The organism is Pseudorhizobium banfieldiae, from assembly GCF_000967425.1.
Taxonomy (GTDB): Bacteria; Pseudomonadota; Alphaproteobacteria; order Rhizobiales; family Rhizobiaceae; genus Neorhizobium; species Neorhizobium banfieldiae.
In genome coordinates this window covers 3837501-3895171 of record NZ_FO082820.1, presented here as the reverse complement: position 1 = coordinate 3895171, position 57671 = coordinate 3837501, and the positions used below count along the sequence as shown (strand labels likewise).

Genomic DNA, 57671 nt, shown 5'->3' with positions numbered 1-57671 from the left:
CCGCCGCCACGTCTCCCGGCTGAATTCTCGCCCGCGTCGCGGCCTGCATGCCGATCGCAAACGGCTCGACCATGGCGCCTTCCGCAAAGGAGACATTGTCCGGGAGCTTGTAGGTGAAGGCAGCCGGATGGACGGTAAAAGGGGCGAGCACCCCATGTACCGGCGGCGTCGCCCAGAACCGCACGTCCGGGTCGACATTGTAGAGGCCAAGCTTCGAAGCGCGCGAGGAGAGGTTCGGAACACCCGGCTCCATGCAGACGCGATCGCCGATCTTGAGATGCTTCACCGCCCCGCCCACCTCGACCACGGTACCCGCTGCCTCGTGGCCTAGCACCATGGGTTCGCGCAGCACGAAGGGTCCGATCCTTCCGTGCGTATAGTAATGCACGTCGCTGCCGCAGATGCCGACGGTGTGGATGGCGATCTTCACGTCGTCTGGCCCGACCGTTAGCGGAAGGTCGATCTCTCGCAGCGCGAGGATGCCCTTTTCTTCCAGTACGAGTGCCTGCATCAGCTTTCGCTCCCCACGCTGTCGTCTCAGCTTGACCTATTGAATTCGGTAGGGTGTCGTTTCCCGCCGGTCCGGATCAACCGAAATCCTGCGGCGGAACGGCGGCACAGCCCTGCTCGCGCAGTTGACGCGTTCGCAGATGCGACATGAAATACCGATTGGCTCGAAGCTCGACCGCTCGGTGAGGTTCAGATCGTCCGCATAGACGAAAGCCTCCGCGTACGAGACTTCGCAACCGAGCGCCAGGGCGTAGCTCGGTTGCTGGGAGCGGAAGCCTCCGAGCCCCTTGTTTACCTGGATGGCTAGGCAGAGATAGCGCACCCCATCCGGCGTCTCCGCCAGTTGGCGAATGATCCGCCCGGGTGCCTCGAAGGCCTGGTGTGCATTCCAGAGCGGACAGGCCGCTCCGAAGCGAGCGAACTGCAGCTTGGTCGCGCTGTGGCGCTTGGTGATGTTGCCCGCCCGGTCTATGCGGGCGAAGAAGATCGGCACGCCCTTGAGACCCGGCCGCTGCAGCGTCGAGAGACGGTGGCAGACCTGTTCCAGCGACGCCCCGAAACGCGCCGCAAGCAGTTCGATATCATGTCGCAGCTCGCGCGCAGCCCGCAGGAAGGACTGGTAGGGCATGATCAAGGCGCCTGCGAAATAGTTGTGCAGGCCGATGCGACAGACATCCACCGCCTCATCCGTCCGGAATCCTGCGCCCCTTGCGATGGTGTCGATCCTCTCGGCCGCATGCATCTGGGCGATCTGGACTGCGGCCTGGAAGTCACGCGTTTCGGCCGGCGCATAGGGGTTGATGGTCAGTATGCGGCTTTCGGCATCGAAACGGCGCAGCGCATTTTCCGCCATCGGCTGATAAACGACTCGGATGCCATAGGCCCGCTCGAGATGGTCTGCCAGCACCGCATGCCTGCTGCCGTCCCTCAGCCCAAGCTCGCCTGCCAACCGTTCCGCCTCCGTGTCGAGGTCGTGCAGGTAGTTGTCGACGAAGTGGAAGAAGTCGCGCACCTCGTCATAGGGGGTGGTCTCCACGGCAACAGCCCGGCCGAGGCGGTCGTCCATGCTGGCAAGTTGTTCGCTGTTGCGCCTGTAGGCCTGGTGGACGGTGATCAGCGCGTGGGCAAGCCCGGGCGCGTTCTGCGTCACAAGCTTCAGTTCCTGCAGGCTCGGCGCATAATTGTCGAAGAGCGGGTCCGACAGCGCCTCCGCCAGCGCCGAAAGCAGCCGGTCGGATTCACCGGTCGACAATTCCGCAAGGTCGAGCTGGAACTTGTCGGCCAAGGCGAGGAGTACGGCGGCGGACACGGGGCGCTGGTTGTTCTCGATCTGGTTCAGATAGCTGGTCGAGATGCCGATGCGTTCGGCGAATTGGCTTTGCGTCGCATTGCTCGCCGCCCGCAGTTCCCGTACCTTCCGCCCGATGAAGAGCTTGCCAATCGCCATGTTCGCAATTTCGCAGTTTTAATTTTGCGATTTTATAATTTGGCAATTGCACGCGTTCAATGCTTTTCCGCTACGGGCGTAGCAAATAAGGAAGAGCGTATAATCTCGGGAGTTGCGAATGCGTGCAGTGCTGCATGAGTTGGAGAAGCGCCGGTCTGAAGCCAGGCTTGGCGGCGGTGAGAGACGCATTCAGGCGCAGCACGGCAAGGGCAAGCTGACCGCCCGGGAACGGATCGAGGTCCTGCTCGACGAGGGCTCCTTCGAGGAGTTCGACATGTATGTCACCCACCGGGCTGTCGACTTCGGCATGGCCGAGCAGAAGATCGCCGGCGACGGCGTCGTGACCGGCTGGGGCACGATCAACGGTCGACAGGTCTATGTCTTCTCGCAGGATTTCACGGTGCTCGGCGGCTCCCTTTCCGAGACCCATGCTCAAAAGATCTGCAAGATTATGGACATGGCGGTACGCGTCGGCGCCCCCGTCATCGGCCTCAATGATTCAGGCGGTGCGCGCATCCAGGAAGGCGTCGCCTCGCTCGCCGGCTATGCGGAAGTCTTCCGCCGCAATGCCGAGGCCTCCGGCGTCATCCCGCAGATTTCCGTCATCATGGGACCGTGCGCCGGCGGTGCCGTCTATTCGCCGGCGATGACCGACTTCATCTTCATGGTGCGCGATTCATCCTACATGTTTGTCACCGGTCCGGACGTGGTGAAGACCGTCACGAACGAGATCGTTACCGCGGAAGAGCTCGGCGGCGCCGGCACGCATACGAAGAAATCTTCCGTCGCCGATGCCGCCTACGAGAACGACATCGAGGCGCTGGAGGCGACGCGACGGCTCTTTGATTTCCTGCCCCTGAACAACCGCGAGAAGCCGCCGGTGCGGCCCTTCCATGACGATCCGTCGCGGCTCGAGATGCGGCTCGACAGCCTGATCCCCGATAGCGCGGCAAAACCCTATGACATGAAGGAACTGATCGCGGCGATCGCCGACGAGGGCGACTTCTTCGAGATCCAGGAGGCCTTCGCCAAGAACATCGTCACCGGCTTCATTCGGCTGGAGGGCCAGACGGTCGGTGTCGTCGCCAACCAGCCCATGGTGCTTGCCGGCTGCCTCGACATCGATTCCTCCCGCAAGGGCGCCCGTTTCGTGCGCTTCTGCGATGCCTTCTCCATCCCGATCCTGACGCTGGTCGACGTGCCGGGCTTCCTGCCGGGCACCGCGCAGGAATATGGCGGCGTCATCAAGCACGGCGCCAAGCTGCTGTTTGCCTATTCGGAAGCGACCGTACCGATGGTGACCCTCATCACCCGCAAGGCCTATGGCGGCGCCTATGACGTCATGGCGTCCAAGCACATCGGCGCGGACATCAACTATGCCTGGCCGACGGCAGAGATCGCGGTGATGGGCGCCAAGGGTGCGACCGAAATCCTCTACCGCTCGGAGCTTTCTGACGCAGAGAAAATCGCCGCCCGCACGGCGGAATACGAGGAGCGCTTCACCAACCCCTTCGTCGCCGCCGAACGCGGCTTCATCGACGAGGTGATCATGCCGCATTCCTCCCGCCGCCGCATCGCCCGCGCCTTCGCGTCGCTCCGGAACAAGCAGGTGACGACGCACTGGAAGAAGCACGACACGATCCCGCTTTAGAGGGGAGACGCTCCGACAGAAGGGCTGAATAATCTTGAGAGTATCAAAAGCATTGCAGCCCGCGGCGAACTGCAGCGGACCTTCCTATATCCCCGGTGTCACCCACTGACGCTCCCTTCAGAAAAGGATCGATCCCATGACCGACACCGAGAAGTTTCCGCCCGAGAAGAACCTCCCTGCCGGCTATGTCCCGCCGAAGGTCTGGACCTGGGAACCGGGCAATGGCGGCGCGTTTGCCAGCATCAACCGGCCGGTCGCGGGTGCGACGCATGTCAAGGATCTGCCGGTCGGCAAGCACCCGCTGCAGCTCTATTCGCAGGGCACGCCGAACGGGGTCAAGGTCACCATCATGCTGGAGGAACTGCTCGCCGCCGGCCATTCGGACGCCGAATACGATGCCTGGCTGATCCGGATCGGTGATGGCAACCAGTTCGGATCCGGCTTCGTCGAGGTCAATCCGAACTCCAAAATCCCGGCGCTGATGGACCACCGGCCGAAGGACGGCGGCAAGCCTCTGCGGGTCTTCGAATCCGGCTCGATCATGGTTTACCTGGCGGAGAAGTTCGGCGCCTTCCTGCCGACGGAAACGCGGGTACGCACCGAAGCGCTGAACTGGCTGTTCTGGCAGATGGGCTCGGCCCCCTTCCTCGGCGGCGGTTTCGGGCATTTCTACGCCTATGCCCCGATGAAGATCGAATACGCCATCAACCGCTACGCCATGGAGGTGAAGCGGCAGATGGACGTTCTCAACCGCCACCTGGCGGAGAACGAGTACATGGCCGGCAGCACCTACACGATTGCCGACATGGCGATCTGGCCATGGTACGGCCGCCTGGCGCTGAAGGATGCCTATGACGACGCTGGCGATTTCCTCTCGGTTGACGAGTACGAGCACGTTCAGCGCTGGACGAAGCAGGTCGGCGAGCGCACCGGCGTGAAACGCGGCTTCATGGTCAACCGCACCTCCGGTGATCCATCAAGCCAGCTGCTCGAGCGCCACGACGCCTCGGACTTCGAGACGAAGACCCAGGACAAGTTCGGCGGCGACCCCGCAGCCAAGGTCTGAAGGAGACGAGGATGGCAAACCTGCCCGACATGACCAAGCACCGAGGCTTTCCCTCCGGCATGCCGGGCACCGGCGTCCAGTTCACCATCCGCCGGGCCAATCCGAAGGGCGTGACGCCGATCAAGGCGCTGCCCCGCCACGGCAGGCCCGGCACTAAGGAGCACCGGATCGACGCGGCCTTCCTGCATGCCCTTTGGCATCACTTCGGCGACGAACCCTTCGAGCGCGGCAATCTCGACGCCGCGCGCATCAACCTCCTGTTCGGACGCGAGATCGTTCCCGCCGAAAAGGATTTCGACCCTACCTCCTACGAGGCCCTGCTGATGATCAACGAGAAGGTCGCGCGGCAGAGTTTCCCGGAGTCCTTTGAAGACGTTTTCGAGGTGTGACGGTGACGATCCGGAAAATTCTCATAGCCAACCGCGGCGAGATCGCCTGCCGCGTCATCCGAACCGCGAAGAAGATGGGGATCGCCACCGTCGCGGTCTATTCCGATGCCGACCGCGACGCGCTGCATGTGCGCCAGGCGGACGAGGCGGTGCATATCGGCCCCGCGCCCTCGTCCCAGTCCTATATCGTCATCGACAAGATCCTCGACGCAATCCGCCAGACGGGTGCCGATGCAGTCCATCCGGGCTACGGCTTCCTGTCGGAAAACCCGGCCTTTGCCGAGGCGCTGGAGAAGGAAGGCGTCACCTTCATCGGACCGCCGGTCAATGCCATCCAGGCAATGGGCGACAAGATCACGTCGAAGAAGCTCGCGGCGGAAGCCGGCGTCTCCACCGTGCCGGGCCACATGGGCCTGATCGAGGATGCCGAGGAGGCAGTGCGGATCTCCGCCTCGATCGGCTATCCGGTGATGATCAAGGCTTCGGCCGGCGGCGGCGGCAAGGGCATGCGGATCGCCTGGAACGATGCGGAGGCACGTGAGGGCTTCCAATCGTCGAAGAACGAGGCGAAGAGTTCCTTCGGCGACGACCGCATCTTCATCGAGAAGTTCGTCACCGAGCCGCGCCACATCGAGATCCAGGTGCTCGGCGACAAGCATGGCAACGTCCTCTATCTCGGCGAGCGCGAATGCTCCATCCAGCGCCGCAACCAGAAGGTCATCGAGGAGGCCCCCTCGCCCTTCCTCGACGAGGCGACCCGCCGCGCCATGGGCGAACAGGCCGTCGCGCTTGCGAAAGCCGTGGGTTACCATTCCGCCGGAACGGTAGAGTTCATTGTCGACGGAAACCGCAATTTCTACTTCCTCGAGATGAACACCCGATTGCAGGTGGAGCACCCTGTCACGGAGCTCGTCACCGGCATCGACCTGGTGGAGCAGATGATCCGCGTCGCCGCCGGCGAGAAGCTCTCCTTCGGGCAGGAGGACGTGAAGCTCAACGGCTGGGCGGTCGAAAGCCGGCTCTACGCGGAAGATCCCTATCGGAACTTCCTGCCCTCGATCGGCCGGCTCACCCGCTACCGCCCGCCGGCGGAGGGCATGCAGTGGGATGGGACGGTGGTGCGCAACGATACCGGCGTCTTCGAGGGCGGCGAAATCTCCATGTATTACGACCCGATGATCGCCAAGCTCTGCACCTGGGCGCCCAGCCGGCTCGAGGCGGTGGGCGCCATGAGCGATGCACTGGACGATTTCGAGGTTGAAGGCATCGGCCACAATCTGCCCTTCCTGTCTGCCGTGATGGAACATCCGCGCTTTCGCGAGGGCCGGCTCACCACAGCCTTCATCGCCGAGGAATTTCCGGAAGGCTTCTCGGGCGTCACGCCTGACGCGGATTCGGCGCGCAAGCTTGCGACGATCGCTGCCTACCTCAACCAGATGCTGCAGGAACGGGCGGTGCAGATAACAGGCACGATCGGCAATCACCGTCGTGTCGTCGGGCGAGACTGGGTCGTGACCCTGGCGCAGCGCGACTATCCGTTGACGGTTGATATGTCGGCAGATGGCACCATCGCGCGCTTCGCCGACGGTGCGACCGCCTCCATTACCGGTGGCTGGGTTCCCGGTCAGTCCCATGCCCGCTTCCACGTCGACGGCGTAACGCTTGGCGTCAAGGTCGATCTTGTCGGCACGGCGATCAGGCTCCGCTGGCGCGGCATTGATGTGACCGCGCGCGTCCGCAGCCCGCGCGTCGCCGAACTTGCCCGCCTGATGCCGGTCAAGCTGCCGCCGGATACGTCCAGCATGCTGCTCTGCCCCATGCCGGGCGTCATCACGTCGATCGTGGTGAAGCAGGGCGATACCGTCGAGGCCGGCCAGACGCTGGCCAGCGTCGAGGCCATGAAGATGGAAAACGTCCTGAAGGCCGAGCGCCGGGGCGTGGTCAAGCACATCGCCGCCAGCGCCGGGCAGAGCCTTGCGGTGGACGAACTGATCATGGAGTTCGAATAGAACTGAAAGAGGGGAAGACTTCCCGTAGCGGGTCCAGAAAAATCAGCAGCTTGAGAATAATCAAGGCGCCGATTGTCCCCGTCGCGCGAAAGTGATGCAGACTAAGCCCGTCCCGCCGCGGATACACCAGGAGGCGTCCTGGCGAGGTGGGGCCGGCGCTGGTGGTGGAGGGACGACGTGCACCTTCACCATCGGGGTCCGCGGAAAATGGTCTCCCTCCGGCGACACGGGGGAAGCGGGATGGTTTCGGACCGGCCACCTGCTTCTGATGCCCGAAAGTGCGCGCCGGGCGTGCCTGTGCGGCACACAGGGGGGTCGATGGGGATGGTGTCGCCGGATCTTCGGGTCCGACGCGAAGCCCGGAGGAAACTCCGGGTCCCGGGAAACCGGCGGAAACCACCTCCCCGTCCGACCTAGGCAGAGAGACCGGAGTCGCGGGCACAAACCGCCGAACGGGGGCGCTGAGAGGTGCCACATAAATTTAACTTACGAGGCAGCTTCCAGCGCCCCGTCCGAACACTAGCTTTAAGCCACGGCGGAGATCTCCGCGCGTGAATACCGGCGTATGAGGGAGATCCGATGTCCGAGAAGACCCTGAAGGATTGGGAAGAGCTGGCGGAAAAGGAGCTGAAGGCGTCGCCAAAGACGCTGGTCTGGGAAACCCCGGAAGACATCGACGTCAAGCCGCTCTACACGGCGCAGGATCTGGAAGGGGTCAACCACCTCGACAGCCTGCCGGGTTTCAAGCCCTTCGTGCGTGGCCCGCGGGCCACCATGTATGCCGGCCGCCCCTGGACGATCCGCCAATATGCCGGCTTCTCCACCGCGGAAGCGTCCAACGCCTTCTACCGCCGAAACCTCGCGGCCGGCCAGAAGGGCCTGTCCGTTGCCTTCGATCTTGCCACCCACCGCGGCTACGACAGCGATCATCCGCGCGTAGAGGGCGACGTCGGCAAGGCGGGTGTCGCAATCGATTCCGTCGAGGACATGAAGATCCTCTTCGACGGCATTCCGCTGAAGGAGATGTCTGTCTCCATGACGATGAACGGCGCGGTGATCCCGATCCTCGCTTCCTTCATCGTCGCCGGCGAGGAACAAGGTTGCTCGCGCGCCGAGCTCTCCGGCACGATCCAGAACGACATCCTCAAGGAGTTCATGGTCCGCAACACCTACATCTATCCGCCGGAGCCCTCCATGCGGATCGTCGCGGACATCATCGAGTTCACGGCGAAGGAGATGCCGCGCTTCAACTCGATCTCGATCTCCGGCTACCACATGCAGGAAGCGGGTGCGACGCTGGTACAGGAACTCGCCTTCACGCTTGCCGACGGACGCGAATACGTCCGGGCAGCATTGGCCAAGGGGCTCAATGTCGACGATTTCGCCGGCCGTCTCTCGTTCTTCTTCGCGATCGGCATGAACTTCTTCATGGAAATCGCCAAGCTGCGCGCTGCGCGCCTGCTCTGGTCGTCGATGATGGAGGAGTTCAAGCCGCAGAAGCCGGGCTCGCTGATGCTGCGCACCCACTGCCAGACATCCGGCGTCTCGCTGCAGGAGCAGGATCCGTATAACAACGTCATCCGCACCGCCTACGAAGCGCTGTCGGCCGCGCTCGGCGGCACGCAGTCGCTACACACCAACGCGCTCGACGAGGCCATGGCGCTGCCGACGGATTTCTCCGCCCGCATTGCCCGCAACACGCAGCTTATCCTGCAGCACGAAACCGGTATCACCAAGGTCGTCGATCCGCTCGCCGGCTCCTACTACATCGAGAGCCTCACCAATGAACTGGCGGAAAAGGCCTGGGCGCTGATCGAGGAGGTGGAAAAGCTCGGCGGCATGACCAAGGCAGTGGCGGATGGATTGCCGAAGCGGCTGATCGAGCAAGCGGCCACGAAGCGTCAGGCCAGGGTCGATCGCGGCGAGGAGATCATCGTCGGCGTCAACAAGTACCGGCTGGAAAACGAGGAGGAGATCGACATCTTGGCGATCGACAACACCGCCGTACGCGCCGCCCAGATCAAGCGGCTGGAGCAGGTACGGCGGCAGCGCGATCCGAAGCGCGTGGAGGAGACGATCGCTACGCTTTCTGAAGTCGCTCGTTCGGGCCAGGGCAACCTGCTTGCGGCCGCCGTCGAAGCGGCGCGGGCGCGGGCCACCGTGGGGGAAATCTCGGACGCCATGCGGCAAGCCTTCGGCGATCACGCGGCCGTCCCGGAAGTGGTCGGCGACATCTACGGCGCGGCTTACGAGGACGATCCGGAGTACAGGGCGCTTGTCTCGCGCCTCTCCGGCTATGCCCAATCCTCCGGAAAGCCAAGGGTCATGGTCGCCAAGCTCGGCCAGGACGGCCATGATCGCGGCGCCAAGGTCATCGCCTCGGCCTTCGGCGATATCGGCTTCGAGGTGCTGGCTGGGCCGCTGTTCCAGACGCCCGAGGAAGCCGCCGATCTTGCGGTTGCCAAGAAGGTCCAGGTGGTCGGCATGTCGTCGCTCGCCGCCGGTCATCGCACGCTCGCACCGCAACTGGTCGAGGCGCTGAAGGCGAAGGGGGCGGAGAACGTCATCGTCGTGGTCGGTGGCGTCGTGCCGCGGCAGGACTATGACTATCTTCTGGACCACGGCGTGGCCGCAGTTTTCGGCCCCGGCACCAACGTGCTGGACGCCGCCAACAAGGTGCTCGACCTCTTGGAAGGCAAGCGCCGCAACATCTGATGCCGGCAAAGCGGCGGGCTCAACTCGGGAACCGCCGAGCCTAGCGATCGCGGTAGGGTCGTCTCCGCTTGTAGTCGCGGTAGCCATCCTCGTCGGATGAGCCGCCGGCCTGCAGCCGGTCGAGAACCTGCAGCAGCAGATCGGCGCAATCCTGGGCGGGCTCGCCGTCGGGGCAGCGGAAGGAAATCTTCATCCGGCCGTCCTCGATCCTGTAGTGCGCGCCCCGGTCCCGCCGGTGCTCCCCGCCCATATGCCGGTCGTGGCCTCGGTCGGGATGAGGCATCTGCGCCTCCGGCGGCGTCGGTCGAGATTCGCGGCCGCCGATATCCTTGATGGATTACGCCGAAACAAGGCTCGGCAACGATAGCGCAGCGGCGGCCACAGCGATCGCAAGCAGCGGCTTCATGGGTAGCACTCCCGTTCTTCACCGGAAGAACAGCAAGGTTAACGGATTGTTCCGGAGAGCACGCTCAGCCGGCATCCACCAACGCGCCAACGTGATCGGCGATGGCGAGACAGGAGGTGAGCCCGGGTGATTCTATGCCGAAGAGGTTGACGAGCCCCGGCACGCCATGCGCCTTTGGCCCCTGGATGACGAAGTCCTGGGAGGCAATCTCCGGCGGGACGATCTTCGGGCGGATTCCGGAATAGGCGGGAATCAGCGATCCGTCGGCAAGACCCGGATAGTAGCGGCGAATGCCCCGGTAGAAGCTCTTTGCCCTTGTCGGATCGACTTCATAGTTGAGATCGTCCACCCATTCGACATCGGGGCCAAAACGGGCGTGGCCGGCAAGGTCGAGCGTCAGATGGATGCCGAGCCCGCCCTTCACCGGCACCGGATAGATCAGCCGCGAGAAGGGGGTGCAACCGGTCATCGAGAAGTAGCTGCCCTTGGCGAAATAGGCCCGCGGCACCCGCTCCTGCGGCATGCCGGCAATCGAACGCGCCAGCAGAGGAGCGCCATGACCCGCCGCGTTGACCAGCAGCCGGCAGCGCAGCGCCATCGGCTCGTTGCCACCGACCTCGATCTCGATTCCGGCCTCCGTCACGCGCCCTCCGAGAACGGGCGACCGCAGGGCAAGCAGTGCCCCGGCATTCTCCGCATCACCGAGCAGCGAGGTCATCAGTGCATGGCTGTCGATGATACCGGTCGAAGGCGAAAGCAGCGCACCTGTGGCCGACAGCGCCGGCTCAAGCTCCAATGCCTCCGCTGCGGAAATCTGTCTAAGATCGTCCACGCTGTTCGCTGCCGCCCGGGCTGCGATAGACGGCAGCACTGCGAGTTCTTCGGCGGAAGTGGCGACGATCAGCTTTCCGCACTGGCGATGCGGCAGGCCGCGCTCCCCACAATAGCGATAGAGGGCATGCTTGCCTGCGACGCACAGTCGCGCCATCAGGCTGTCCGCGGGATAGTAGATGCCGGCGTGGATGACCTCGCTGTTGCGGGACGATGTGCCGGTACCGATCGCCGGTTCAGCCTCGAGGATCATCACATCGCGTCCGGAAAGCGCCAGCGTCCGGGCAATTGCCAGCCCGACGACGCCCGCCCCGACCACCACGCAATCCACTTCCTCCACGTCGCCCTCTCCAATGCTATGCTGCTTCAGAGTGATAGCCGAAGGAAGGATCGTCGACAAAGCCCCACCTGCGGATTCGTCCCGCAGTCGCGGTTGCGTCTTAAGTCTACTTGAAGGAGGGATGATTCCGGCGGAGTCTGGTGACGGGAGCAGCCGGTTTGAGCCGGACGAGCAGGAACTATGGTCGGGACGACAGACGGGATGGAGGCAATGGCTTGACGCCACGAACTTCCGGTGAGGCGGCAGCCGGTGCGAGCGCTCCGCTGATCGCCCTCGACACCGTCGTCCTCGATACCGAAACCACCGGGCTCGACGTCCGCCAGGATCGCATCATCCAGATCGGCGCGGTGCGCATGCATGGCGCCGATATCCTGGAAAGCGAGGTCTTCGACGTCATCGTCAATCCGGGGATCCCGATCCCGCCGGCTTCCAGCCGCGTGCACGGCCTTTCGGATGCCGACGTTGCGGGGCGGCCCAATGTTGCCGAGGTTCTGGACGGGCTCAGGGACTTCATCGGCAATCGTGTCGTCATCGGTCACTCCATCAACTTCGATCTCGCGATGCTGCGCAACGAGGCGCATCGCCACGGGGTGCACTGGAAGGAACCCCGCTGGCTCGACGTCGCCTTGATGTCGGTGGCGATCACGCCGGGGCTCGTCAGCCCGTCGCTCGACAATCTGGCGCTCACCCATGGCGTGCAGATCGAGGGGCGGCATACGGCGCTGGGCGACGCCCTTGCGACGGCCGGTGTCTATGCCGGAATGCAGCCACGCCTCCTCGGCAAGGGCATCCGCACCCTTGGCGAAGCGGAGAACCTCGGACGTTCTGCAACGACGCTCGTCGAGCAGCAGCAGGGCGTCGGCTGGTTCGAGCGCCCGGCCGGCAAGCCGGATTTCGTCCACACCGCAATCGAGGTCGGCAGCCAGCGGGCGATAGACAGCTTCCTTTACCGGCAGCGGCTGGAAGACGTGATGAGCAGTCCACCGATCACCGTGGATGCCGGCGCCTCCCTGTACGAGGCCGCCCGCCTGATGGCCGACAAGGGCATAGGCTGCGTCATCGTCAGGCAGGCCGATGGGCCGCATGGGATCCTGACCGAGCGGGATGTCCTGCGGGTCTTGGCGGACAAGGGTCCGGAGGCCGGGGCGACGCTTGTCGGCACGATCATGACCTCGCCCGTCATCACCGCCCAGGGGGACACCTTCCTCTACCGTGCGCTTGGCCTGATGGCCCGCCGAAACCTTCGCTATCTCGGCGTTCGCGACGAACATGGTGATCTTGCCGGCGTCTTCACCTTGCGCACGCTCCTGCGGGAGCGGGCGCTGTCGACGCTGACGGTGGGCGACCAGATCGCCACCGCGACGAGGCCACGCGAGCTTGCCCGGGTCCAGTCCGCCTTGCCTTCCCTCGCCTCGGGACTGATCTCTGATGGCCTCAATGCGCAGGCGGTGGGGGCGGTGATTGCTGCCGAAGGCCGGGCCATGACGGCACGCGCGGCGGAGATCGCCGAAGGGGAACTGCTTGCCGCCGGCCACGGTCCGCCCCCGGCGGAGTACGCCCTGCTCGTCCTTGGCTCGGCCGGTCGCGGCGAAAGCCTGCTGGCGGCGGATCAGGACAATGCGCTCGTGATCGACGACGACTACCACGGCGACCTCGACTCCGAGGAGGATTGGTTCAGCCGCTTTTCCACCCGTGTCAACGAGATCCTCGACCGCGCCGGTGTCCACTACTGTCGCGGCGGCGTGATGGCGAAGAACCGTCCGTGGCGCCGTACCCATGCGGACTGGCTTCGGCAGGCTCGGATCTGGGCGAGCGAACCCTCGCGGCAGGGCCTGGCGAATGTCGACATCTTCTTTGATCTTGCGCCTGCCTATGTCTCGTCGGCGAAGGCAACCCGGTTGGCGGACAGTCTTCGTCTGGAGTCCGCCCATGTCGCACGGCACTCGCCCGACCTGCTGCGGATGCTCGGCGAGGACGCCGCGGCACGCTACAGCCAGCTCGGCATGTTCGGCCGCATCCGAAAGGACAATGGTGGGCGCGTCGACCTCAAGAACGGCGCCCTTCTGCCGCTCGTCTCCGGTGCACGCGTCGTCGCCCTGCGTCACGGCACCTTCGCCCATACCACTCCGGAACGCCTGCGGCAGGCCGCGGCGGTCGCCGGGCGCTCGCAGGCCGATGCGGCCTTGCTTGCCGACATGCACGGCTTCCTGATGCGCCTGATCCTGACCCAACAGATCGCCGATATCGAGGCCGGGCTGAAGCCAGGAGGCACGGTGGACGTTTCCAGGCTCAGCCAGCGGGACATGGACCGGCTGCGCGATGCGCTCCAGCATGTCGCCCTTGTTCGCAATGTCGTGCGGGACCTCCTGCAGGTGCCTTGAGTGGTCGACTGTGCCGCTCAGGCGAGCTTGAGGACGCTGTCGATGACCTCGCGGCCGCCGACCACGCCGCTGAACTCCTGCCAGACGGCTTCGGCAGTCTTCCGCCAATCCTCCGGTCGTTCAGGCTGGAGCACCTGCGTTCCCTGCGAGACAGCTAGGTCGAGTGAGGCCTTTTCGTCTGCCGCCATCCAGCCATTGAAAACTTCGCTCGCCTCTGCGGATATTTCCGCAAGCACCCGCTGCTCCTCTTCCTCGAGGCGATCCCAGAAGTTCGCCGCGTAGAAGATCACCCCTGCGGAGCGGATATGCGCCGTCCGGGTCAGGTAGGGAACGACCTCATGCAGCTTCAGGCCTGCATAGGCGGAAATGGTCAGGTCCATAGCCTCGGCAACGCCGGTGGAGAGGGCGTTGTAGGTCTCGGTGATCGGGATGCCGACGGGGATCGCACCGAAGCGGCTCCAGAGGCTCGTGTGGAGGCGGCTCTGGATCACCCGCATCGTCTTGCCCTGCATCTGCTCCGGCAGCGTGATCGGCTCCTTGGCGAGCAGGTGACGGGCGCCATAGTCGATGAAGCCGCTGGCCACGAATCCGTGGCTCGCGAGCCGGCGGACGAGATCGCTGCCGACGTCGCTCCTGACGACGCGGCGCAGGTGAGCGGCGTCACTGTATAGGAACGGCAAGTCGAGTATCTGCAACTCCGGCACCCATGCGGTGAGGGTCGAGACGGTGCAGAGGCTCGCCTGGATAGAGCCGAGAAGTGCGCCATCCGCGACCTCCTTCTCGCCGCCCAGAGCGCCATTGGCGACGATCCGGAAGCGGAAATGTCTGGGAAGCCGCTCCTCCGCCCTTTCAGCGATCCAGCGCCAGATACGGGTTTCGGGCTTCTCTTCCCCCAGCAGTGAGGCGACCGTGATGACGCGTGTGCTGGCAGCGGCCGATCGAAGGAAGACAGGGGATGCGAAGGCGGGAGCCAGACCGGCTGCGGCGAGAAGCTTGCGGCGCGTGAACGAAATCATCGGATATCCTTTTAGAAAAACAGTGCCAGAAGACAGAGGACGAGAAGGGCGCAGAGCAGCGCGACGAGATAAGGAATGACCGCCCTGAAAAGGGCCGCCACGGGAACACCTGTCGTACCGTTGACCACGAAGACGAGCATGCCGACCGGCGGTGTCAGGCCTCCCAGCATCAAGTTGACCACGGCGATCACCCCGAACAGGACGGGGTCGATGCCTGCGCCCACGGCGACCGGCAGCAGGATCGGGCCGAGAAGAAGGATCGCGGCGCCCGTATCGAGGACGAGACCGGCGGCTAGCAGGACGAGATTGCAGAGCAGGAGAACCTGCCACGGGGCCCCGGCGAGCGACCCGGTGAGATCGAGGATCGCCCCGGCCACACCATCCACAGCGAGGAGGAAAGCGAAAGGCGCGGCGGTCCCAATGAGGAGCCCGATTGCGGCCGCCTCCACGCCAGCTTGCCGGAAGACGGAAGCGAGGCCTTCGCCAGTGCGCCGGCCTGCAAGCGCGAGCAGCAGCGCATAACCGGCTGCGACCGCTGCGGCCTCGGTCGGGGTGACGATGCCGAAGCGGATGCCGCCGAGGACCACGACCACCAGTCCCAATGCCGGCACGGCAGCCAACAGGGCGCGGGATCGCTCCGCGCCGGTTGCCCGGACGCTTCGGTTGCTGTCGCCGTTCGCGAGACGGATCGCTACCGCCAGACAGGCCGCCATGAGAAGCCCGGCATAGGCGCCGCCTATCAACAATCGTCCGGCCGAAAGATCCGTCGCGGCAGCGAGCAAGAGAAAGGCGATCGAGGGCGGGATGACATTGTCGAGCACAGAGGTGGCCGCGATGATCGCCGCGGAGCGTTCCGGGGGGTAACCGTGACGGACGAGATGCGGGTGGAAGGTGGATGCGCCGAATGCGGCGTTCGCGACCGAAGAGCCGGATGCCCCAGAGAAGAAGACGCTGGTCAGAAGCGCAGTCTGCGCCAGACCGGCCCTCCTGTGGCCGACGAGCGATTGCGCCAGTCGCACGAGGCGCTCTCCGGCTCCGGAAAGCGTAAGCATGCCGCCGCAGAGCAGGAAGAAGGGAATGGCGAGCAGCAGGAAGCGCGACATGCCGGATGCCGCAGTGGAGACGATGGCGGGCTCCGACAAGCCGCTTCCAGAGGGGATCGCGACCATTACCCCGGCCAGCATGCAATGGGCGAGCGGGGCGCCGAGCAGGAGCGCCGCACCCGCGGCAAGTGCGGCAACGGCGCTTGGCAGCATGCTTGAGCCGAGATCCGCCTGCGGCAGGAGAAGCGCAAGTGCTGCACCCGCAGCCACGGACACGGTGCCAAGGAAGCCACTGCCCTCGCCGATGCGAACCAGCAGCAGCATTGCAATGAGGAGCGCTCCGCCTGCAGCGAGGAACCAGAAGCGCACATGGTCCGGGAGGCCGAGAGCGGGCGAAACGGAACGGAGCGCCGCTGCAGCCTCGGCACCGCCCGTGAGGAGAAGACAGCCTGCCGCCGCACTCGTCCCGTCGGCGCAAAGGCCAGCAATCCGGCGCCCCTCGTGCGGCAGCAGCCGGGTCAGGATGTCGAGCCTCAGCGAAAATGGCCCCTGCAGGCTGAGCGGCAGGCCGAGACAGATGAGCGCCAGGAAGAGCCACAGCGCTGCCTCCTCGGTGCCTGCGAAACCGGTCCTGGCACCATAGCGGAGGCCGACGGTTACGAGGACGAGCAGGAGAAGCAGCGCGAGGAGCAGACCGGCCCCTGCCGACAGCACATGCTCGACGCGCAGCGCCATCCGGGCCGCATGGATGGAGGCCTGCGACCGGGGGACGGGATGAGGCCCCGACGACACCGATACTTCCTGCCTGCTCTCGCTGCAGCCGGAGACCATTTCAATCATCCGCCGATTTCGACCGCAAGGTCTTCGACGGCCGGCGCCTTATCGATCAGCCCGCTCTCCGCCAGGAACGCGCCGAAACGCTCGTAACGGCCTCTGTCCAGCGCAGCCGGACGCTTGGCAAAGCGCGGAAGGGTGTCGCGGAAAGCCTGGCGGTTGAGTTCGTCGTCGAGATCGGGATATGCCGCGAAGAACAGCGACCATGCTTCATCCGGATGATTGGTCAGGAAGATGCTGGCCTCCTCCACCGCCCGGAGGAATCGCCCCAGGCGATCATCGCTGGAGAGCTCCTTGTGGGCGATGAAGATCAACTCGTCGTAAACCGGCACGCCATGCTCCTCGGGAAAGAACGAGCGCGCCTCGCCTCCAGCGAGCCGGATCTGGGTCAGTTCGAAGTTTCGGAATCCGCCGACCGTCGCGTCGACCTGTCCCCCGAGCAGCGACGAGGTCAGCGCGAAGTTGACGTTGACGAGTTCCACCTCGTCGAGAGCCACGCCTTCGGCGGCGAGCATGCGCTTCAGCATGGCATCCTCGAAGCCGGAGACAGAGAAGCCGATCTTCCTGCCCTTGAGGTCCGCAAGCGTCTTGATGGGCCCATCCGCGAGCACCGTCACCGTGTTCAGCGGCGTCTCCACCAGCGTGCCGAAGCGGACGAGCGGCAGACCGGCCGCGTGGTCCAGATAGAGGTTCGGCTGATAGTGGACTCCGACATCCGCCTGTCTTGCCGCAACCAGTCGCGGCACGGAGGACGGATCGGCAGGCGGGATCAGTTCCACATCAAGGCCTGCCGCTTCGAACAATCCCTTCTGCTGCGCGACAATCATGGGGGCGTGGTCCGGGTTGACGAACCACTCCAGCATGACCGTCAGGCGATCGGCGGCGTGGGACGGTACCGGCCAGGCAAGCATGGCAGCGACGGCCCAGGAAAGAAAACGTATTCTCATGAATGTTTCTCCGGCTAACTATCTTGGATTGGTGTGGTGGACTTCCGGCGCCCATGGGGTGATGCGGGCTGTCGCGACATCGACCGCAAGCCGCAGCACAAGGGTGAGCAGGGCAAGAAGGACCATGGCGGCGAAGACGATGTCGGTCTGCATGCGGGCATTCGCCTGCACCATGACGAAGCCCAGCCCGGCCGACGCCCCGACCCATTCGCCGACCACGGCGCCGATCGGCGCAAGGGGAGCGGCAACGCGGAGGCCCGATATCAGGCCCGGCAGAGCCAGGGGCGCGCGGATGTAGCGAAGGGTCTGCCAATGGGTCGCCGGGGTCAGCGCAACGGCATCGAGGATCGCAGGTTCGGTCCGGCGGAGGCCATCAGCAAAGGCGGAGGCGACCGGGAAGAAGATGATGATCGTCGCCATGACGGCCTTGGAGGCGATCCCGAATCCGAACCACAACACAAGAATCGGCGCCAGCACGAAAACCGGCAGCCCCTGCAGCACCAGGACGGCCGGCCAGATCAGCCGGCCGGCACGGGGGAAGGCGGCAGCGGCAAGCGCCGCGAGCGCACCCAGAACAGCGCCACAGCCGAGCCCGATCGCGATCTCGGCGATGGTGACCAGGCTGTTGCGAAGCAGGAAACCGCCTTGCCGGACGAACGCGGCAAGGACATCCGCCGGCGGCGGCAGGATATAGGCCGGGGGATGGAAGAGCCATATGCCGGCCTGCCAGAGCACCAGCAGCCCGACGAGTCCCATCCCCATGTGGCGGGGTGGCATGGCTCGACCTAACGCATGGATGAGGCCGCTGGCGGGCGTCTTGTCCGAGGGCTAGGTCTTGAAGTGCATGGCATGGTTCGATCTCCCGACGTCAATCACGGAGATCCAGGCAAAGCGGAGAAGAGAATTGGCGCCGAAAAGGCCGTTTCCGTTCCTACGCCGGTATGACCCGGATCAGGTTCAAGGGTCCGGCTCACCGCCATCTCAGCACCGTTACGATGCCCCCCTCGGAATACCGCCATGTTTCATGAACCATGCGGACATGTCAATCCGGGTCCAAAGCCGACGCTCAGGCGGGCCGACTTTATTATGCCTCCATGCCACGGAGGTCGGCAGGCCCGCACTCGAAGGTCGGGCCCGCCTTCGCGGACAGCCTTACGCTGTTCCCCAGATCGTCTGGGCGGTCTTCACGACGAGCTCGAGCTTGCGCCGCTGGTCTTCCTCGGTGATCGCATTGCCGTGCTCGGTCGATGCGAAGCCGCACTGCGGGGCAATTCCCAGCTGATCCATGTCCACGTACTGGGAGGCCGCCTCGAACTGCTTGCGCAGCCAGTCGATCGATTCCAGTTCCGCCGTCTTCGTAGTGATGAAACCAGCCATGATTCGCTTCTTGCCCTTCGGCAGGAGCTTCAGCGGCTCCAGCCCGCCGGCGCGGTCGGTATCGTATTCCATGAAATAGATATCGACGCTGGTCTTGTTGAAGATGGCGTCGGCCGCTGCGTCGTAGCCGCCGGTGGCAGCAAAGGTTGAGCGGAAATTGCCGCGGCACATGTGCATGCCGATGACCATGTCGGACGGACGATCCTTGATCGCCTCTTCCAGCATCCAGGCATAGCGGTCGATCAACCAGTCGGGATCCTGCCCCATGGCCTTGCGCTGCTCGCGCTGCTTCGGGTCCCCGAGATAGGCGAAGAAGATATCGTCGAGCTGCAGGTAGCGGCAGCCGGCCGCGTAATAGGCGGCAACGGCCTGACGATAGGTCTCGGCGATATCCGCAAAGAGCACGTCGGGATCCTTGTATTCGGCAGGACGGACGTCGGCCGGGTCGGTGCGGAAATGCACGCAGGACGGACCGGGAATGGAAATCTTCGGGCAGACACTGGTGTGGTCTTTCACGAAGGTGAAGTGTTCGAGCATCGGGTGGTCCTTCGGGAAGCCGAGCTTGCCGTTGATCACCGGATGCACCGGCGGGATCTGCGTGCCATGGAACTGCACGCCCTCTCCGCGGGTCTCCATGTCCATGCCGTCAAGCATGCCCATGAAATCGAAATGCCAGAAGGCGCGACGCGCTTCACCGTCGGTGACAACCTTCAGGCCGACCTCTTCCTGCATCTTGATGAGTTTCGGGATCTCCGCGTCTTCGATGGCGCGCAGGGTCGCCGCATCGGCGCGGGCGGCGCGTGCCTCGGCAATCGGGCGCGGGCGAAGAAGACTGCCGACATGGTCGGCGCGGAAAGGTGGTGTCGGCATGCTGATCCTCCAGTTGATGTCGCGCATTCCGGACGGGATCAGAAGGATCGATCCTCATCCTCCGTGGCGACCGCCTTGCCGATACCACAGGATGAGCCGGAACCGGAGAGGAAATCGTGTCCTGTCCGACTGTTCCGTTTGCGCAGTCGCGATGTCGCGAAAGAACATCTCGGGACGGCTCCTCCTCTGCTAGCCTGCAGGTGTTCGGCGCCGCACCAGTTGTTGCATCGAACGGAGAATGACCGGCCCAAAGTCGATACGGAGCGACTTGTTGCGGTGGGCGATCGGGCGACGGCGCCAACAGGCGACCGATGCGCAGCTAAGCCATCCAACGGTCCCGCAAAGGGATGAAGAACATGGATGTGCGCGACGACATGCTTCGCCGGCTCAAGGCGCGAGCCGACGGATTCAGCCTTGAACAGCCCTTCTATATCGATCCCGATTTCCATCGGGTCGATCTCGAGGAGATCTGGTACAAGGACTGGCTGTTCATCGGCCATGATTGCGAAATTCCCCGCGCCGGCAACTACTTCACCGTCCAGGTCGGCGACTATCCCGTCGTGATCGTCAGGGGCAAGGACGGCGTCATCCGTGCATTCCACAACACCTGTCGCCATCGCGGCCATCGCGTCTGCACGCAGGAACGCGGGGCATCTGCACGGCTCGTCTGCCCCTATCACCAGTGGACCTACGATCTCGATGGCTCGCTGGTCTTCGCGCGGCAGATGGGCGAGGACTTCGACAAGGCACAGTTCGGGATGAAGCCCGTCCCCTGCGAGAGCGTCGCCGGCTATATCTTCATCTGCCTCGCCGCAACGCCCACCGATTTTGCACCGGTACGCGCTTCGATTGAGCCCTACATGAAGCCGCACCGGCTGTGGGAGGCCAAGGTCGCCCATCGCAACACGATCATCGAAAAGGGCAACTGGAAGCTCGTCTGGGAAAACAACCGGGAATGCTACCACTGCGCCAGCAACCATCCGGAACTCTGCCGCACCTATCCGGAGGCACCGAGCGCCACTGGCGTCCAGGGGGCCAAGGACGATCCGGTCATTGCAGAGCATTGGGCACGCTGCGAGGCGGCCGGGCTGCCGAGCGAATTCCGGATCGACCCTTCGGGCCAGTTTCGCACCGCCCGCATGCCGCTGATCCAGGATGCTGAAAGCTACACGATGACGGGCAGGAGAGCCGTCCGCCGGCCCTTATCGGACGAAGTGATGACCTCGCATATCGGGACCATGCTGCTCTTCCACTATCCGACGACCTGGAACCACATCCTCGTCGACCACGCGATCTCCTTCCGCGTCCTGCCGCTATCGGCGGAGGAGACGGCGGTCACGACGACGTGGCTCGTGCACAGGGATGCAGTCGAGGGAGTGGATTACGATCTCGATGAACTGACGCATGTCTGGAACATGACGAACGACCAGGACCGGCGGATCGTCGAGGAGAATGCCTTCGGCATCCGCTCACCCGCCTACGAGCCCGGTCCCTATTCGCCCGAGCACGAGGGCGGGGTCATGCAGTTCGTCGAATGGTACACGACCTTCATGACAAACCGCCTGCAGGGTGGGGCGGCGCCGCTTTCGGCGGTGGCATGAGATGAACATGGTGCAGCCGACCTATCGCCACATCGACGAGATGCACCCTTGGTCGGACCGGGAACACCGGCTGGAATGCGTCGCCGTGACGCCGGAAGCTCCCGACGTGATGACCTTCACCTTCCGGCCCGACCGGCCGGGCGTCTGGTTCCGCTACCTCCCCGGGCAATTCGTGACCCTGGAGATCCCTGCGAGACCGGAGCCACTGATGCGGACCTACACGCTGTCCTCCAGTCCCTCTCGGCCGTACACGGTTTCAGTCACCGTGAAGGCACAGAAGGGATCGCTCGGCACGCGGTGGATGTTCGACAATCTGCGGCCGGGCATGGCGCTGAAGGCCCTCGGGCCACAGGGCGACTTCTCCTATGCCCGCCATCAGGGCGACAGATATCTCTTCCTCTCCGCCGGGTCCGGCATTACGCCGATGATGTCGATGACGCGTGACCTTGGCGACCGGTCGCCCGACAGCGACATCACCTTCCTCCATTGCGCCCGCTCGCCCGACGACATCATCTTTCGCTGGGAGCTGGAGGCGCGGGCTCGCGACATGCCGCAGTTCACGCTCGGCCTGATCGTCGAGCAGTTGTCGCGCGGACAGCTGTGGTCGGGACTGAAGGGGCGTATCGACAAGGCAAAGATCGCGCTGCTGGCGCCCGATTTCCTCGACCGCACCGTCTTCTGCTGCGGGCCTGAGCCATTCATGGCGACCGTTCGCGAGTCGCTGTCGGGGGCGGGCTTCGACATGGCCAATTATCACGAGGAGACATTTCACCCGGTTGCGCCGCCACCGCCGAACGCCACCGTCGACCACCATGGCGGTGTGGAGCCGACCAGGATCTTCTTCTCGGCCTCTGGCAAGGAGGGCGCCTGCGAGCCGGGCCACACGATCCTGCAGGCGGCGCGCGCCGCGGGAGTACGTGTCGCCGCAGCATGCGAATCCGGCCTCTGCGGCACCTGCAAGGTTCGCAAGCTCGCCGGCGAGGTCGAGATGAATCACAATGGCGGCATCCTCGACGACGAGATCGATGATGGCTTCATCCTCGCCTGCTGCTCCCGCCCGATGGGCGACGTGGAGATCGAGGCCTAGCCTGCGTGCTTGCACGGGTGGCAAGGCGTGCTGCCGCGGGCCGCCGGAGGGGCGGACGGCGCGCCCGCGTTACCAACACCGCACGAAATAGGTTGACGTCGAAGTCTGTGGCTTCAAAGTCGGTCGTGACGGGCTGCACAATGCGCTCGATCCGCGCGAGGCATGACAGACACAAGGACTTCATGACATGACCGAATTCACCACCCGTCCCGAAATTCTCGGCACCTTCGGCGTCTTCACCTCGACCCACTGGATTGCCTCTGCGGTCGGCATGAGCATCCTCGAGAAGGGCGGCAATGCATTCGATGCGGCTGCGGCGGCCGGTTTCGTGCTGCAGGTCGTCGAGCCGCACCTGTGCGGACCCGGCGGAGACATGCCGGCCGTCATTTATTCGAAGAAGCGCGACAGGATCGAGGTCATATGCGCCCAGGGGCCCGCGCCGAGAAGGGCCACGATCGAGCACTACACCGCAGAAGGGCTGCGGCTGATCCCCGGCGACGGACTGCTCGCGACGGTCATCCCCGGCGCGTTCGACGGCTGGATGCTGATGCTTCGCGACTATGGCACCATGTCAGTCCGCGACGTGCTGGAACCCGCCATCTACTACGCCGAGCACGGGCATCCCGTACTGGCGCGCGTCTCCGCGACGATCACGGGCATGGCAACATTCTTCGAGAAGGAGTGGCCGACATCCTACCAGACCTGGCTGCCGCGCGGCTCGGCTCCCGAGCCTCTCTCCAACTTCCGGAACCCGGTGCTCGCCGAGACCTGGAAGCGCATCATTGCCGAAGCGGAATCCAGGTCAGGTCGCGAGGAGCAGGTCCAGGCGGCGCGCGACGCCTTCTATCGCGGCTTCGTCGCGGAAGCGATCGGCCGATACCTGGAGACCGCAGAGGTGATGGACGCCAGCGGGCAACGTCACAAAGGAGTCCTGACGGCGGAGGACATGGCAGGCTGGGAAGCAACCATCGAGGAGCCTCAGACCTACGACTACCACGATTGGACGATCGCCAAGACCGCCGCATGGGGACAGGGCCCGGTGCTGCTGCAGTCGCTGGCACTGTTGAAGGATTTCGACATCGCGTCGATGGATCCGGCCGGCCCCGATTTCGTGCACACCCTGGTGGAAGCGATGAAGCTCGCCTTCGCCGACCGGGAAGTCTACTACGGCGACGTCAACTTCTCCCCAGTGCCGATCGACCATCTGCTGTCGGACGCTTACAACCGCGAGCGCCGCAAGCTGATCGGGGCGCAGGCGTCACATGAACTGCGCCCGGGGCGCGTTCCCGGCTACGAAAGTCAATACGACCTCACGCTTGCCATGCTCGACGAGATGAGCGGCAAGGGCGCCGTCTACGAGCCGACCATGGCACACCTGTCGGAGAAGCGGGGCGACACCGTCCACATCGACGTCATCGACCGGTGGGGCAACATGGTCTCGACGACGCCATCCGGTGGCTGGCTGCAGTCGTCACCGATCGTCCCCGGCCTCGGCTTCGCCCTGAATTCGCGCGCGCAGATGTTCTGGCTGAAACCCGGCCTGCCGACATCGCTTGCGCCCGGCAAGCGGCCGCGCACGACCCTTACGCCGTCGCTCGCCCTTCACGAAGGACGGCCCACCCTTGCTTTCGGCACTCCCGGCGGAGACCAGCAGGATCAGTGGCAGCTGCCATTCTTCCTCCGCTATGTGCATCACGGAAAAAACCTGCAGGCGGCGATCGACACGCCTCTCTTCCACACGTCGCACTTCCCAGGCTCCTTCTATCCGCGCACGAGTTCGCCGGGCGGGATCATGGTCGAACGCAATATCGGCGCGGATGTCCTCGACGAGTTGCGGCGCCGCGGTCACAAGGTCACCGCAGCCGACCCGTGGACGGTGGGACGCCTGACGGCTGCAAGGCGTGATGCGGACGGGCTCCTTCGCGCAGCGGCGACACCACGGCTGATGCAGGCCTATGCCGTAGGAAGATAGTCGACGCGGACGACTTCACCAGCACAACCGCGGTAACACAGTTGCCTGAGGCCTCAGGGGTCGGTCCTGCGCATCCTCGGGGCGCTGCCGATCAACTGCCGGGTGTAGGCATCCTGCGGGCTGCCGAACAGGGCCTCCACGGGCCCCTGTTCCACCACCCGTCCCGAGCGCATGACGGCGACCCGGTCGGCTATCGCCTCCACCACCGCGAGGTCGTGGCTGATGAACAGGTAGGACAGGCCGAACTTCTGCTTCAACTCCTGCAGGAGCAGCAGGACCTGCGCCTGCACAGAGACATCGAGGGCGCTGACCGGCTCGTCCAGGATGAGGATCTGCGCCTCGGCCGCGAGCGACCGTGCAATGGCGATACGCTGCGCCTGTCCGCCCGAGAACTCGTGAGGATAGCGGCTCAGGGTGTCGGCCGGCATCTGGACCGCATCCATGAGGTCCGCCATCCGCGCCCGCCGCTTGTCTGCGCCGTAGCCGCTCAGCAGTTTCAACGGCGTCTCCAGGATCTCGCCGATCGTCTTGCGCGGGTTGAGCGAGGCGACCGGGTCCTGGAAGACGTATTGGACAACCTTACCGAAGGCGCGCGCACCCTGCCGACGCAATTTACCCGCGTCTTGACCCGCAATCATCATGTCGCCCGCGGTCGGCTGTTCGAGCCCAACCAGCATACGGGCGAGCGTGCTCTTGCCCGAGCCGCTTTCGCCCACAACCGCAAGCGTCTCTCCGCTCCGCAGCGCGAGCGAGACACGGTCCACCGCCGTCACCATGTGGCGCCTGCCGCCGAACAGCGAACGACCGCCTCCGAAGGTCTTGATCAGGTGGCGAACCTCGAGCGCCTTCTCCGTCATGCGCGGTTCTCCGGCCGGAAGAGTACCGATACGCGTTCCAGGAAGGTCTTTCCCTGCCCGATCTCCGGAACGCAGGCGATCAGCCGCTTCGTGTAATCGTGCTGGGGATTGGCCAGCAAGGCCCGTGTTTCGCCCATCTCCACCACCGCACCGTCCTTCATCACGGCGACGCGGTCGCATATCTCCGCCACCACGCCGAAATCATGGGTGATGAACAGAAGCGCCATGCGCCTTTCCTTCTGCAGGTCCCTTAGCAGATCGAGGATCTGCGCCTGGACCGTGACATCCAGCGCCGTGGTCGGCTCGTCGGCAATGATGACATCCGGATCATTCGCGAGCGCCATGGCAATGCCGACCCGCTGGCGCTGCCCGCCGGAAAGCTGATGGGGGAAATGCCTTGCCCGCTCGCCGGCCTCCGGAATGCCGACCCGCTCGAGAAGCGCGATGCTGCGCTCCTGAAGGGAACGGCGGTCCAGCCTCTGATGGGCGGCGATCGCCTCCTCCACCTGCCGGCCGATGGGATGCATCGGATGCAGCGTCGTCAGCGGATCCTGGAAGATATAGGCAACCCGGCTTCCACTGCAGGCAATCAGCTTCGTCTCCGGCATGGCGAGGACGTCCTCCCCATGGAGGTAGATTGCGCCGTTGCGAATGATTCCGGGCGGAGAATTCACGAGCCCCATGACAGACAGTGCCGTCACGCTCTTGCCCGACCCGCTCTCGCCGATCAATCCCAGGCACTCGCCCGGCCGAAGGTGAAGCGAGACGTCCTTAACTGCGGCCGAATAGTGCCCGTTGCGGGTGAAGCCTGTTTCCAGCCCCTGGACATCCAGAACGGCATCCGGCTTGCCGGACGGCGGCCTTGCGCGAGCGGGATCGACTGTCGTGCGCGGTCCCGGGCGAAGAAGCGCACCCGATCGCAGACGTGGGTCAAGCACGTCGCGGATGCCGTCACCTAGGACGTTCAAGCTGATGACGATCAGGAAGATCATCACCCCCGGAACGACGGAGACATGCGGCGCCGTGAAGAGCTGCGCCCTGCCTTCGCCGAGCATCGAGCCTAGGTCCGCCTGGGGCGGTTGGGCGCCGAGGCCGAGGAAGCTGAGGCCTGCCGTTTCCAGGATCATCCATCCTGCGGTCGTCGACATGGTGATGACGATCACCGGCAGGACATTGGGGAGGATCTCGGTCGAAAGGATGGAGACATGACCCTTGCCGGACAGACGTGCTGCATCGACAAACTCCGCATGCGACAATGCCTGGGTGACGCCCCGGACGTTGCGGGCGAAGAAGGGGATGTTGACGACTGCGATCGCGTAGAGCGCGTTCATCAGCCCTGGCCCGAGCACCGCAACGATTGCAAGCGCCAGAAGGATGTAAGGAAAGGCCATCAGCATGTCGATGCCGCGCATCATTAGGTTGTCGGTGCGGCCGCCCGCATAGCCGGAGACGAGGCCGATTGCCGAACCGATCACCGCCGCGACCAGCGTCGCCGAAAAGCCGACGGTCATGGAAACGCGACTGCCCCAGATGAGGCGGCTGAGGATGTCGCGCCCCAACTCGTCCGTGCCCAGAAAGTGGCCCTCGGCGAGGACCGGTCGCAGCCGCTCCGCGGGCGCCGTCGCATTCGGATCGGGCAGCGGAAGGATCGGTGCCAGGAGCGCGACCAGCACGAGCATCCCCAGCAGGCACAGCCCGATGGCCGCAAGTCGGTTATTGAGGAGCAGGCTCCAGGAGGAAATGCGCTGCGACCCCGCCTTCGGCGCCGGCACCACCATCAGACTGTCGGTCATGAGCGGATCCTTGGGTCAAGCATAGTTTGCAGAATGTCCGCCGCGAGGTTGAAGAGGACATAGCTCGCTGCGACGACGAGCACCCCGCCCTGGACCAGGAGTATGTCGCGCGTGGAGATCGCGTTGACGAGCATGGCGCCGATCCCGGGCCACTGGAAGACCGTTTCGATGTAGACGGCGCCGCCGAGCACGAAGCCGGCCTGGATCCCGATGACCGGGATGACGCTGACGAGCGCGGCACGAAAGGCGTGGCGGTAGATGACCTGCCGTTCCGGTACCCCCTTGGCACGCGCGGTGCGCACGAAATCCTGGCGGAGCACCTCCAGCATGGCAGCGCGCGTCAGCCTGGCGATGACACCGGCGGCGACAACGGCAAGGGTTGCTGCGGGCAGGATCAGATGGAGCAGAAGGTCCTTCAGGTCACCGCCTCCATAAATCGCATACATGCCGCTTGCCGGCAGCAACCGCCACTTCACAGCGAATAGCAGAATGAGGATCAGGCCGAGCCAGAAGGACGGCATGGATATGCCGGCGAGCACCAGGAAGGTGATCACCCTGTCGGCCCAGCCGAACTGGCGGACCGCCGAGACGACACCTGCGAGAAGGCCGATGACCGAGCAGAGGATGAGCGACACGCCGGCAAGGGCAAGCGTCGCCTGGAACCGTTCCAGCACCTCGTCGAGGACAGGACGATTGAGGGCGAAGGAGCGACCGAAATCTCCCTGGAGGACATTCCCGATCCAGATGAAGTACTGCTGCACCAACGGCTTATCGAGCCCAAGATCACGATTGATGCGCTCTACATTTTCCGGGGTGGCATAGGCGCCGAGTATGGCAGTCGCCGGATCGCCGGGGATCATCGACATCACCAGGAAGACGATGACGGAGAGGCCGAGTAGAACGGGAAAGACCGAAAGCAGCCGCTTGGCGACATAGGCAGGCATGAGCAGCCTCCGAAAAGGTTTCGCCGGTCCCCGTCCGGGGACCGGCAAAGGCAGGGACTGCTACTTGGTGACGTCCTTCAGGTGCAGCAGGAACGACGGCTGGAGCTTGAAGCCTTGCACGGCTGCGGTCGTCACCGCGTTCTGAACCCAGTTGGCAACGAAGAGCCAGGGCGCATCCTCATGGACGATCTCCTGCACTTTCGCATAAAGCTCGGCACGCTCAGCCTGGTCGGTGGAGGTCCGGGCCTTGGCCAGCAGCTCGTCAACCTCCGGGTTGGAATAGTAGCCGGAGTTGAAGCCACCATACTCCGGCGAGGCCTCGGTGCGAAGCGTCAGATAGGGCACCGTGTCGGGGTCGTTGGTCATCCAGGCCATCTCAGCCATGTCGGCCTTGCCTTCCAGCCCTTCGTTCACCCGCCCCAGGAACGTATTCCATTCGTAGCTCTCGATGGCGACATCAAAGCCGACGGCCTGCAGGTCCGCCTGTATGGCGGCCCCCATGGTGACGGGGTTGAGCATTCCCGACCCGCCCTCGGTCACGTAGAAGGTGATCTTCGGATTTTCGACGCCTGCCTCGGCGAGCAGCTGCTTCGCTCGCTCCGGGTCGTGTGGGTAGGGCTCCACAGAGCTTTCGACCCAATTGAAGGCGGGCGGGATCGGCCCCGCGGCAACGGTGGCGGTGCCCTGAAGCACATCGTTGACGAGGGTTTCCTTGTTGACGGCATAGTTCGCAGCCTGCCGGACAAGCTTGTCGGCGAACGGGCCCTCCTTGGTGTTGAGGATGGCGAACCACACATGCGGGCCGGCCTGCTCCACAACATTCAGGTTGGCGTCGGAGCGGAATGACGCCAGGTTGTCCGGCGGCACTTCCACCATGATGTCGATGCCGCCTGCCATCATTTCCGCGATGCGCGTGTTGGCATCGGTGATCGGTCGAAAGACAACTGCCTCCAGCGCCGGAGCGCCGTCCCAATAATCGTTGTTGCGTTCAGCAGCCACGAGTTGGTTGGACTTCCACTCTGCGAACTTGAACGGCCCGGTTCCCGACGGATTGCGTCCGAAATCCTTGCCATGCTGCTCCACCGCGGCCGGCGAGACGATCAGGCCTGTCGGATAGGCGAGGTTGGACAAGAAGGGCGCGAAGGGTTCGTTCAGCTTGAACTCGACGGTGCTGTCGTCGATGACGTTGACCGCCTCGACAGCCGAGAAATTGAAGGACAGCGGGAAAGGTCCCGTATCGTGGAAGGGATGGTCGTCCTTCAGCATCCGGTCGAAGTTGAACTTCACCGCCTCGGCATTGAACGCAGAGCCGTCATGGAACGTAACGCCTTGCCGGAGCTTGAAGGTATAGGTCTTCCCGTCATCGGAGATCGTCCAGCTCTCCGCCAGCGCGGGCTCCACCTCGAGGGTCCCATCCTTGTAACGGACGAGCCCGTCATAAAGGTTGACCAGGATACGGAAGTCATTCGTTGCAGTAACCGCATGAGGATCGAGCGACTTCGGCTCGGCGATCTGTCCGACGACCAGAACATTCGGGGGTGTCTGCGCTGCCGCCGAAACGCCAAACAGCGCAAGCACGGCGACAACGGCCGCGCGGTGAAACAGCCTCTTCATGGGGAAGATCCTTTCGATTTGGCCCGTTTGGCAGGTAACTTAACCCCGGGATCCCCGATGGCAAGGCTGAAGCGTGCACGGGCGGCCGACGGAACCACCGCCGCGAGCGCGCCGCCAACTCGAATTGTCGCTTTTGGGTGTTGCCAGACCAGTTCGCCAAGGAAAGCCGGCGCGACCATGATGGCCGCTAGGGGACGGAGAATTCTTGCGCGCGGATATATAGGGTCCTGAGTCCACCCACGTGGTTGGCGGCGAAGGCCTTCAGCGCTCCGTCCTGTCCGGTCTGCTGATACTCCTCGATCAGCTGGATCATGCTTTCGAGCGCCAACACCTGGGCCGAGAAATAGGCGTTGCTGAACTGCTCCTCTGCTGCCGTCTCGAGAGCCTGAAGCTTATTCTGATATTCCTGAGACAGTTCCGGCGAGGGATCCAGGCCCTCCTGTCTGATCGCCTCCACAAGCTCCACCCCAAACCCCTGCCGCATCTGATCCGTTACCGTCTGGGCGAAGGTCTTGACGAATTCCTCCTGTCCGCGAGACGCCGCAACCTCTGCCGACTTCAGCACGAAGTTGCTCAGGCTGGTCAGACGGTCCGCGAACATCCGCTTCTCGTCCTGCTGGACAAAAGCCGGCGCGAGGCCAGCCGGCAGGAACAGCAGGACAAGCATCAATATGCCGGGGAGCGACCTGTACATCCGAATACCTTCCGTTGGGACCGATCGCCATCGCGCCCGCGATCCAAGGCGCAGGCGCACGGAGCAAACCGGATCGACCCTCCGAAGTTCCATCAATGGGCACAGCCTCCGCCAGCGAGCGTTTCGGCGCTACTGATCATGGCTATGTCGATGGGGCCGCTCGACCGAAAGAGGCCGGTTCAGCCGGAGATCAGCCGTGGCAGCCAGAGCGAGATCACCGGAAAGGCAATCAACAGTGCCAGCCGCACAAGCTCGCCCAGGAAGAACGGGGCCACACCCTTGAACGTCTGGCTCATCGGCACGTCCTTCGCCAGCGAACTGATGACAAACACGTTCATCCCCACAGGCGGCGTTATCAATCCGAGTTCCACGACGATCAGCGCCAGGACGCCGAACCAGATCTTCACGTCCTCTGTCGGCATGCCGAAGTCGAGTTCGCTCACCACCGGCCAGAAGAAGGGCATGACCAGCAGGATCATCGACATCGAATCCATGAGGCAGCCCAGGACGATCAGCGCCAGAAGCAGCAGGATGAGGATCACCATCGGCGAGAGACCGGAATTGACCATCATCTCTGCCGCAGCCTGGGGCACGCCGCCCCGGGACATGAAGATCTTCAGGAGTTCGGCACCGAACAGGATCAGATAAATCATCCCGCTGGTTTTCGCCGTCTCCAGCAGCGCCCAGCGATAATCGGACAGGCGCACGCCACGCCTGATTGACCCGTAGAGCGCCACCAGGGCGACACCGACGGCCGCAGCCGGAGTCGGATTGTAGAAGCCGACATAGATGCCACCGATGACGATGACGAAGATGCCGAGAACGGGAACGACCCCCAAGGTGGCCGAAATCCACTCCGACCAGGAAATCCTGTCTCCGGCCGGACCGGAATCCGGCACGACCCGCACGTAGATTGCGATCACCAGGATGAAGATCACGACGGCAATCAAACCGGGGAACAGTGCGGCGGCGAACATGGAGACGATATTCGCCTCGACAATGACCGCATAGACGACAAGAACGACCGAAGGCGGGATCAGGATTCCCAGAAGGCCGCCAGCCGCCAGCGTGCCGGTCGCCAACGCGCCGGAATAGCGGTACCGCTTCAGCTCGGGAAGGGCCACCTGGCCCATGGTGGTGGCCGTCGCCAGCGATGAACCGCAGACGGCGCCGAACCCCGCGCAGGCGGCAATGGCAGACATTGCGACGCCACCGCGCATACGCCCGAACCAGGCGTTGGCGGCGCGGAATAGGTCCTGCGACAGGCCAGCCCGGGTGGCGATGTAGCCCATCAGCACGAACATCGGGATGACCGACATGTCATATTTGGAGAACTGGCTGAAACCGAGCGTCTTCAACTGGTTGAGAAGCACCGCGTGGCCGTTCAGGGCGACGGTCCCAAGCGCGCCGACAAGGATCATCGCATAGGCGATCGGCATCCGTATGCCGATCAGGATGACAAGCGCTGCAAGGCCCACAAGCCCGAGTAGGAGACTCTGATCCATGCGTTAAATACGTTCCTGCTGTGGGTGAGCGATGTCGCGATAGCTCTCAGCCAGCGTCACCACCGACGCCAGGACAAGGAGCAGGAGGGAGATGACGATCGGGATGAAAGCGTAGCCGATCGGGATCTGCAGGATAGCCGTCTGATAGTCATACTCGAACTGGTCGAGGGTTCCGATCCAGGTTCTCCACGCCATGATGGCGGCGAATACCAGCGCCACGAGCGCGGAGAGCAAGATCAGCACCGCACGCGAACGCTGCTTCAATCCGGATGTGAAGATATCCGCGGTGACGTTGGCATCGGTCAACTGACAGTACGGCAGGAAACAGAAGACACCGACCGCCACACCCAGCTCGGTCAGTTCGAAGTCTCCCGGTAACGGGTTGCCGAACGCACCCGTGATGACGCTGATCGTCTGAATGGCTACCACCAGGAGAATGACGACGCCACCGGCGAGCGCCCAGGCGGTGATGATGCGGTGGGTGAGGCCTTTCAGCCCCACCCCCATGTTGCCGGCTCGTCCGATCGCCATCGTCTACTTGGCCGAATTGGCCGAGATCAATTCCCGGGCCTTGCTCACCAGGGTCGCGCCGTCGATCCCCTTGCCATCGACCTCCTTGACCCAGCGATCAACGACCGGCTCAAGAACCGTCTGGAAGGCTTGGGTCTCTTCCTCGGTCAGCTGGATGTGGGTGTTGCCGGCGTCGGTCGCGACCTTGATGCCGCCGTCGTCGATCTTCCGCCAGATATCGGCCGCCTTCGCCAGCCACTCCTCGTTGGAGTTATCGATGAATGCCTTCTGGACATCCTCGGGCAGCGAGTTCCACTTGTCCAGGTTCATCGAGACCTGGAAGATCGTGGTGCCGAAGCGGGTCATGTCGTGACCCTCGACCTGATATTCGGTCTGATCCTGGAGCTTCAGGGCCGGGATGATCTCCCACGGGATCAAGGCACCGTCGACCACGCCCTTGGAGAAGGCCTGCGGGATATCCGGAACCGGCATGGCGGCCGGCGCCGCGCCGAGGGCTTCGATGACCCATGCGCCGGTGCGGGTTGGAATGCGCATCTTCTTCCCGGCCAGATCCTCCGGCTTGCGGACTTCGTCCTTGACCATCTGGATGGCCTGGCCTGCATGGCTGTGCAGGAACATCACCTTCACGCCCTTGTACTCTTCGGCAAGGTGCTCGTCGAACATCGCGCGAATTGCCAGATTGGTCGCCTTGATGTCATTGGTGTGGATGAAGGGAAGTTCGAAGACTTCCGTGCGCGGGAAGAGCCCCGGCGTGTAGCCATTGACCGTCCAGATGAGGTCAACGACGCCATCGCGAACCTGGCTGATCAGTTCCGGAGGGGCGCCGCCGAGCGACATCGACGGGTAGATCTCGATCTTGACCTTGCCGCCGCTGGCTTCCTCGATCGACTTCGCCCAGGGCTCCAGCATCTGGGTTTGGGCGGGCGATTTTGGGCCCAAGAAATGATGGAGTTTGAGGGTAAATTCCTGCGCGAGCGCCGAAGCGCTCAACGCGGTCGTGGCCATGGCCGCCACCAGCAGTGTCTTCAAGGTTTTCATTGGCATTTCCTCCCTGTTTAGCCTCTGAAGCGCCGGCATTGCCGGCATGTTATCACGCCACCTGTATGTCTAGCAGTGCGGTGCGCTTGTTCTGCATCACCGCCATGACCGCAGCCTCCAGGGCCGCAGGCAGATCGGCACGTTCCGTGACCTTCCGTCCCCATGCATTGCTGGCTTCGGCAATCTTGGTGAAATCCGGACTGGGCGAAAGCCCGGTCAATGGCATCTGGTTTGCTTTTGCCGCATAGCCGTCCGGATACATCATCGCAACAGATTGCCGCACCGCTCCCCATTCCGCATTGTTGAGGATCAGGATCAGCACGGGAATATCGTAGGCTTCCATGATCTGATGGCAGGCCACGGGATTGGCGAACATGTAGGATCCGTCGCCCAGCGTCGCGACCACCAGTCTGTCGGGTTGAGCAAGCTTCATTCCCATTGCGCAGGGCAGAGACCAGCCAAGGCCGCCGGAATGCGGTTCCTGGTACCATGCCTGCGCGTGATCAAGCGTCATCGGAGCGAGCGGACATCCGAGTTCGGACAGCACTGTCGCCTCATGTGCCTTCAAGGCTTCGGACAGGCACCAGGCCACATGGACCTTCGTCATCCGCGGCCCGTCTTCGTCGCGCGCAACGGCAATCTCCGTTTCGCGCTGCTGTGTCAGTCTTGTCCGCAAGGGCCTCGCCCGCACTTCACGGCCCGCCGGATCGGGATCACCCAGCTTTTCCATCGCAGCGGCCAGCGCGACCAGACCGGGCGAGGTTTCCGTCGCGATCGAGAGATCGGAGCGGAAGTTGCGCACCGGGAAGCGGCTGAAGAGCGGGTTGGGGCCGAGATGAATGATCTTCGCATCGGGCCGCGGCGAATGGATCTCCGGCATCCACGGCGCCAGCGCGTCTATGACAAGGACGACATCCGCGTCCTTAAGCCACGGAGCCGGATCGGCCCCTGCCCACATGGGATGACTGGTCGGCAGGCCGATCTGCGTCGCCCAGTAATGGACCACGGGAATGGAGAAGCCGTCTGCCAATCGCGAAAGCGCTGCGAAGCCCTCGGCGTCACCTGCACCGCGTTGCACGAAGATGACCGGCTTCCTCGCACCCACCAGCCATTCCGCCGCCTGACTAATATCGCTCGCCGAGGCTTCGACGCGCGCGGGCATCATCGTCGGCGTTGCGGCGGTTGCGGATGCATCGATCGTCTCGCTCAGGACTTCGCGCGGCAGGCTGAGATAGACCGGACCCTTCGGCGTGGAGTTCGCAATGGCGTGGCCGCGGTCCAGCATGTCCGGGACCTGCTCGGGAAACCGCAGTTCGTAGTCCCACTTGGCGGCCTCCCGCACGAGTGCGGTCTGATCGCGCATCTCCTGACCCCAGCCGATCGGAACCGTACGCGCACCGAAGCGGCCTTTCTCCACGGTCGGTGTCCGGCCTGACATGAGAAGCATCGGAACGTGATCCGTGGCCGCATTGAGCGCACCGATCGCGCCGTTGGCGAGGCCGACATTGGTGTGCAGGATGACGGCCTGCGCCTTGCCGGACAGGAAATAATAGCCATGGGCCATGCCCATGGCTGCATGCTCATGCGGAATGGTGATGGCCTGCGGCAGCGCAACGCCAGACGCTGCGGCTTCGGCCAGGCCCTCGATGATGGGCGGGAAATCAGTCCCGGAATTTGCGAACACGTAGTCGACGCCAAGCGTCTTCAGCCGGCTGAAGATAACACTGCCGGCTACCACCTGCCCATCGCCACTCCTCAACGCATCCACCCAAGCCCTCCGATCTGCTTGACATTTCACATGATGAAATACTAATTTCAATATCACGCTGTTTTGCACGTTCTGTCAAGCAGCTTCCAGCAAGTTTGCAGGAACGGTCAGGACCCCATGAGTACGCCCCTCAACAACTCGATCCTCAAGGCAGTCAGCATCCTCGACCTTTTCGACGACAAGAGGCAGGAACTGACAGCACGAGATGTGGCTGAACTTGGGGATATGAACGGCATCACGGCTCATCGGCTCTTGCGAACGCTGGCCGAAGCGGGCTTGCTGACCTCACCCCGAAAGGGCCAGTACCGACTTGGAAGCAAGCTGATCGACTACGGAGAAAGGGCCAAGAGCTTCAGCCGCCTGGCAGCCCAGATTCAGCCCTTTCTCAATGGGCTGGCCGCCGAGACCAAGGAAGGTGCAATGGCAACGACCTTCGATGGGTCGGTCATCACCTGCATCGCGGCCGCCCATTCCGACCAGACCTTCAGCTTCAATGCGCGCGTTGGCGCCCGCATGGAGGCTTATGCGACAGCCAACGGCAAGCTGTGGCTGGCCATGTCCGAGCCGGCCATGCTCAAAAGCTACCTGAACGCCACGGATCTGGCGCCGCTTTCGGCAGACACCGTCTCTGATCCTGACGTTCTGTCACAGGAGCTGGAAACCATCCGCCGACAAGGCTTTGCCACGAACTACGGCGAGCGAGAGACGGGGCTCTCGGCCATCGCCGTCCCAGTCAAGACAGCGGCCGGCCACATGGTGGCGGGCATTTCCATATTCGGACCGTCCGCCCGCCTGACTGCCGACCGCCTGGCAAGCCTCCTGCCACTCCTGCAATCGACCGCCGCCAAGATCAGACAAGTTCTCTGATTGGTCTGCAGGCGTAAGCTAGCGCTTTCATTTGGCACCCGGAGTGCAGCGGTCAGTCAGAGATCGGGAAGGCAAAACCGGCTTTCACGCGGTCCATCACGACCATGGTCTTGAACCCCTTGATGTCGTGGTTCTCGTAGAAGAACCGGCGGGTGAAGGCTTCATAGTCCTCCATGTCCTTCGCGGTGATGACCAGGATGAAGTCTGCATCTCCGGTGACATAATAGCCGATCATCACTTCCTTCGTGGCCCGGATCGCGGCCTTGAACCGGTCGACGATGTCCGCCCGTTCGCGTTCAAGGGAGACGAGGACGATCATCGTGATGCCGCGTCCGGCGGCCTTGGGCGAAACGATGGATACGTCGGCCTCGATCACGCCTTCCTCACGCAACCGCTTCAATCGCCGCTGGCAGGCAGTCGGTGAAAGATTGACGATCTGCGCCAGTTCGTCCGACGTCAGTCGGTTGTTCTTCTGAACGGCTTCAAGCAGAGCCCGGTCAGCTCTATCAAGCGGGGTCATGCAGAATTCCTGCGTCTATGGCTGAAGTAAGCCGAATTCCTGCACCGCCTTGCTTGGCGACGCAGCGTCTGGATCTTCGTCCGAGACTAGACTGCGTGTAAACCCCTGGAGGCCCCATGGAAGGCATCGCTATTGCTGCCCTGAAAAACCTGCGCCGACCGGATCTGCTCGAAAGCCGCGCCTTCTTAAATGGCGAGTGGATGGAGCGCCGCGAGACCCTGCACGTCATCGATCCGGCGACACAGGAACCTCTCGCCGACGTCGCTGCCTGCTCGCTGCAGGATGCTGACGCCGCTGTGGAAACAGCGAGACGCGCCTTCCTCGACTGGCGCGACAGGCTGCCGGCTGCACGTGGGGAGATCCTGCGGACCTGGGCCAGGCTGATGCGGGAGAACGCGCAGGACCTTGCCGTCACCATGACCTGCGAACAGGGCAAGCCGCTGGCGGAATCCCTGGGCGAGATTTCCTATGCGGCCAATTTCCTCGACTGGTTTGCCGCCGAGGCCGAGCGCGCCTACGGCGAAACGATGCCCAGCCATCTGCCCGGCAGCCGCCTTTCGGTGCAGATGCAGCCTCTCGGCGTCACCGTCGCCATCACGCCATGGAATTTTCCCTCCGCCATGATCACCCGCAAGGCCGGCGCCGCTCTCGCGGCCGGCTGCACGATGATCGTCAAGCCCGCGCCCGAGACGCCGCTTTCGGCGCTGGCCCTGGCCAAGCTCGCCAAGGAGGCCGGTGTGCCGGCGGGCGTCTTCCAGGTTCTCACTGGCGAGGCTGCACCACTTGCCCGCCGGCTCCTGGAAAACACCGAAGTGCGGGCATTTTCGTTCACCGGCTCGACGGAGGTCGGGCGCCTCCTGCTTACCCAATCCGCCGCGACGGTGAAGAAGGCCTCGCTGGAGCTCGGTGGCCATGCCCCCTTCATCCTGTTCGACGATTTCGAACTTTCCAGATCCGTCAGCGACTGCATCCAGGCGAAATTCGCTACGTCCGGCCAGGACTGCCTGGCCGCCAATCGCATCTACGTCCAGCGCAGCATCTACGATCGCTTTGTCGAGCAGTTCGCGAAGGCGACCTCCCAGCTTAACGTCGGGCACGGCCTTGAACCTGGCGTCGATATCGGCCCGATGACGCGCCCGTCGGTCGGGGAAAAGTGCCGCCAGCAGATCGCGCAGGCTCTTTCAACCGGCGCCCGTCTCGTCTGCGGGGGGCAGGACAGCCCACTCGGCGGCAACTTCGTCACGCCCACCGTGCTTGCCGATGTCACCGACGACATGCTGATCGCACGGGAGGAGACTTTCGGGCCGGTGGCCGCGATCCTTCCCTTCGACGACGAGAAAGAGGTGCTGGCGCGTGCCAATGCCAGCGAAATGGCACTCGCAGCCTATGTCTACACGAACGATCTGGGCCGCGCGATGCGTCTCACCGACCGGCTCGAATACGGGATGGTTGCCGTCAACACACCCAAGTTCACCGGCGCGCCGATCCCCTTCGGGGGCTGGAAGCAATCCGGCCTTGGCCGTGAGGGATCACGCCACGGTCTGCTGGAATATCTCGAGGCAAAATACGTCTGCTTCGGCAACCTCGCTGCATGAAAGGAGCCTCCCCCATGACCATGAACCTCAACCAGATCGCCGAGATGGACCGCCACTCGGTCCTGCATCCCTTCACGCAGCTCAAGGACTTCGCCTCCGGCAAGATGGGCGACCCGACCATCGTTGAGACCGGCAAGGGCATCCGTATCCAGGATGCACACGGCAAGGAACTGATCGACGGTTTCGCGGGGCTCTACTGCGTCAATGTCGGATACGGCCGGACGGAAGTCGCCGAGGCCATTTCGCGCCAGGCCTACCGCCTCGCCTATTACCACTCCTATGCCGCCCACACGACTGATGAACTGGCGATCCTCTCCGATCGCCTGGTGAAGATGGCACCGGGCAAGATGAGCAAGGTGTTCTATGGGATGTCCGGCTCGGACGCCAACGAGACCCAGGCCAAGCTCGTCTGGTACTACAGCAACCTGCGCGGCAAGCCGAACAAGAAGAAGATCATCTCCCGCGAGCGTGGCTATCACGGCTGCAGCGTCGTTTCCGGCTCCATGACCGGTATGAGCTTCTATCACGACCACATGGACCTGCCGCGCGCCGGCATTCTCCATACCGGAGCACCACACCATTACTGGGGCGGGGAAGCAGGCGAGACGGAGCAGGAGTTCTCCAGGCGCCGCGCAGATGAGCTCGAGGCTCTGATCCTGCGCGAGGATCCGGATACTATCGGTGCCTTCATCGCCGAACCCGTTCTCGGCACCGGAGGCATCACGCCGCCGCCGCAGGGCTATTGGGAGGAAGTGCAAAAAGTCCTCAGAAAGTACGACATCCTGCTCATCGCCGACGAGGTCATTACCGGCTTCGGGCGCACCGGCTCCATGTTCGGATCGCAGCATTACGGCATCGAACCCGACCTGATCACCGTCGCGAAGGGACTGACCTCCGCCTATTTCCCGCTCTCGGGGGCAATCGTCGGCGAGAAGGTGTTCAAGGTCTTGGAAGACGGCGCCGACCGCGTCGGCGCATTCTCCCATGGCTATACCTATTCGGGCCACCCAATCGGCGCCGCCGCGGCAAACGCCGTCCTCGACATTGTCGAGAAGGAGGACCTTCCGGGCAATGCCCGCACGGTGGGCAGCTATTTCCAGGAACAGCTGAAGGCGAAGTTCGCACAGCTTCCGATCGTCGGCGAAGTACGCGGCGTGGGACTGATGGGCGCGATCGAGTTCGTCGCAGACCGAGACAAGAAGACACGCTTCAAGCCGAACCTAACGGTCGGAGCACGCGTGTCGAAGGCGGCGCGCGAGCGCGGCCTCATCGCCCGCGCCATGCCGCATGGCGACATCCTTGGCTTCGCACCGCCGCTGGTGACGACGAAGGCCGAGGTCGACGAGATCGTCTCCATTGCCGAGGCCGCGGTTCGTGCCGTCATGGACGATCTGGTGCGAGCCGGCGAAGTCGTTTGACCTAGCCGGATCGACGGCCTTTGCCTTAGGTCACTGCTGGTCTCGTCTACAGCACCGAGCCTATGCGGAAGGCAAAGGCACCACGAGACTTGCATAGTGCTTCATCTTTTGCACTGAAGCATGCATAATGTCATGAAATCATGTTCTCGAATAACGAGTCAATTTCATGCGTCGCCAAGCCAATCCGCTCGCCACCGGTCCAGTTCTCGCGACGAGACCAGTGGCGTGGCGGCCGGACCTCACTAAGCAGAAGGGTGTGACGAAGCACGCGGCGCTGACCGAGCGCATCATCGCCGACATCGATGCCGGCGTGCTGAAGCCGATGGATCGCATGCCGACGCATCGCGACCTGGCGCGCGATCTCGGTCTTTCCGTCCAGACCGTCAGCCTATCCTACAAGGAAGCGGAACGGCTGGGTTTTCTTAGCGGCGAGATTGGCCGCGGCACCTTCGTCAAGGCGCGGGTGACCGACCGCGCCGGGCGGATGATGCTCGATCACAGCCCCAACGAGGTGCTCGACCTTTCCATTATCCGCGGGGTCTATCTCGACGAGCATGAGGCGGCCTGCCGCGAGATCTTTCACGAGCTTGCCGAAAGCGACACTGCAAGCTTCATGCGCCCCTGCCGGCCGATTGCCGGCCTTGACCGGCATCGCGAGACGGCGCGCCTCTGGCTGCGCAGACTGGGCGTCACGGCCGTTGCCGATCGCATCATCGTCACCAATGGTGCAGCCCACGGTGTCTTTCTCGCGCTGAGCTGCGTCGTGCGCTCGGGCGACGTCGTGCTGTGCGAAAACCTGACCGATCACGGCATCATCGGCCTCTCCAACGTCCTGGGCTTCAGCCTGAAGGGCCTGCCCACGGACAGCGAGGGCATCCTGCCTGACGCGTTGGAATCAGCCTGTGAGGCCGGCGGCGTCCGCGCCATGGTGCTGGTCCCGACCCTCAACAATCCAACGGGACACGTCATGGGGGCCGCAAGGCGGCAGGAGATAGCCGCCATTGCCGCACGCTACGGCATCTTCGTTGTCGAGGATGAAGTCTGCCGTCCGATGGTCGATAAGGATCTCCCGTCGATGGCAGAAATGCTGCCGGAGCTTGGCTTCTTCGTCACCAGCTTTACCAAGACCGTGCTGACGGGGCTGCGCGCCGGCTATCTGGTCGTCCCCCCGTCCTATTCGATCCGCGCTGCGTCGATCCTGCGCGTGTCGAGCTGGAGCGGCAACTATCTGAGCGGCGAGATCGCGACCCGATGGATCGAGAACGGTACGGCCCAGAGGCTGCTTGAGATCCAACGCAGGGAAGCCCGTGCGCGCCAGTCCGTCGCGGCTACAGTCCTGGGTCACCATGTCGCCTCCAGTCATCCGCTCTCGCTTTGCGCCTGGCTAAAGGTTCCGGCTCACTGGACCGAGGACGGGCTGGTGCGCGCACTCGCCAACCAGAATGTCGCCGTCTCGCCGTCGGAACCTTTTATCGCCGGCCCCGGCCACGGCGGCGGCATCCGCATCTGCCTTGGCGGACGGATGAGCCATGCGACCCTCAGCAATGCACTGACGACCGTGCGCAACACCTTCGAGCAACTGCCGCCCGTCTACGACATTGGATCCATCGGATGACGCTAGTCATGAATCATTGAATCATGACAATATAATAATTGACATGATTTTTCTTCGCTCGCACCATGACAATCATGAAGAGCGCGAGCCCGTCCAGAGTGATCGAGAATCCTGTTCCGCCGGTTTCGCTGGGGGCCGTTGAACGGGCTGCCACACGCATCGCGGGCCGGGTCGTGCGCACGCCGCTCGTCCCCTCTCCCAGCCTGTCCGAACGCGCGGGCCAGTCCGTCCATCTCAAGCTCGAGACACGGCAGCCAATTGGTGCATTCAAGCTGCGTGGCGCCATGAACGCCATCCTGTCACTCGACGACGCGGCGAGGAGGCGCGGTCTCGTCACTGCCTCAACCGGCAATCACGGTCGCGCCGTCGCCTATGCCGCACGCGAGCTCGGCGTAGCGGCCACCATCTGCATGTCGTCGCTGGTTCCGGCGAACAAGGTCGAGGCTATCCGTTCGCTCGGTGCCGACATCCGCATCGTCGGCGTCTCCCAGGACGATGCGCAGGATGAGGTCGAGCGCTTGGTGCAGACGTTGCGCCTCACTCCGATCCCGCCCTTTGACGACGTCGACGTGGTGGCCGGCCAGGGTACGATCGGCCTTGAACTCGTCGAGGACCTGCCGGATATCGCGACCGTGCTCGTTCCACTTTCCGGCGGCGGACTGGCGGGTGGTATTGCCGTGGCGGTGAAGGCCTTGAAGCCGCAGGCACGCATCATCGGCGTTTCCATGGAGCGCGGTGCGGCCATGCATGCGGCCATCGCGGCCGGCAAGCCCGTCGCAACCCGCGAGGAGGAGACGCTGGCAGACTCGCTCGGGGGCGGCATCGGGCTGTCAAACCGCGTCACCTTCACGCTCTGCCGCGACCTTCTCGATGGCATCGTCCTGCTGACGGAGGACGAGATTGCGGCCGGCATCCGACATGCGGCTCGCGAAGAAGAGGAGGTCGTGGAGGGGGCGGGAGCAGTCGGCATCGCCGCAATCCTGGCGGACAAGGTTCAACTCCTTGGACCTACTGCCGTCATCGTTTCCGGCGGCAACATCGATCCTGAGATACACCAAGACCTCATTGGGAGGAGCACCCGATGAGCCGTATCCGCATCCTGACGGAAGCGGATCTCCGCGCCATCGTGAAGCTCGACGCTTCTGCCGTCGATTGCGTGGAGCAGGCCTTCGCGGCGCTTGCCACCAAACCTGTCGCAATGCCCCCGATCCTGCGCCTCGACATCCCGGAATTTCGCGGCGAAGTGGACGTCAAGACCGCCTATGTTCCGGGCTTTGACAGCTTCGCCATCAAGGTCAGCCCCGGGTTCTTCGACAATCCCAAGCTCGGCCTGCCCAGCCTCAACGGGCTGATGATCCTGCTGAGCGCCAGAACGGGGCTGGTCGAGGCCCTGCTGCTCGACAACGGTTATCTCACCGACGTGCGCACGGCCGCCGCGGGTGCTGTCGCCGCCCGCCATCTGTCGCGCGAGGACGCCTCGGTTGCCGCAATCTTCGGCGCGGGCATGCAGGCGCGGTTGCAGCTTCAAGCGCTGGCGCTGGTGCGGCCCATCCGGTCGGCCCGCATCTGGGCGCGTGAGCCCGGAAAGGCGCAAAGGCTTGCAGATGCGTTCGAGCACGAGCACGACATCAAGGTCACTGCCGTGGCAGATCCGCGCGAGGCGGTAAACGGCGCCGACATCATCGTCACCACCACGCCGGCAGAGAAGCCTATCCTGATGGCGGAGTGGCTGGAGCCGGGCCAGCACCTGACTGCGATGGGCTCGGATGCCGAGCACAAGAACGAGATCGATCCGGCTGTTTTTGCTCGGGCGACCTACGTCGCAGACCGGATCACGCAGACGCGCATCCTCGGCGAACTGCATCATGCCATCGAGGCTGGGACCGCAACCCTGGACCAGCCGTTTGCGGAACTCGGAGCCGTCATCGCCGGCAAGGCCATGGGGCGGACTGGCCCCAAGGACATCACCTTCGCCGACCTTACAGGCACCGGCGTCCAGGATACCGCAATCGCCAATCTCGCGCTCGCCCGCGCAGCAGATGCAGGATGCGGACAGACAATCGTGAATAACGTGAACATGGGAGATGCGGCGTGAGCGTGACGCTGAACTTTACGCGCGAGGAATATGCCGAGCGCTTGTCCAAGACCCGTCGCGCCATGGAAAAGGCCGGGATCGATCTCCTGATCGTCACCGATCCGTCCAACATGCACTGGCTGACCGGATATGACGGCTGGTCCTTCTACGTGCATCAATGCGTGCTGGTGCCGCCGAGCGGCGACCCCATCTGGTATGGTCGCAAGCAGGATGCCAATGGCGCGAAGCGCACCGCCTATATCGAGCATGACAATATCATCGGGTATCCCGACCATTACGTGCAGTCGACCGAGCGCCACCCGATGGATCTGCTGTCGCAGATCATCGACGAGCGCAACTGGTCCGGTCTGACGGTCGGCGTCGAGATGGACAACTACTATTTTTCGGCGGCCGCCTTCGCTTCCCTCCAGACGCATCTGCCGAATGCCCGCTTCAAGGATGCGGCGGGCCTCGTCAACTGGCAGCGCGCCGTGAAGAGCCCGACCGAGCTCGACTATATGCGCAAGGCCGGCAAGATCGTCGAACTGATGCACAAGCGGATCGTCGACGTCATCGAGCCGGGCATGCGCAAGTGCGACCTTGTCGCCGAGATCTACGATGCGGGCATACGCGGCACCGCCGAGTTCGGTGGGGATTATCCGGCGATCGTCCCGCTTCTGCCGTCGGGGGCGGATGCGTCGGCGCCCCACCTGACCTGGGACGACAAGCCGATGCGCCTGGGCGAAGGCACGTTCTTCGAGATTGCCGGCACCTACAAGCGCTACCACTGCCCGCTCTCGCGCACCGTCTTTCTCGGCAAGCCGACGCAGGCCTTCCTCGATGCGGAACAGGCGACGCTGGAAGGGATGGAGGCGGGCCTTGCCGCAGCAAAGTCCGGCAATGCCTGCGAGGACATCGCCAATGCCTTCTTCGCGGTGTTGAAGAAATACGGGATCATCAAGGACAACCGGACCGGCTACCCGATCGGACTTTCCTACCCGCCGGACTGGGGCGAGCGCACGATGAGCCTGCGCCCCGGCGACCGGACGGAGTTGAAGCCCGGCATGACGTTCCATTTCATGACAGGCCTGTGGCTCGAAGATATGGGGCTGGAAATCACCGAAAGCATTGCGATCACCGAAACCGGCGTCGAATGTCTCTCCAATGTGCCGCGCCAGTTGTTCGTAAAGGCATGACGTGATGCTGACCACCGCGCCCCGTCCCTCTCCTGTCGCTCCTTCAGTCGATTTCGACATGAGGGGTGTGCAGCACGGCCATCTGCGGCTGCCCTACAGCCGCGATGACAGCGCCTGGGGCTCGGTGATGATCCCGATCTGCGTCATCGCCAATGGCAGCGGCCCGACGGCGCTTCTCACCGGAGCCAATCATGGCGACGAGTATGAGGGCCCGGCCGCTCTCTTCGAACTGGCGCAGACACTTGATCCGTCGCAGGTGAGCGGGCGCATCATCGTCGTGCCGGCGCTGAACTATCCGGCCTTCAGGGCCGGCACAAGGACTTCGCCGATAGACCGCGGCAACCTCAACCGCAGTTTCCCGGGCCGGCCGGACGGCACGGTGACGGAGAAGATCGCGGACTACGTGACGCGTCACCTGATCCCGTTGGCGGACATCGTGCTCGACTTCCATTCGGGCGGAAAAACCCTCGACTTCCTGCCCTATGCCGCAGCGCACGAACTGCCGGACAAGACGCAGGAGGCACGCTGCTTCGAGGCGGTCGCGGCCTTCTCTGCGCCATACTCGATGAAGATGCTGGAGATCGATGCGGTCGGAATGCTGGATACGACAGCCGAGGAAATGGGCAAGGTCTTCGTCACCACGGAGCTCGGTGGTGCCGGCACGGCGAGCGCTCACTCCATCGACATCGCCCGCACGGGCACCCTCAACCTGCTGCGCCACACCGGAATCCTGGCGGGGGCTCCGGAGATCCGGCAGACCCGTTGGCTGGATATGCCGTCGAGCGACTGCTTCACCTTCGCGGAGGACGACGGGCTGGTCGCATTCCGTCGCGATCTTGGCGATCCGATCGCGGCGGGGGACGTCATCGCCCGCGTCTACCCCGTCAGCAGGACCGGCGTCCCCCCCATTGATTACCGCGCCGCCATGGATGGCGTGCTCGCGGCCCGACACGTCCCAGGCCTCATCAAGGCTGGCGACTGCCTCTCCGTCATCGCAACGATCACGGAGTAGATTGACCGGAAGTACGACGTGAGACCCGAAAACGGGCCACGAAAAAACGCTAACCAGAGGAGAATAGAAAATGCAGATCTCAAGACTCTCCGGGCTATCCGCCCTTGCGCTCATCATGGGCTTCACGTCCGCCAACGCCCTTACCGTCGAAGAGGTGAAGGAGCAGGGGTATATCCGCGCCGCGACGGCGAACGAAGTCCCCTACTCCTACATGCAGCCCGACGGCACCTCGGCCGGCATCGGACCGGACGTTGCGAACGCCGTCCTGAAATCCATGGGCATCGAGGAGGTCAACTGGACCGTCACGCCGTTCGGGACGCTGATTCCGGGCCTCAAGGCGAAGCGTTTCGACTTCGTCGCGGCCGAGCAGAACATCTCTCCGGAGCGCTGCAAGCAGGTTGCCTTCACGGAGCCGAACTCCTCCTACGGTGAAGGGCTTTTGGTCAAGAAGGGCAATCCCAAGGGACTGACGACCTATGCCGACATTGCCAAGGATCCTTCGCTGACGGTTGCCGTGGTGTCCGGTGCCAACAATGTCGACTTCCTGCGCGCCGTGGGCGTCAAGGACGAACAGATCGTCTTCATCCAGGCGAATGCGGACGCCATCCCGACCGTCCAGAGCCGGGTCGACGCCTATGCGGCCACCGAACTCACCGTCTCGGAGCTCGCAAAGGGCCAGGAACAGGTCGAGCAGGTTTCCCCGTTCGAAGATCCGATCGTCGACGGTGCACCGGTGCGCAACTATGGCGGCTTTGCCTTCCGTCCGGAAGACAAGGAACTGCGCGACGCCTTCAACGCAGGCCTCGTCGAGTTCCGCAAGACCGACGAGTACAAGGCGATCCTTGGCAAATACGGCCTGTCTGAGCAGAGCATCGCGGCCGCCGCTGCGAAGAACGTCGCAGATCTCTGCGCCGGGAAGTAGCGGTGGTCGGCGCCCGGGGTCTCCCGGGCGCTCCAGCTAGCAAGGGAGACACCCGAATGGACTGGAGTGCATACCTGCCGATGATCCTGCAAGGTGCTGGTGTTACCATGACGATCACGCTTGCCTCGATCGTGATCGGCGCGGCACTGGCGTTCTTCTTCGGCATCCTGCGCGTCGAGGGCGGGCCGGTGCTGTCGACGATAGCGCTGTGCTACACGGAGGTGTTTCGCGGCACCTCCCTGCTCGTCCAGCTGTTCTGGTTCTATTACGCGCTGCCGCTGGTCGGCCTAAGCTTCGAGCCGATCACGACCGGGATCTTGGTTCTCGCTGCCCACGTCGGCGGCTATGGTGCGGAAATCGTCCGCGGTGCGCTCTCCTCCGTCTCCACGCAGCAGCTGGAGGCTGCCCGAGCCTTGGACTTCAACCGTTTCCAGACACTGTTCCGGATCTCGCTGCCACAGGCGATCGTTGAGATGATGCCCGCCTTCGGCAATCTGGCCATTGAAACGCTGAAGCTCTCATCGCTCGTCTCGCTGATCTCCATCGCCGATCTCACCTTCACGGCGCAGTCGATCCGCAACCTGACCCTAGACAGCGCAAGCATCTATTCCGTCACGCTGCTGTGCTATTTCGCGATGTCTCTCGTGTTGATGGTCGCCATCCGTATCATCGAACATGTCGTCAGGCGCGGTGACGTCTTCCCCCGTTCGGCCCACTCCTGAGGAAGTGTCATCATGATGTACGGCTACGAATGGGACACGACCACCTGGCTCACCTACACGATCTCGATCCTTCCCATCATCCTCATCGGTCTGACGGTGACCTTGAAGGCGGCGGCAGCGGGCTTCGCCATCGCGATGGTCCTTGGCCTCGTGTTCGCGCTGCTACGCCGCAGCCGGGTGAAGGTCATCTCCTGGACGACCGCGTTTGTCGTCGAATTCCTTCGCGACACGCCGCTCCTGGTGCAACTTTTCTTTCTCTACTACGTGCTGCCGAACTTCGGGATTGTGCTTCCCGCCTTCCTGACGGGGGCGCTGGCGCTCGGGCTGCAATACGCCGCCTACACCTCCGAGGTCTACCGTGGCGGTATCGAAGCCGTGGGCCGGGGCCAGTGGGAAGCGGCCACCGCGCTGAACCTCACCCGGATGCAGACCTACCGGGACGTCATCATTCCGCAGGCCATCCCTCGCATCGTGCCGGCCATGGGCAACTACCTCGTCGCGATGATCAAGGAAACGCCGGTGCTTTCCGTCATCACGGTCCTCGAGATGATGGGGCTTGCGAACATGATCGGCGAACGCACCTTCGAGTACCTCGTTCCGCTGACCCTCGTCGGCCTGATCTTCCTACTCCTGACGCTGATCTGCTCCGCCGGCCTTCACCGGCTGCAGAAGGCTCTTCCGAAAGCAGGAATTCCATTGCGATGAATGAAACCACCGATCCGCACATCATCGAGTTCTCGGACGTCACGAAGCGTTTTGGTATCCTGACGGTGCTCGATAACTTCAACTTCTCGGTGGCGAAAGGAGAAAAGGTCACGCTCATTGGCCCCTCCGGCTCGGGCAAGTCCACGGTGCTGCGCATTCTGATGACGCTCGAGCCGTTCCAGGAGGGCAAGCTGACGCTCGCGGGCACCTCCTACCACGAACCCGGTGGCAAGGGACCGTTCCAGGCGTCGGAGAAGCACCTGCGACAGATCCGCAATCACGTCGGCATGGTCTTTCAGAGCTTCAATCTGTTTCCGCACATGACCGTTCTCCGCAATGTTGTCGAGGCCCCCGTTCGGGTCCTCGGGATGGCGCGGGCGGAGGCGGAGGCGCGGGCAATCGAACTACTGCAGATGGTGGGACTGGCGGACAAGAAGGACCATTACCCGGTGCAGCTATCGGGCGGGCAGCAGCAGCGGGTGGCGATCGCCCGGGCGATGGCCATGCGTCCGCGCGTCCTGCTGTTCGACGAGCCGACCTCCGCACTCGATCCGCAATTGGTCGGCGAGGTGCTGTCCGTCATACGTGACCTGGCGCACGAGCATGACCTGACCATGCTGCTCGTGACCCACGAGATGCGATTTGCGCGCGAGGTCTCAGACCGGGTCTGTTTCTTCGACAAAGGGAGGATCTGTGAGCAGGGCGCGCCGGACGAGATTTTCGGCCAGCCGAAGAACGAGCGCACTCGGGAGTTTCTGTCGTCGATCCTGGCCTAGCTGGTCGATCCCGCCGGCTCCTGACTTTGATAGCGCGGGAAGGACTTCAGCAAGCTCCGGCGCCTTCGAGCCCCTGTCGACACTCATGCTTCGGCGAGATCCTTGAACAGGACATTCTGGTCCATCAGGTAGCGGGCAAAGATGGGCAGGCTCGCGCCGCCGATCGCCCGCGCCTGGGCGCCGACCTTGCCTTCGATGATATCGGGGATGATCACGCCCTGCAGGTCCAGGCGCGCGACTGCATCGATCGTCGCGTTCACCAGCCGCCGCCGCACCCAATGGGGAAAGCCTCCGTCGATGACCGCAGCGCCGAAATCGATGACGGAAGCGGCGGCGACAATGGCCTGGGCCAGGGCAGCGGCACTGTCCTGAATCCAGACTTCCAGCGGTTCGCCGAAATCAATCCAGTCGTCCGCGGAATACCAGAGCGGCTGCGGGTCGATGCCGCTATCGCGGAGCAGGTTCTCCAGCACGAATATCGATGCGATATCCAGCAATTGCCGGGTCTCTCCGTCCTTTCCCCTTACGGGCAACGGGCCGATGGCCCCCGCCGTTCCCGTCCGTCCGGAATAGACGGAGGAGTTCAGAACAATACCGCCGCCGATAAAGGAGCCCACGAAGAGGTAGATGAAATCGGCATAGGATGGGCCCACGCCGAACACCAGCTCGGCCCCGCAGGCGCTGGTCGCATCGTTCTGCAGGAAGACCGGGTAGTTGACTCTCGCCGCCACTTCAGAGTGAAGGTCGAAGGTTCGCCAGGCATCCATGGCGCCAGGCGGCGCACCGACCTCGTCCGCCCAGTTCCACAATTCGAACGGCGCAGCGATGCCGAGACCGGCGATCCTTGAACGCTGATCAGCCGCCAGCCGAGCCTCCAGCTGAGCAATACCGGAGGTGATGATCTCCATGATGCGGTCAGGTTGGGGGTAGGCATATGTCTCGTGGTGCTGGAGACGAATCTGCCCGACGAAGTCCATGAGAACGAGATCCGCGCTCCGGCGGCCGATCTTCACCCCGAAGGAGTAGACCGCATCGGGATTGAGCCGCATCGGCACTGACGGCTGCCCCACCTTGCCGCGAACGGGATCACCTCGCAGGAGCAATCCTTCGCTCTCCAGCGAGCGCATGATCACCGAAACCGTCTGCGCCGAAAGCCCGCTCCTTCGTGTGATATCGGCTTTGGACAGGGATCCGTGCAACCGCACGAGGGAAAGCACCAACCGCTCGTTATAGGCCCTCACTCGCACCTGATTGGCGCCGCCCGTCAGTGAACCCTGATGTGGCGAGGTTGCATGATGGGCTGTGGCTTCGAAAACAGACATGGTGATCTCCCCCGGTCGCTATACAGCATCCGCCGTGACAGTGGCACACATAATAAATAAATCAATCCGAATTATTTATTGACAAGCCCGAATTGGTCCTCCTTAATGATGCCGGGTCGAGGAGATGCAGGCGCTGAACGCGGCTGCATGATCGGCGCCCTAACCCCTGCGGGGGAGTGCACTCTGGGAGGAGAAAACATGAAGAAGTCTCTTATCGCCACAGCCGTCGCCGCCCTTTCTCTGGGCGTTGCCTTGTCCGCGCCTGCACAGGCGCAGGAAGTGTCGGCCTGCCTCATTACCAAGACAGACACCAATCCCTTCTTCGTGAAGATGAAGGAAGGTGCAACCGCGAAGGCACAAGAACTGGGCGTCACCCTCAAGTCCTATGCAGGAAAGATCGACGGCGACAGCGAAAGCCAGGTGGCGGCCATCGAGACCTGCATCGCCGACGGCGCGAAAGGCATCCTGCTCACGGCATCGGATACCAAGGGCATCGTTCCTGCCGTTCAGAAGGCGCGGGACGCCGGCATTCTCGTTATCGCTCTCGACACTCCGCTCGAGCCGATCGATGCCGCCGACATGACCTTCGCGACGGACAACCTTCTCGCCGGCGAACTGATCGGCAAATGGGCTGCGGCGACACTGGGTGACGCCGCGAAGGATGCCAAGATCGCCTTCCTCAACCTTACACCGTCGCAGCCGTCGGTCGACGTCTTGCGCAACCAGGGCTTCATGAAGGGCTTTGGCATCGACGTCGCGGACATCAACAAGATCGGCGACGAAACGGATCCCCGTATCGTCGGCCACGATGTCACGAACGGCAATGAGGAAGGCGGGCGCACCGCAATGGAGAACCTTCTGCAGAAGGATCCGACCATCAATGTCGTGCACACCATCAACGAACCTGCCGCCGCCGGGGCTTACGAAGCACTGAAGTCCGTGGGACGCGAAGGGGACGTGCTTGTCGTCTCTGTGGACGGCGGCTGCCCGGGTGTCAAGAATGTGGCCGAGGGCGTCATCGGTGCAACGTCGCAGCAATATCCGCTATTGATGGCTTCCATGGGCATCGAGGCGATCAAGAAATTCGCCGATTCTGGCGAGAAGCCCGAAGCGACGGAAGGAAAGAACTTCTTCGACACCGGTGTCGCCCTCGTCACCGACAAGCCCGTGGACGGCGTGGAGTCGATCGATACCAAGGAAGGCACGGACAAGTGCTGGGGCTGAGGACAGCCTGACCATGCGATATCGTGGGCGGTCTGCGGATCGCCCACCCATCGCACCAGTTGCTGAAACGGCCGACGAGTGCCTTGCGCATACGCGCGAACGAGCAGTTGCGGCGTGAAGGCTAACCCACTCCGCCAACGCCTCAGATGGGAGGTACACGATGAGCGAGCCACAGCCTGCAGCGCATCCGCATCATGAATACGAGAAGGTGCTGTCCGAGAGCTCCAGTCAGGTCGCCTCGTTCGACCTGCACGACAAATCCCTTCTGCAAAAGTGCCAGCATTACCTGCATTCAAATCCGGCCGCGGTACCGCTGATCGTTCTGGTGTTCTCGGTCCTGGTCTTTGGTATCCTGTTGGGCAGCAAGTTCTTCTCGGCGTTCACGCTGACGCTGATCCTGCAACAGGTGGCGATCGTCGGCTTCGTCGGAGCCGCACAAACGCTCGTGATCCTGACCGCCGGAATCGACCTCTCCGTCGGCGCCATCATGGTGCTTTCCTCGGTGGTGATGGGTCAGTTTACGTTCCGGTACGGCCTTCCACCAACCCTTTCGATCATGTGCGGCTTCGCTGTCGGCGCCTTTTGCGGCTGGATCAACGGGCAGCTCGTTGCCCGGATGAAGCTTCCCCCCTTCATCGTGACCCTGGGCATGTGGCAAATCGTGCTGGCTGCAAACTTTCTCTATTCCGCCAACGAAACCATCCGCTCGCAGGACATCTCGCAGCAGGCCCCCATTCTGCAATTCTTCGGCCAGAACCTTAGGATTGGAAATGCGGTCTTCACCTATGGCGTCATCGGCATGGTGCTACTGGTCGCGCTGCTCTGGTACGTTCTCAACCGGACCGCCTGGGGCCGACATGTCTATGCCGTGGGCGATGACCCGGATGCTGCCGAGCTCGCGGGTGTCAATGTCCGGCGCATGTTGATTTCCGTCTATACCCTCTCCGGTCTTATCTGCGCCTTTGCGGGATGGGCTCTCATCGGCCGGATTGGATCCGTGTCCCCAACCGCCGGACAATTCGCAAACATTGAGTCGATCACCGCGGTCGTGATCGGAGGCCTCTCCCTCTTTGGCGGACGCGGCTCGATCCTCGGCATGCTCTTCGGCGCGCTGATCGTCGGCGTATTCTCCCTCGGATTGCGCCTGGTCGGCACCGACCCACAATGGACCTATCTGTTGATCGGCGTGCTGATCATCACCGCCGTCGCTATCGACCAGTGGATAAGAAAGGTAGCAGGCTGATGAACCTGGAACCCATCCTCAGCGCCCGCGGCCTCGTCAAACGCTACGGTCGCGTCACCGCCCTCGACAATGCCGATTTCGACCTCTATCCGGGCGAGATCCTCGCGGTGATCGGCGACAATGGCGCGGGCAAATCATCGATGATCAAGGCGATCTCCGGTGCCATCTCACCGGATCAGGGAGAAATCCGCCTCGAAGGGCGACCGGTACATTTCCGCTCACCGATCGAAGCGCGCAAGGCAGGAATAGAAACGGTCTACCAGAACCTCGCGCTATCACCTGCCCTCTCCATCGCCGACAACATGTTTCTCGGCCGCGAACTGCGAAAGCCCGGAATCGCCGGCAATTGGTTCCGAAAGCTCGACCGTACCGCCATGGAACGCTTTGCACGCGACAAGCTGTCCGAGCTCGGCCTGATGACGATCCAGAATATCAACCAGGCCGTCGAAACCCTTTCCGGCGGTCAACGCCAGGGGGTGGCGGTCGCCCGGGCGGCGGCTTTCGGCTCCAAGGTCATCATCCTGGATGAGCCGACGGCGGCACTGGGCGTCAAGGAAAGCCGCCGAGTCCTGGAACTCATTCTGGACGTCCGCCGCCGCGGCATACCGATCGTGCTGATCTCGCACAACATGCCGCATGTCTTCGAGGTCGCCGATCGCATCCACGTCCATCGCCTTGGACGCCGGCTCTGCGTCATCGATCCCAAGGAACACAGCATGTCCGACGCGGTGGCCTTCATGACGGGTGCGAAGACACCCCCTACGGAAGCTGCCGCTGCATGACGCCACCTATCAAAGACGTCGCTGCGGATCTTCTTGCCAGGGCGGACGGCCGCACACGTTTCGTCGTCGCCATTGCAGGCCCTCCCGGTGCCGGCAAATCCACCTTTGTCGATGAGTTATCTAAGGCGTTGGTTCGGCAGGGTACACTCGCGGCGATCGTTCCGATGGACGGCTTCCATCTGGATGATGCAGTGCTGAGCGACCGAGGACTGTTGACGCGGAAAGGCGCACCGGAAACCTTTGACGTTCGCGGGTTTCTGGATATCGTTCGCGCCATCCGATCCGCACAGGAGGAGGTATTCGTCCCTCTCTTCGACCGATCACGTGAACTCGCAGTCGCCGCAGCGCGCGCCGTTGCGCCTGAGGACCGCATCGTTCTGCTGGAGGGAAACTACCTGCTGCTCGACCAGCACCCGTGGCGCCTGCTGTCCGGCCTTGTCGACTGCTCGATCATGCTGATGCCTTCGCCAGATGTCCTTGAAGAAAGACTGATGCAAAGGTGGCGGGGGCTGGGAATGCCGGAGGCGGAGGCCCGTGAAAAGGTCATGGAGAACGACCTGCCAAACGGATCACTCGTGCGGACCTGCAGCCGCCGCGCCGACATCATCCTTTCTTGAGCGTCATCCTCAACCGCCCGCCGCAGCGGTCGCGGGGCTGCCTGCAGCCGCTGCGCAAAGCTTGAGTACATCCGCCGGCAGTTGACCGGTGAGTTTAGGACTGTGCAGGAGAAGGTGAAGTATCTGAACCGGTGTCAGGCTATCCTTGCGGAGAAGGAGGCTGAGTGGGTGCGGTTACAAGTCTCGTTGGTTGCGGGGGCAGGATTTGAACCTGCGGCCTTCAGGTTATGAGCCTGACGAGCTACCGGGCTGCTCCACCCCGCGTCACCAAGAGTCCGGGTTTTGGGCCCGGGAGCGAAGTCAGGCGTAGCCTGATGAGGTGAGGCCGTCAAGATATCGATCCAGTGGATCGATATTAGGCCGAACGGGCTGCTCCACCCCGCGTCACCAAGGATACGGACTTTTCTGGTCCGGAAGGGATGCTTGTTTTTCGTGTTTCTGAGAAGATTGTATTGTCCGCTTTTGTTTTGCGGCATTGCCTTTAATAGACCTGGCAGCGACCTACTCTCCCGCGTCTTGAGACGAAGTACCATTGGCGCTGGGGCGTTTCACGGCCGTGTTCGGAATGGGAACGGGTGCGGCCGCCCCGCCATGACCACCAGGTCGATTAAGGGCAATGAACCAACATTTCTGTTGGCATGTGTTGAGAAGCTGGATTTTGGTTCATCGCCTTTGCTTTGTCCTGACGGGCTGATCGTGACCTGCCGGTCGCGGCCCTGCGGACGGTCGCCAAAGTCCTCGGGCTTGACCCGGGGATTGGCGACGGCCTTTGGCCTGTATGGCTGCCCCGCGCTCTTATCGAGCAAGGGCGCCAACAGTTGGCGATGGTCTTGTTGAACACGTCATGGCTTCATCTTGGCGTCTTGCGACGCGTGATGAGCATGATCAATGAGAACGATCAAGTCGATCGGGCTATTAGTAAGGCTAAGCTTCATGCATTGCTGCACGTCCACACGCCTCCTATCAACGTGGTCGTCTTCCACGGCCCTGATAGGGAATACTCGTTTTCAGGTGGGTTTCCCGCTTAGATGCCTTCAGCGGTTATCCCTTCCATATATAGCTACCCTGCTATGCCCTTGGCAGGACAACAGGTCCACCAGAGATATGTCCATCCCGGTCCTCTCGTACTAGGGACAGATCCTGTCAATATTCCTACACCCACGGCAGATAGGGACCGAACTGTCTCACGACGTTCTGAACCCAGCTCACGTACCGCTTTAATTGGCGAACAGCCAAACCCTTGGGACCTGCTCCAGCCCCAGGATGCGATGAGCCGACATCGAGGTGCCAAACAACCCCGTCGATATGGACTCTTGGGGGTCATCAGCCTGTTATCCCCGGCGTACCTTTTATCCGTTGAGCGATGGCCCTTCCACGCGGGACCACCGGATCACTATGACCGACTTTCGTCTCTGCTCGACTTGTCAGTCTCGCAGTCAGGCGGGCTTATGCCATTGCACTCGACGACCGATTTCCGACCGGTCTGAGCCCACCATCGCGCGCCTCCGTTACTCTTTCGGAGGCGACCGCCCCAGTCAAACTACCCACCATACACTGTCCCGGATCCGGATGACGGACCGCGGTTAGACATCCATGACGATAAGGGTGGTATTTCAAGGATGGCTCCACGAAGACTGGCGTCCCCGCTTCAAAGCCTACCACCTATCCTACACATGCCGACACGAATGCCAGTGTAAAGCTATAGTAAAGGTGCACGGGGTCTTTCCGTCTGACCGCAGGAACCCCGCATCTTCACGGGGAATTCAATTTCACTGAGTCTATGTTGGAGACAGCGGGGAAGTCGTTACGCCATTCGTGCAGGTCGGAACTTACCCGACAAGGAATTTCGCTACCTTAGGACCGTTATAGTTACGGCCGCCGTTTACTGGGGCTTCGATTCAAAGCTTGCACCTCTCCTCTTAACCTTCCAGCACCGGGCAGGCGTCAGACCCTATACGTCGTCTTTCGACTTCGCAGAGCCCTGTGTTTTTGATAAACAGTCGCTACCCCCTGGTCTGTGCCACCCCTTCCTGGTTGCCCAAAAAGGGGTCACGCTTCTTCCGAAGTTACGCGTGCAATTTGCCGAGTTCCTTCAACATAGTTCTCTCAAGCGCCTTGGTATACTCTACCTGACCACCTGTGTCGGTTTCGGGTACGGTCTATAATGATGGAGCTATTTCCTGGAACCTCTTCGCTGCACAACCAATCCAGTAAGGTTGAACAACACACGAGATCCGTCACTACCACCAGGCCCACGAATATTAACGTGGTTCCCATCGACTACGCATGTCTGCCTCGTCTTAGGGGCCGGCTAACCCTGCTCAGATTAACTTTAAGCAGGAACCCTTGGTCTTTCGGCGAGAGGGTCTCTCACCCTCTTTGTCGTTACTCATGTCAACATTCGCACTTCCGATACCTCCAGAGGCCCTCACGGGTCCTCCTTCACAGGCTTACGGAACGCTCCGCTACCACTTGCAGTAAACTGCAAATCCTCAGCTTCGGTGCATGGCTTTAGCCCCGTTACATTTTCGGCGCAAAGACCCTTATTTAGACCAGTGAGCTGTTACGCTTTCTTTAAATGATGGCTGCTTCTAAGCCAACATCCTGGTTGTTTTGGGATCCTCACATCCTTTCCCACTTAGCCATGACTTGGGGACCTTAGCTGGAGGTCAGGGTTGTTGCCCTCTTCACGACGGACGTTAGCACCCGCCGTGTGTCTGCCGACTAGTACTCCCCGGTATTCGGAGTTTGGTTAGGATCAGTAAGACGGTGAGTCCCCATAGCCCATCCAGTGCTCTACCCCCGGGGGTATTCGGTCGACGCTCTACCTAAATAGATTTCGCGGAGAACCAGCTATTTCCGAGTTTGATTGGCCTTTCACCCCTAGCCACAAGTCATCCCAATCTATTGCAACAGATGCGGGTTCGGCCCTCCAGTTGGTGTTACCCAACCTTCAGCCTGCTCATGGCTAGATCACTCGGTTTCGGGTCTAATGCAACATACTCAATCGCCCTGTTCAGACTCGCTTTCGCTGCGCCTACACCTACCGGCTTAAGCTTGCATGTTACACTAAGTCGTTGACCCATTATACAAAAGGTACGCCGTCACCCTTGCGGGCTCCGACTGTTTGTAGGCATCCGGTTTCAGGTTCTATTTCACTCCCCTCGTCGGGGTGCTTTTCACCTTTCCCTCACGGTACTTGTTCGCTATCGGTCATGCACGAGTACTTAGGCTTGGAGAGTGGTCTCCCCATGTTCAGACAGGATTTCACGTGTCCCGCCCTACTCAAGGACAATCAGTGTTCTACGCCTACGGGGCTGTCACCCACTATAGCCAAGCTTTCCAACTTGTTCGGCTTTATTCCTGATTGCCACTGGCCTGGTCCGCGTTCGCTCGCCACTACTTGCGGAGTCTCGGTTGATGTCCTTTCCTGCAGGTACTTAGATGTTTCAGTTCCCTGCGTTCGCTTCTTATCCCTATGTATTCAGAATAAGATACCTTATCACAATGCTTGGAAACCTGTTTGGCCCTGTCCTCACGCTGCCGCGATCTTCGATCGCTTCGCTGCGGACGGCGCGGCGCATCAGCGCCGACGGGCTAGCCCCTGTACGGGAAGTCCCACACAAGCCATCTAGCCAACTAAACAGATTTCCCAAGCATCTAAGGTGGGTTGCCCCATTCGGAGATCCATGGATCAAAGCTCATTCGCAGCTCCCCACGGCTTATCGCAGCGTATCACGTCCTTCTTCGCCTGTGCATGCCAAGGCATCCACCAAATGCCCTTACGACACTTAATCGTTCTCATTGCCAATGCTCATCATCTAG

Annotated in this window: 45 protein-coding genes, 1 tRNA gene, 2 rRNA genes and 1 riboswitch (1 of these 49 only partly in view); of the genes, 25 read left to right on the top strand and 23 right to left on the bottom strand. The window is 62.9% G+C overall.

Features of this window, described 5'->3' with window-relative positions; translation table 11 throughout:
• Both NT26_RS18775 and NT26_RS18770 read right to left on the bottom strand, forming a co-directional pair.
• A protein-coding gene (locus tag NT26_RS18775; RefSeq protein ID WP_172974110.1) for an NAD(P)-dependent alcohol dehydrogenase crosses the window boundary here: on the bottom strand, positions 1-511 show its 5' end (the start). The gene continues 533 nt to the left of window position 1, outside the view; the window shows 511 of its 1044 coding nt (coding positions 1-511); its start codon is at positions 509-511; the stop codon falls past the left edge of the window.
• Positions 512-547: 36 nt separating this feature from the next.
• On the bottom strand, positions 548-1957 hold the full coding sequence (locus tag NT26_RS18770; protein ID WP_052640982.1) for a helix-turn-helix domain-containing protein: 1410 nt from the start codon (positions 1955-1957) through the stop codon (positions 548-550).
• Between the two features lie 118 nt (positions 1958-2075).
• Here NT26_RS18770 and NT26_RS18765 point away from each other — a divergent pair, with 118 nt between their 5' ends.
• The 5 genes from NT26_RS18765 to scpA all read left to right on the top strand — a co-directional run bounded on the left by NT26_RS18765 (position 2076) and on the right by scpA (position 9787).
• Positions 2076-3608: an acyl-CoA carboxylase subunit beta gene (locus NT26_RS18765; protein ID WP_052640980.1), complete on the top strand. Its 1533-nt coding sequence runs from the start codon at positions 2076-2078 to the stop codon at positions 3606-3608.
• Positions 3609-3744: 136 nt separating this feature from the next.
• Positions 3745-4674 (top strand): glutathione-dependent disulfide-bond oxidoreductase, encoded by a 930-nt coding sequence (yghU, locus tag NT26_RS18760; RefSeq protein ID WP_052640978.1) that lies wholly within the window; start codon positions 3745-3747, stop codon positions 4672-4674.
• Positions 4675-4685: 11 nt separating this feature from the next.
• Positions 4686-5063: a hypothetical protein gene (locus NT26_RS18755; protein ID WP_052640976.1), complete on the top strand. Its 378-nt coding sequence runs from the start codon at positions 4686-4688 to the stop codon at positions 5061-5063.
• A gap of 2 nt (positions 5064-5065) precedes the next feature.
• On the top strand, positions 5066-7072 hold the full coding sequence (locus NT26_RS18750) for an acetyl-CoA carboxylase biotin carboxylase subunit (protein WP_244467642.1): 2007 nt from the start codon (positions 5066-5068) through the stop codon (positions 7070-7072).
• A 579-nt stretch (positions 7073-7651) separates the two neighbouring features.
• Entirely contained in the window at positions 7652-9787 is a 2136-nt protein-coding gene (gene scpA, locus NT26_RS18745) for a methylmalonyl-CoA mutase (RefSeq protein WP_052640974.1), read from the top strand.
• Positions 9788-9827: 40 nt separating this feature from the next.
• Here scpA and NT26_RS18740 read toward each other — a convergent pair whose 3' ends face one another.
• A complete protein-coding gene (locus NT26_RS18740; protein ID WP_052640972.1) occupies positions 9828-10070 on the bottom strand; it encodes a hypothetical protein in 243 nt (80 codons plus the stop codon).
• A 187-nt stretch (positions 10071-10257) separates the two neighbouring features.
• Positions 10258-11364: an NAD(P)/FAD-dependent oxidoreductase gene (locus tag NT26_RS18735; RefSeq protein ID WP_052640970.1), complete on the bottom strand. Its 1107-nt coding sequence runs from the start codon at positions 11362-11364 to the stop codon at positions 10258-10260.
• 215 nt (positions 11365-11579) lie between these two features.
• Here NT26_RS18735 and NT26_RS18730 point away from each other — a divergent pair, with 215 nt between their 5' ends.
• Positions 11580-13745, top strand: a complete 2166-nt coding sequence (locus tag NT26_RS18730; protein WP_052640968.1) for a DUF294 nucleotidyltransferase-like domain-containing protein — start codon at positions 11580-11582, stop codon at positions 13743-13745.
• A 17-nt stretch (positions 13746-13762) separates the two neighbouring features.
• Here NT26_RS18730 and NT26_RS18725 read toward each other — a convergent pair whose 3' ends face one another.
• From NT26_RS18725 to NT26_RS18705, 5 genes are all read right to left on the bottom strand, one after another.
• On the bottom strand, positions 13763-14761 hold the full coding sequence (locus tag NT26_RS18725) for a TRAP transporter substrate-binding protein (protein ID WP_052640966.1): 999 nt from the start codon (positions 14759-14761) through the stop codon (positions 13763-13765).
• Between the two features lie 11 nt (positions 14762-14772).
• The gene (locus NT26_RS18720; RefSeq protein ID WP_082077831.1) at positions 14773-16539 is read right to left on the bottom strand and encodes a TRAP transporter large permease subunit; all 1767 of its coding nucleotides are present in this window, start codon (positions 16537-16539) and stop codon (positions 14773-14775) included.
• A 101-nt stretch (positions 16540-16640) separates the two neighbouring features.
• A complete protein-coding gene (locus tag NT26_RS18715) occupies positions 16641-17585 on the bottom strand; it encodes an ABC transporter substrate-binding protein (RefSeq protein ID WP_052640964.1) in 945 nt (314 codons plus the stop codon).
• Positions 17586-17603: 18 nt separating this feature from the next.
• The gene (locus tag NT26_RS18710; RefSeq protein ID WP_052640962.1) at positions 17604-18362 is read right to left on the bottom strand and encodes an ABC transporter permease; all 759 of its coding nucleotides are present in this window, start codon (positions 18360-18362) and stop codon (positions 17604-17606) included.
• Positions 18363-18496: 134 nt separating this feature from the next.
• Positions 18497-18600: riboswitch (TPP riboswitch) on the bottom strand.
• Positions 18601-18737: 137 nt separating this feature from the next.
• On the bottom strand, positions 18738-19832 hold the full coding sequence (locus NT26_RS18705) for a 5-methyltetrahydropteroyltriglutamate--homocysteine S-methyltransferase (RefSeq protein WP_052642378.1): 1095 nt from the start codon (positions 19830-19832) through the stop codon (positions 18738-18740).
• 356 nt (positions 19833-20188) lie between these two features.
• Here NT26_RS18705 and NT26_RS18700 point away from each other — a divergent pair, with 356 nt between their 5' ends.
• From NT26_RS18700 to NT26_RS18690, 3 genes are all read left to right on the top strand, one after another.
• Positions 20189-21433 (top strand): aromatic ring-hydroxylating oxygenase subunit alpha, encoded by a 1245-nt coding sequence (locus NT26_RS18700; protein ID WP_052642376.1) that lies wholly within the window; start codon positions 20189-20191, stop codon positions 21431-21433.
• A 1-nt stretch (position 21434) separates the two neighbouring features.
• Entirely contained in the window at positions 21435-22520 is a 1086-nt protein-coding gene (locus NT26_RS18695; protein ID WP_052640960.1) for an FAD-binding oxidoreductase, read from the top strand.
• Positions 22521-22707: 187 nt separating this feature from the next.
• On the top strand, positions 22708-24492 hold the full coding sequence (locus NT26_RS18690; protein ID WP_052640958.1) for a gamma-glutamyltransferase family protein: 1785 nt from the start codon (positions 22708-22710) through the stop codon (positions 24490-24492).
• A 53-nt stretch (positions 24493-24545) separates the two neighbouring features.
• On the opposite strand, the gene NT26_RS18685 is transcribed toward NT26_RS18690, so the two are convergent.
• The 9 genes from NT26_RS18685 to NT26_RS18645 all read right to left on the bottom strand — a co-directional run bounded on the left by NT26_RS18685 (position 24546) and on the right by NT26_RS18645 (position 35236).
• On the bottom strand, positions 24546-25349 hold the full coding sequence (locus tag NT26_RS18685; protein ID WP_052640956.1) for an ATP-binding cassette domain-containing protein: 804 nt from the start codon (positions 25347-25349) through the stop codon (positions 24546-24548).
• The gene (locus NT26_RS18680) at positions 25346-27142 is read right to left on the bottom strand and encodes a dipeptide/oligopeptide/nickel ABC transporter permease/ATP-binding protein (RefSeq protein ID WP_052640954.1); all 1797 of its coding nucleotides are present in this window, start codon (positions 27140-27142) and stop codon (positions 25346-25348) included. The genes NT26_RS18685 and NT26_RS18680 overlap by 4 nt, the downstream gene beginning before the upstream one ends.
• Positions 27139-28086, bottom strand: a complete 948-nt coding sequence (locus NT26_RS18675) for an ABC transporter permease (protein ID WP_052640952.1) — start codon at positions 28084-28086, stop codon at positions 27139-27141. The genes NT26_RS18680 and NT26_RS18675 overlap by 4 nt, the downstream gene beginning before the upstream one ends.
• Positions 28087-28146: 60 nt before the next feature.
• Positions 28147-29700, bottom strand: coding sequence for an ABC transporter substrate-binding protein (locus NT26_RS18670; RefSeq protein WP_052640950.1), 1554 nt, complete (start codon positions 29698-29700; stop codon positions 28147-28149).
• A 187-nt stretch (positions 29701-29887) separates the two neighbouring features.
• Entirely contained in the window at positions 29888-30394 is a 507-nt protein-coding gene (locus NT26_RS18665) for a DUF4142 domain-containing protein (RefSeq protein ID WP_052640948.1), read from the bottom strand.
• 179 nt (positions 30395-30573) lie between these two features.
• Positions 30574-31899, bottom strand: coding sequence for a TRAP transporter large permease (locus tag NT26_RS18660; protein ID WP_052640946.1), 1326 nt, complete (start codon positions 31897-31899; stop codon positions 30574-30576).
• A gap of 3 nt (positions 31900-31902) precedes the next feature.
• The gene (locus NT26_RS18655) at positions 31903-32430 is read right to left on the bottom strand and encodes a TRAP transporter small permease (RefSeq protein WP_082077770.1); all 528 of its coding nucleotides are present in this window, start codon (positions 32428-32430) and stop codon (positions 31903-31905) included.
• A 3-nt stretch (positions 32431-32433) separates the two neighbouring features.
• On the bottom strand, positions 32434-33468 hold the full coding sequence (locus NT26_RS18650; protein ID WP_052640944.1) for a TRAP transporter substrate-binding protein: 1035 nt from the start codon (positions 33466-33468) through the stop codon (positions 32434-32436).
• Positions 33469-33520: 52 nt separating this feature from the next.
• Positions 33521-35236 (bottom strand): thiamine pyrophosphate-requiring protein, encoded by a 1716-nt coding sequence (locus NT26_RS18645; protein ID WP_052640942.1) that lies wholly within the window; start codon positions 35234-35236, stop codon positions 33521-33523.
• A gap of 117 nt (positions 35237-35353) precedes the next feature.
• Here NT26_RS18645 and NT26_RS18640 point away from each other — a divergent pair, with 117 nt between their 5' ends.
• A complete protein-coding gene (locus NT26_RS18640) occupies positions 35354-36103 on the top strand; it encodes an IclR family transcriptional regulator (RefSeq protein ID WP_052640940.1) in 750 nt (249 codons plus the stop codon).
• 52 nt (positions 36104-36155) lie between these two features.
• Here the strand turns inward: NT26_RS18640 and NT26_RS18635 are convergent, their stop codons facing one another.
• Positions 36156-36623, bottom strand: coding sequence for an Lrp/AsnC family transcriptional regulator (locus NT26_RS18635; RefSeq protein ID WP_052640938.1), 468 nt, complete (start codon positions 36621-36623; stop codon positions 36156-36158).
• Between the two features lie 116 nt (positions 36624-36739).
• Between NT26_RS18635 and NT26_RS18630 the strand changes: the two genes are divergently transcribed.
• The 11 genes from NT26_RS18630 (at position 36740) to ehuA (ending at position 48658) form a co-directional block, all read left to right on the top strand.
• Entirely contained in the window at positions 36740-38218 is a 1479-nt protein-coding gene (locus tag NT26_RS18630; protein ID WP_052640936.1) for an NAD-dependent succinate-semialdehyde dehydrogenase, read from the top strand.
• A gap of 14 nt (positions 38219-38232) precedes the next feature.
• Positions 38233-39636 (top strand): aspartate aminotransferase family protein, encoded by a 1404-nt coding sequence (locus NT26_RS18625; RefSeq protein WP_052640934.1) that lies wholly within the window; start codon positions 38233-38235, stop codon positions 39634-39636.
• Positions 39637-39802: 166 nt separating this feature from the next.
• Positions 39803-41251: a MocR-like ectoine utilization transcription factor EhuR gene (gene ehuR, locus NT26_RS18620; RefSeq protein ID WP_052640932.1), complete on the top strand. Its 1449-nt coding sequence runs from the start codon at positions 39803-39805 to the stop codon at positions 41249-41251.
• A gap of 65 nt (positions 41252-41316) precedes the next feature.
• Positions 41317-42336 carry a hydroxyectoine utilization dehydratase EutB gene (eutB, locus tag NT26_RS18615; protein ID WP_052640930.1) on the top strand — a complete coding sequence of 340 codons (1020 nt, stop codon included), beginning with the start codon at positions 41317-41319 and terminating at the stop codon, positions 42334-42336.
• Positions 42333-43346, top strand: a complete 1014-nt coding sequence (gene eutC / locus NT26_RS18610; RefSeq protein ID WP_052640928.1) for an ectoine utilization protein EutC — start codon at positions 42333-42335, stop codon at positions 43344-43346. The genes eutB and eutC overlap by 4 nt, the downstream gene beginning before the upstream one ends.
• A complete protein-coding gene (doeA, locus tag NT26_RS18605) occupies positions 43343-44521 on the top strand; it encodes an ectoine hydrolase DoeA (RefSeq protein WP_052640927.1) in 1179 nt (392 codons plus the stop codon). Before eutC ends, doeA begins: the two co-directional genes overlap by 4 nt.
• 4 nt (positions 44522-44525) lie before the next feature.
• Positions 44526-45533: a N(2)-acetyl-L-2,4-diaminobutanoate deacetylase DoeB gene (doeB, locus tag NT26_RS18600; RefSeq protein WP_052640925.1), complete on the top strand. Its 1008-nt coding sequence runs from the start codon at positions 44526-44528 to the stop codon at positions 45531-45533.
• A gap of 70 nt (positions 45534-45603) precedes the next feature.
• Positions 45604-46455, top strand: a complete 852-nt coding sequence (gene ehuB, locus NT26_RS18595) for an ectoine/hydroxyectoine ABC transporter substrate-binding protein EhuB (protein WP_052640923.1) — start codon at positions 45604-45606, stop codon at positions 46453-46455.
• Between the two features lie 56 nt (positions 46456-46511).
• Entirely contained in the window at positions 46512-47177 is a 666-nt protein-coding gene (gene ehuC, locus NT26_RS18590) for an ectoine/hydroxyectoine ABC transporter permease subunit EhuC (RefSeq protein WP_052640921.1), read from the top strand.
• A 12-nt stretch (positions 47178-47189) separates the two neighbouring features.
• The gene (ehuD, locus tag NT26_RS18585; RefSeq protein WP_052640919.1) at positions 47190-47882 is read left to right on the top strand and encodes an ectoine/hydroxyectoine ABC transporter permease subunit EhuD; all 693 of its coding nucleotides are present in this window, start codon (positions 47190-47192) and stop codon (positions 47880-47882) included.
• On the top strand, positions 47879-48658 hold the full coding sequence (gene ehuA / locus NT26_RS18580; RefSeq protein ID WP_052640917.1) for an ectoine/hydroxyectoine ABC transporter ATP-binding protein EhuA: 780 nt from the start codon (positions 47879-47881) through the stop codon (positions 48656-48658). The genes ehuD and ehuA overlap by 4 nt, the downstream gene beginning before the upstream one ends.
• Positions 48659-48741: 83 nt before the next feature.
• Here the strand turns inward: ehuA and NT26_RS18575 are convergent, their stop codons facing one another.
• Positions 48742-49980, bottom strand: a complete 1239-nt coding sequence (locus tag NT26_RS18575; protein ID WP_052640915.1) for an ROK family transcriptional regulator — start codon at positions 49978-49980, stop codon at positions 48742-48744.
• A gap of 198 nt (positions 49981-50178) precedes the next feature.
• On the opposite strand from NT26_RS18575, the gene NT26_RS18570 reads away from it, so the two are divergent.
• The 4 genes from NT26_RS18570 (at position 50179) to NT26_RS18555 (ending at position 53846) form a co-directional block, all read left to right on the top strand.
• Positions 50179-51204 carry a sugar ABC transporter substrate-binding protein gene (locus NT26_RS18570; protein WP_052640913.1) on the top strand — a complete coding sequence of 342 codons (1026 nt, stop codon included), beginning with the start codon at positions 50179-50181 and terminating at the stop codon, positions 51202-51204.
• Between the two features lie 160 nt (positions 51205-51364).
• Complete coding sequence (locus NT26_RS18565; RefSeq protein WP_052640911.1) at positions 51365-52447, top strand: ABC transporter permease; 1083 nt, start codon at positions 51365-51367, stop codon at positions 52445-52447.
• Positions 52447-53229, top strand: coding sequence for an ATP-binding cassette domain-containing protein (locus NT26_RS18560; protein ID WP_052640909.1), 783 nt, complete (start codon positions 52447-52449; stop codon positions 53227-53229). The genes NT26_RS18565 and NT26_RS18560 overlap by 1 nt, the downstream gene beginning before the upstream one ends.
• On the top strand, positions 53226-53846 hold the full coding sequence (locus tag NT26_RS18555) for a nucleoside/nucleotide kinase family protein (protein WP_052640907.1): 621 nt from the start codon (positions 53226-53228) through the stop codon (positions 53844-53846). Before NT26_RS18560 ends, NT26_RS18555 begins: the two co-directional genes overlap by 4 nt.
• 187 nt (positions 53847-54033) lie before the next feature.
• On the opposite strand, the gene NT26_RS18550 is transcribed toward NT26_RS18555, so the two are convergent.
• From NT26_RS18550 to NT26_RS18540, 3 genes are all read right to left on the bottom strand, one after another.
• Positions 54034-54110, bottom strand: a tRNA-Met gene (locus NT26_RS18550).
• A 224-nt stretch (positions 54111-54334) separates the two neighbouring features.
• Positions 54335-54449 (bottom strand): 5S ribosomal RNA (rrf, locus tag NT26_RS18545).
• Positions 54450-54740: 291 nt separating this feature from the next.
• Positions 54741-57643: ribosomal RNA gene (locus NT26_RS18540) — 23S ribosomal RNA — on the bottom strand.
• Between the last annotated feature and the right edge of the window lie 28 nt (positions 57644-57671).

Excerpts from the sequence above, each read along its gene's own strand:
- NT26_RS18655 (WP_082077770.1), bottom strand. The coding sequence starts at position 32,430 with ATGGCGATCGGACGAGCCGGCAACATGGGGGTGGGGCTGAAAGGCCTC.
- eutB (WP_052640930.1), top strand. The coding sequence starts at position 41,317 with ATGACAATCATGAAGAGCGCGAGCCCGTCCAGAGTGATCGAGAATCCT.
- NT26_RS18680 (WP_052640954.1), bottom strand. The coding sequence starts at position 27,142 with ATGACCGACAGTCTGATGGTGGTGCCGGCGCCGAAGGCGGGGTCGCAG.
- NT26_RS18630 (WP_052640936.1), top strand. The coding sequence starts at position 36,740 with ATGGAAGGCATCGCTATTGCTGCCCTGAAAAACCTGCGCCGACCGGAT.
- NT26_RS18755 (WP_052640976.1), top strand. The coding sequence starts at position 4,686 with ATGGCAAACCTGCCCGACATGACCAAGCACCGAGGCTTTCCCTCCGGC.
- NT26_RS18560 (WP_052640909.1), top strand. The coding sequence starts at position 52,447 with ATGAACCTGGAACCCATCCTCAGCGCCCGCGGCCTCGTCAAACGCTAC.
- NT26_RS18765 (WP_052640980.1), top strand. The coding sequence starts at position 2,076 with ATGCGTGCAGTGCTGCATGAGTTGGAGAAGCGCCGGTCTGAAGCCAGG.
- NT26_RS18690 (WP_052640958.1), top strand. The coding sequence starts at position 22,708 with ATGACCGAATTCACCACCCGTCCCGAAATTCTCGGCACCTTCGGCGTC.
- NT26_RS18725 (WP_052640966.1), bottom strand. The coding sequence starts at position 14,761 with ATGATTTCGTTCACGCGCCGCAAGCTTCTCGCCGCAGCCGGTCTGGCT.
- NT26_RS18575 (WP_052640915.1), bottom strand. The coding sequence starts at position 49,980 with ATGTCTGTTTTCGAAGCCACAGCCCATCATGCAACCTCGCCACATCAG.
- NT26_RS18570 (WP_052640913.1), top strand. The coding sequence starts at position 50,179 with ATGAAGAAGTCTCTTATCGCCACAGCCGTCGCCGCCCTTTCTCTGGGC.
- ehuC (WP_052640921.1), top strand. The coding sequence starts at position 46,512 with ATGGACTGGAGTGCATACCTGCCGATGATCCTGCAAGGTGCTGGTGTT.
- NT26_RS18565 (WP_052640911.1), top strand. The coding sequence starts at position 51,365 with ATGAGCGAGCCACAGCCTGCAGCGCATCCGCATCATGAATACGAGAAG.
- NT26_RS18670 (WP_052640950.1), bottom strand. The coding sequence starts at position 29,700 with ATGAAGAGGCTGTTTCACCGCGCGGCCGTTGTCGCCGTGCTTGCGCTG.
- scpA (WP_052640974.1), top strand. The coding sequence starts at position 7,652 with ATGTCCGAGAAGACCCTGAAGGATTGGGAAGAGCTGGCGGAAAAGGAG.
- NT26_RS18650 (WP_052640944.1), bottom strand. The coding sequence starts at position 33,468 with ATGAAAACCTTGAAGACACTGCTGGTGGCGGCCATGGCCACGACCGCG.
- ehuD (WP_052640919.1), top strand. The coding sequence starts at position 47,190 with ATGATGTACGGCTACGAATGGGACACGACCACCTGGCTCACCTACACG.
- NT26_RS18660 (WP_052640946.1), bottom strand. The coding sequence starts at position 31,899 with ATGGATCAGAGTCTCCTACTCGGGCTTGTGGGCCTTGCAGCGCTTGTC.
- NT26_RS18770 (WP_052640982.1), bottom strand. The coding sequence starts at position 1,957 with ATGGCGATTGGCAAGCTCTTCATCGGGCGGAAGGTACGGGAACTGCGG.
- NT26_RS18555 (WP_052640907.1), top strand. The coding sequence starts at position 53,226 with ATGACGCCACCTATCAAAGACGTCGCTGCGGATCTTCTTGCCAGGGCG.
- NT26_RS18635 (WP_052640938.1), bottom strand. The coding sequence starts at position 36,623 with ATGACCCCGCTTGATAGAGCTGACCGGGCTCTGCTTGAAGCCGTTCAG.
- NT26_RS18700 (WP_052642376.1), top strand. The coding sequence starts at position 20,189 with ATGGATGTGCGCGACGACATGCTTCGCCGGCTCAAGGCGCGAGCCGAC.
- NT26_RS18640 (WP_052640940.1), top strand. The coding sequence starts at position 35,354 with ATGAGTACGCCCCTCAACAACTCGATCCTCAAGGCAGTCAGCATCCTC.
- NT26_RS18625 (WP_052640934.1), top strand. The coding sequence starts at position 38,233 with ATGACCATGAACCTCAACCAGATCGCCGAGATGGACCGCCACTCGGTC.
- NT26_RS18675 (WP_052640952.1), bottom strand. The coding sequence starts at position 28,086 with ATGCCTGCCTATGTCGCCAAGCGGCTGCTTTCGGTCTTTCCCGTTCTA.
- ehuR (WP_052640932.1), top strand. The coding sequence starts at position 39,803 with ATGCGTCGCCAAGCCAATCCGCTCGCCACCGGTCCAGTTCTCGCGACG.
- NT26_RS18740 (WP_052640972.1), bottom strand. The coding sequence starts at position 10,070 with ATGCCTCATCCCGACCGAGGCCACGACCGGCATATGGGCGGGGAGCAC.
- NT26_RS18720 (WP_082077831.1), bottom strand. The coding sequence starts at position 16,539 with ATGGCGCTGCGCGTCGAGCATGTGCTGTCGGCAGGGGCCGGTCTGCTC.
- NT26_RS18710 (WP_052640962.1), bottom strand. The coding sequence starts at position 18,362 with ATGCCACCCCGCCACATGGGGATGGGACTCGTCGGGCTGCTGGTGCTC.
- doeB (WP_052640925.1), top strand. The coding sequence starts at position 44,526 with ATGCTGACCACCGCGCCCCGTCCCTCTCCTGTCGCTCCTTCAGTCGAT.
- NT26_RS18685 (WP_052640956.1), bottom strand. The coding sequence starts at position 25,349 with ATGACGGAGAAGGCGCTCGAGGTTCGCCACCTGATCAAGACCTTCGGA.
- yghU (WP_052640978.1), top strand. The coding sequence starts at position 3,745 with ATGACCGACACCGAGAAGTTTCCGCCCGAGAAGAACCTCCCTGCCGGC.
- NT26_RS18695 (WP_052640960.1), top strand. The coding sequence starts at position 21,435 with ATGAACATGGTGCAGCCGACCTATCGCCACATCGACGAGATGCACCCT.
- eutC (WP_052640928.1), top strand. The coding sequence starts at position 42,333 with ATGAGCCGTATCCGCATCCTGACGGAAGCGGATCTCCGCGCCATCGTG.
- ehuA (WP_052640917.1), top strand. The coding sequence starts at position 47,879 with ATGAATGAAACCACCGATCCGCACATCATCGAGTTCTCGGACGTCACG.
- NT26_RS18715 (WP_052640964.1), bottom strand. The coding sequence starts at position 17,585 with ATGAGAATACGTTTTCTTTCCTGGGCCGTCGCTGCCATGCTTGCCTGG.
- NT26_RS18705 (WP_052642378.1), bottom strand. The coding sequence starts at position 19,832 with ATGCCGACACCACCTTTCCGCGCCGACCATGTCGGCAGTCTTCTTCGC.
- NT26_RS18665 (WP_052640948.1), bottom strand. The coding sequence starts at position 30,394 with ATGTACAGGTCGCTCCCCGGCATATTGATGCTTGTCCTGCTGTTCCTG.
- ehuB (WP_052640923.1), top strand. The coding sequence starts at position 45,604 with ATGCAGATCTCAAGACTCTCCGGGCTATCCGCCCTTGCGCTCATCATG.